General features: G+C 42.7%; 52 protein-coding genes and 2 riboswitches (1 of these 54 cut by a window edge). Of the genes, 43 read left to right on the plus strand and 9 right to left on the minus strand.

From position 1 onward, the window contains the following. Nucleotides 1-25: 25 nt before the first annotated feature. Both DESME_RS03870 and DESME_RS03875 read right to left on the minus strand, forming a co-directional pair. On the minus strand, nucleotides 26-817 hold the full coding sequence (locus DESME_RS03870; RefSeq protein ID WP_006715171.1) for an energy-coupling factor ABC transporter ATP-binding protein: 792 nt from the start codon (nucleotides 815-817) through the stop codon (nucleotides 26-28). Beyond that, complete coding sequence (locus DESME_RS03875; RefSeq protein WP_006715170.1) at nucleotides 798-1,025, minus strand: CooT family nickel-binding protein; 228 nt, start codon at nucleotides 1,023-1,025, stop codon at nucleotides 798-800. Before DESME_RS03875 ends, DESME_RS03870 begins: the two co-directional genes overlap by 20 nt. A gap of 286 nt (nucleotides 1,026-1,311) precedes the next feature. Between DESME_RS03875 and DESME_RS03880 the strand changes: the two genes are divergently transcribed. The 3 genes from DESME_RS03880 to mnmL all read left to right on the plus strand — a co-directional run bounded on the left by DESME_RS03880 (nucleotide 1,312) and on the right by mnmL (nucleotide 3,331). Further along, nucleotides 1,312-1,878, plus strand: coding sequence for a methylated-DNA--[protein]-cysteine S-methyltransferase (locus tag DESME_RS03880; protein WP_084553161.1), 567 nt, complete (start codon nucleotides 1,312-1,314; stop codon nucleotides 1,876-1,878). 16 nt (nucleotides 1,879-1,894) lie between these two features. Next, on the plus strand, nucleotides 1,895-2,308 hold the full coding sequence (locus DESME_RS03885) for a VOC family protein (RefSeq protein WP_006715167.1): 414 nt from the start codon (nucleotides 1,895-1,897) through the stop codon (nucleotides 2,306-2,308). Between the two features lie 63 nt (nucleotides 2,309-2,371). Continuing rightward, nucleotides 2,372-3,331, plus strand: coding sequence for a tRNA modification radical SAM protein MnmL/YtqA (gene mnmL / locus DESME_RS03890; protein ID WP_006715166.1), 960 nt, complete (start codon nucleotides 2,372-2,374; stop codon nucleotides 3,329-3,331). Between the two features lie 51 nt (nucleotides 3,332-3,382). On the opposite strand, the gene eam is transcribed toward mnmL, so the two are convergent. Further along, nucleotides 3,383-4,624 carry a glutamate 2,3-aminomutase gene (eam, locus tag DESME_RS03895; protein WP_006715165.1) on the minus strand — a complete coding sequence of 414 codons (1,242 nt, stop codon included), beginning with the start codon at nucleotides 4,622-4,624 and terminating at the stop codon, nucleotides 3,383-3,385. A 99-nt stretch (nucleotides 4,625-4,723) separates the two neighbouring features. Beyond that, nucleotides 4,724-4,849, minus strand: a riboswitch (cyclic di-AMP (ydaO/yuaA leader). A gap of 131 nt (nucleotides 4,850-4,980) precedes the next feature. On the opposite strand from eam, the gene DESME_RS03900 reads away from it, so the two are divergent. The 11 genes from DESME_RS03900 to DESME_RS03950 all read left to right on the plus strand — a co-directional run bounded on the left by DESME_RS03900 (nucleotide 4,981) and on the right by DESME_RS03950 (nucleotide 20,521). Next, entirely contained in the window at nucleotides 4,981-5,580 is a 600-nt protein-coding gene (locus tag DESME_RS03900; protein ID WP_006715164.1) for a GntR family transcriptional regulator, read from the plus strand. Between the two features lie 106 nt (nucleotides 5,581-5,686). Continuing rightward, a complete protein-coding gene (locus tag DESME_RS03905) occupies nucleotides 5,687-6,979 on the plus strand; it encodes a histidine kinase (protein ID WP_006715163.1) in 1,293 nt (430 codons plus the stop codon). Continuing rightward, nucleotides 6,963-7,319, plus strand: coding sequence for a holo-ACP synthase (locus tag DESME_RS03910; RefSeq protein ID WP_006715162.1), 357 nt, complete (start codon nucleotides 6,963-6,965; stop codon nucleotides 7,317-7,319). Before DESME_RS03905 ends, DESME_RS03910 begins: the two co-directional genes overlap by 17 nt. Before the next feature lie 24 nt (nucleotides 7,320-7,343). Next, nucleotides 7,344-8,915: a bifunctional ADP-dependent NAD(P)H-hydrate dehydratase/NAD(P)H-hydrate epimerase gene (locus tag DESME_RS03915; RefSeq protein ID WP_006715161.1), complete on the plus strand. Its 1,572-nt coding sequence runs from the start codon at nucleotides 7,344-7,346 to the stop codon at nucleotides 8,913-8,915. Nucleotides 8,916-8,932: 17 nt separating this feature from the next. Continuing rightward, entirely contained in the window at nucleotides 8,933-10,048 is a 1,116-nt protein-coding gene (gene alr / locus DESME_RS03920) for an alanine racemase (protein WP_006715160.1), read from the plus strand. A gap of 78 nt (nucleotides 10,049-10,126) precedes the next feature. After that, nucleotides 10,127-11,467: a TrkH family potassium uptake protein gene (locus DESME_RS03925; protein WP_025248645.1), complete on the plus strand. Its 1,341-nt coding sequence runs from the start codon at nucleotides 10,127-10,129 to the stop codon at nucleotides 11,465-11,467. Between the two features lie 20 nt (nucleotides 11,468-11,487). Continuing rightward, the gene (locus DESME_RS03930) at nucleotides 11,488-12,135 is read left to right on the plus strand and encodes a potassium channel family protein (protein ID WP_006715158.1); all 648 of its coding nucleotides are present in this window, start codon (nucleotides 11,488-11,490) and stop codon (nucleotides 12,133-12,135) included. A gap of 205 nt (nucleotides 12,136-12,340) precedes the next feature. Then, a complete protein-coding gene (gene gltB / locus DESME_RS03935) occupies nucleotides 12,341-16,906 on the plus strand; it encodes a glutamate synthase large subunit (RefSeq protein WP_006715157.1) in 4,566 nt (1,521 codons plus the stop codon). A gap of 48 nt (nucleotides 16,907-16,954) precedes the next feature. Continuing rightward, nucleotides 16,955-18,439: a glutamate synthase subunit beta gene (locus tag DESME_RS03940; RefSeq protein WP_006715156.1), complete on the plus strand. Its 1,485-nt coding sequence runs from the start codon at nucleotides 16,955-16,957 to the stop codon at nucleotides 18,437-18,439. Nucleotides 18,440-18,579: 140 nt separating this feature from the next. Then, complete coding sequence (glnA, locus tag DESME_RS03945; RefSeq protein ID WP_006715155.1) at nucleotides 18,580-19,914, plus strand: type I glutamate--ammonia ligase; 1,335 nt, start codon at nucleotides 18,580-18,582, stop codon at nucleotides 19,912-19,914. Between the two features lie 34 nt (nucleotides 19,915-19,948). Then, nucleotides 19,949-20,521: an ANTAR domain-containing response regulator gene (locus DESME_RS03950; RefSeq protein WP_006715154.1), complete on the plus strand. Its 573-nt coding sequence runs from the start codon at nucleotides 19,949-19,951 to the stop codon at nucleotides 20,519-20,521. A 61-nt stretch (nucleotides 20,522-20,582) separates the two neighbouring features. Here the strand turns inward: DESME_RS03950 and DESME_RS03955 are convergent, their stop codons facing one another. Both DESME_RS03955 and DESME_RS03960 read right to left on the minus strand, forming a co-directional pair. Further along, nucleotides 20,583-21,101 carry a gamma carbonic anhydrase family protein gene (locus tag DESME_RS03955; RefSeq protein WP_006715153.1) on the minus strand — a complete coding sequence of 173 codons (519 nt, stop codon included), beginning with the start codon at nucleotides 21,099-21,101 and terminating at the stop codon, nucleotides 20,583-20,585. 35 nt (nucleotides 21,102-21,136) lie between these two features. Then, nucleotides 21,137-22,519 carry a methyl-accepting chemotaxis protein gene (locus tag DESME_RS03960; RefSeq protein WP_006715152.1) on the minus strand — a complete coding sequence of 461 codons (1,383 nt, stop codon included), beginning with the start codon at nucleotides 22,517-22,519 and terminating at the stop codon, nucleotides 21,137-21,139. A gap of 260 nt (nucleotides 22,520-22,779) precedes the next feature. Here DESME_RS03960 and DESME_RS03965 point away from each other — a divergent pair, with 260 nt between their 5' ends. The 5 genes from DESME_RS03965 to DESME_RS03985 all read left to right on the plus strand — a co-directional run bounded on the left by DESME_RS03965 (nucleotide 22,780) and on the right by DESME_RS03985 (nucleotide 26,570). Then, nucleotides 22,780-24,174: a MurT ligase domain-containing protein gene (locus DESME_RS03965; RefSeq protein WP_006715151.1), complete on the plus strand. Its 1,395-nt coding sequence runs from the start codon at nucleotides 22,780-22,782 to the stop codon at nucleotides 24,172-24,174. Next, the gene (locus tag DESME_RS03970; protein ID WP_006715150.1) at nucleotides 24,164-24,928 is read left to right on the plus strand and encodes a type 1 glutamine amidotransferase; all 765 of its coding nucleotides are present in this window, start codon (nucleotides 24,164-24,166) and stop codon (nucleotides 24,926-24,928) included. The genes DESME_RS03965 and DESME_RS03970 overlap by 11 nt, the downstream gene beginning before the upstream one ends. A 206-nt stretch (nucleotides 24,929-25,134) precedes the next feature. Next, complete coding sequence (locus DESME_RS03975; protein WP_025248646.1) at nucleotides 25,135-25,410, plus strand: CopG family ribbon-helix-helix protein; 276 nt, start codon at nucleotides 25,135-25,137, stop codon at nucleotides 25,408-25,410. Then, nucleotides 25,410-25,760: a type II toxin-antitoxin system PemK/MazF family toxin gene (locus tag DESME_RS03980; RefSeq protein WP_005817423.1), complete on the plus strand. Its 351-nt coding sequence runs from the start codon at nucleotides 25,410-25,412 to the stop codon at nucleotides 25,758-25,760. The genes DESME_RS03975 and DESME_RS03980 overlap by 1 nt, the downstream gene beginning before the upstream one ends. A gap of 105 nt (nucleotides 25,761-25,865) precedes the next feature. Beyond that, nucleotides 25,866-26,570, plus strand: a complete 705-nt coding sequence (locus tag DESME_RS03985; protein ID WP_006715148.1) for a gamma-glutamyl-gamma-aminobutyrate hydrolase family protein — start codon at nucleotides 25,866-25,868, stop codon at nucleotides 26,568-26,570. Nucleotides 26,571-26,656: 86 nt separating this feature from the next. Here the strand turns inward: DESME_RS03985 and DESME_RS03990 are convergent, their stop codons facing one another. Both DESME_RS03990 and DESME_RS03995 read right to left on the minus strand, forming a co-directional pair. Beyond that, nucleotides 26,657-27,724 (minus strand): branched-chain amino acid aminotransferase, encoded by a 1,068-nt coding sequence (locus DESME_RS03990; RefSeq protein WP_006715147.1) that lies wholly within the window; start codon nucleotides 27,722-27,724, stop codon nucleotides 26,657-26,659. Between the two features lie 125 nt (nucleotides 27,725-27,849). Beyond that, a complete protein-coding gene (locus tag DESME_RS03995) occupies nucleotides 27,850-30,057 on the minus strand; it encodes a sigma-54-dependent Fis family transcriptional regulator (RefSeq protein WP_006715146.1) in 2,208 nt (735 codons plus the stop codon). Between the two features lie 296 nt (nucleotides 30,058-30,353). On the opposite strand from DESME_RS03995, the gene DESME_RS04000 reads away from it, so the two are divergent. Continuing rightward, nucleotides 30,354-31,760: an L-cystine transporter gene (locus DESME_RS04000; RefSeq protein WP_006715145.1), complete on the plus strand. Its 1,407-nt coding sequence runs from the start codon at nucleotides 30,354-30,356 to the stop codon at nucleotides 31,758-31,760. Nucleotides 31,761-31,886: 126 nt separating this feature from the next. Further along, nucleotides 31,887-32,702 carry an ATP-dependent sacrificial sulfur transferase LarE gene (gene larE, locus DESME_RS04005; RefSeq protein ID WP_006715144.1) on the plus strand — a complete coding sequence of 272 codons (816 nt, stop codon included), beginning with the start codon at nucleotides 31,887-31,889 and terminating at the stop codon, nucleotides 32,700-32,702. 70 nt (nucleotides 32,703-32,772) lie between these two features. Here larE and DESME_RS04010 read toward each other — a convergent pair whose 3' ends face one another. Then, the gene (locus DESME_RS04010; protein ID WP_006715143.1) at nucleotides 32,773-33,525 is read right to left on the minus strand and encodes a tRNA threonylcarbamoyladenosine dehydratase; all 753 of its coding nucleotides are present in this window, start codon (nucleotides 33,523-33,525) and stop codon (nucleotides 32,773-32,775) included. Nucleotides 33,526-33,766: 241 nt separating this feature from the next. On the opposite strand from DESME_RS04010, the gene DESME_RS04015 reads away from it, so the two are divergent. From DESME_RS04015 to DESME_RS04115, 20 genes are all read left to right on the plus strand, one after another. After that, on the plus strand, nucleotides 33,767-35,176 hold the full coding sequence (locus DESME_RS04015) for a LysM peptidoglycan-binding domain-containing M23 family metallopeptidase (RefSeq protein ID WP_006715142.1): 1,410 nt from the start codon (nucleotides 33,767-33,769) through the stop codon (nucleotides 35,174-35,176). Between the two features lie 145 nt (nucleotides 35,177-35,321). Then, on the plus strand, nucleotides 35,322-37,487 hold the full coding sequence (locus tag DESME_RS04020) for a Tex family protein (protein ID WP_006715141.1): 2,166 nt from the start codon (nucleotides 35,322-35,324) through the stop codon (nucleotides 37,485-37,487). 24 nt (nucleotides 37,488-37,511) lie between these two features. Continuing rightward, a complete protein-coding gene (locus DESME_RS04025; protein ID WP_006715140.1) occupies nucleotides 37,512-38,423 on the plus strand; it encodes a DMT family transporter in 912 nt (303 codons plus the stop codon). Continuing rightward, a complete protein-coding gene (locus tag DESME_RS04030) occupies nucleotides 38,401-39,579 on the plus strand; it encodes an amidohydrolase (RefSeq protein WP_006715139.1) in 1,179 nt (392 codons plus the stop codon). The genes DESME_RS04025 and DESME_RS04030 overlap by 23 nt, the downstream gene beginning before the upstream one ends. 4 nt (nucleotides 39,580-39,583) lie before the next feature. Beyond that, nucleotides 39,584-40,072 carry a tRNA (adenosine(37)-N6)-threonylcarbamoyltransferase complex ATPase subunit type 1 TsaE gene (gene tsaE, locus DESME_RS04035; protein ID WP_006715138.1) on the plus strand — a complete coding sequence of 163 codons (489 nt, stop codon included), beginning with the start codon at nucleotides 39,584-39,586 and terminating at the stop codon, nucleotides 40,070-40,072. A gap of 19 nt (nucleotides 40,073-40,091) precedes the next feature. Further along, nucleotides 40,092-40,814, plus strand: a complete 723-nt coding sequence (gene tsaB / locus DESME_RS04040) for a tRNA (adenosine(37)-N6)-threonylcarbamoyltransferase complex dimerization subunit type 1 TsaB (RefSeq protein ID WP_006715137.1) — start codon at nucleotides 40,092-40,094, stop codon at nucleotides 40,812-40,814. Then, nucleotides 40,807-41,304, plus strand: coding sequence for a ribosomal protein S18-alanine N-acetyltransferase (gene rimI / locus DESME_RS04045; protein WP_006715136.1), 498 nt, complete (start codon nucleotides 40,807-40,809; stop codon nucleotides 41,302-41,304). The genes tsaB and rimI overlap by 8 nt, the downstream gene beginning before the upstream one ends. 3 nt (nucleotides 41,305-41,307) lie before the next feature. Further along, on the plus strand, nucleotides 41,308-42,336 hold the full coding sequence (tsaD, locus tag DESME_RS04050; protein ID WP_006715135.1) for a tRNA (adenosine(37)-N6)-threonylcarbamoyltransferase complex transferase subunit TsaD: 1,029 nt from the start codon (nucleotides 41,308-41,310) through the stop codon (nucleotides 42,334-42,336). Between the two features lie 438 nt (nucleotides 42,337-42,774). After that, complete coding sequence (locus DESME_RS04055; protein ID WP_041484075.1) at nucleotides 42,775-43,365, plus strand: 5-formyltetrahydrofolate cyclo-ligase; 591 nt, start codon at nucleotides 42,775-42,777, stop codon at nucleotides 43,363-43,365. 35 nt (nucleotides 43,366-43,400) lie between these two features. Further along, complete coding sequence (nuoE, locus tag DESME_RS04060; RefSeq protein WP_006715133.1) at nucleotides 43,401-43,883, plus strand: NADH-quinone oxidoreductase subunit NuoE; 483 nt, start codon at nucleotides 43,401-43,403, stop codon at nucleotides 43,881-43,883. Between the two features lie 12 nt (nucleotides 43,884-43,895). Continuing rightward, entirely contained in the window at nucleotides 43,896-45,686 is a 1,791-nt protein-coding gene (nuoF, locus tag DESME_RS04065) for an NADH-quinone oxidoreductase subunit NuoF (RefSeq protein ID WP_025248649.1), read from the plus strand. Between the two features lie 17 nt (nucleotides 45,687-45,703). Beyond that, nucleotides 45,704-48,382, plus strand: a complete 2,679-nt coding sequence (gene fdhF, locus DESME_RS15570) for a formate dehydrogenase subunit alpha (RefSeq protein WP_084553163.1) — start codon at nucleotides 45,704-45,706, stop codon at nucleotides 48,380-48,382. Nucleotides 48,383-48,640: 258 nt separating this feature from the next. Beyond that, on the plus strand, nucleotides 48,641-49,774 hold the full coding sequence (locus DESME_RS04080; protein ID WP_006715128.1) for a glycosyltransferase family 2 protein: 1,134 nt from the start codon (nucleotides 48,641-48,643) through the stop codon (nucleotides 49,772-49,774). A 153-nt stretch (nucleotides 49,775-49,927) separates the two neighbouring features. Next, nucleotides 49,928-51,418 (plus strand): phytoene desaturase family protein, encoded by a 1,491-nt coding sequence (locus tag DESME_RS04085; protein WP_006715127.1) that lies wholly within the window; start codon nucleotides 49,928-49,930, stop codon nucleotides 51,416-51,418. Nucleotides 51,419-51,696: 278 nt separating this feature from the next. Next, a complete protein-coding gene (mobA, locus tag DESME_RS04090) occupies nucleotides 51,697-52,290 on the plus strand; it encodes a molybdenum cofactor guanylyltransferase (RefSeq protein ID WP_025248650.1) in 594 nt (197 codons plus the stop codon). Nucleotides 52,291-52,399: 109 nt separating this feature from the next. Further along, nucleotides 52,400-52,534, plus strand: a riboswitch (molybdenum cofactor riboswitch). Between the two features lie 83 nt (nucleotides 52,535-52,617). Next, nucleotides 52,618-53,589 carry a GTP 3',8-cyclase MoaA gene (gene moaA / locus DESME_RS04095; RefSeq protein WP_006715125.1) on the plus strand — a complete coding sequence of 324 codons (972 nt, stop codon included), beginning with the start codon at nucleotides 52,618-52,620 and terminating at the stop codon, nucleotides 53,587-53,589. A gap of 2 nt (nucleotides 53,590-53,591) precedes the next feature. Continuing rightward, entirely contained in the window at nucleotides 53,592-54,059 is a 468-nt protein-coding gene (gene moaC / locus DESME_RS04100; protein WP_006715124.1) for a cyclic pyranopterin monophosphate synthase MoaC, read from the plus strand. A 28-nt stretch (nucleotides 54,060-54,087) separates the two neighbouring features. Then, nucleotides 54,088-54,522, plus strand: coding sequence for an MOSC domain-containing protein (locus DESME_RS04105; RefSeq protein WP_006715123.1), 435 nt, complete (start codon nucleotides 54,088-54,090; stop codon nucleotides 54,520-54,522). Next, nucleotides 54,522-55,022: a MogA/MoaB family molybdenum cofactor biosynthesis protein gene (locus tag DESME_RS04110; RefSeq protein WP_006715122.1), complete on the plus strand. Its 501-nt coding sequence runs from the start codon at nucleotides 54,522-54,524 to the stop codon at nucleotides 55,020-55,022. The genes DESME_RS04105 and DESME_RS04110 overlap by 1 nt, the downstream gene beginning before the upstream one ends. A gap of 71 nt (nucleotides 55,023-55,093) precedes the next feature. Further along, a complete protein-coding gene (locus tag DESME_RS04115; RefSeq protein WP_025248651.1) occupies nucleotides 55,094-55,915 on the plus strand; it encodes an NYN domain-containing protein in 822 nt (273 codons plus the stop codon). Between the two features lie 113 nt (nucleotides 55,916-56,028). Here DESME_RS04115 and DESME_RS04120 read toward each other — a convergent pair whose 3' ends face one another. Further along, a complete protein-coding gene (locus DESME_RS04120) occupies nucleotides 56,029-56,280 on the minus strand; it encodes a hypothetical protein (protein ID WP_006715120.1) in 252 nt (83 codons plus the stop codon). Nucleotides 56,281-56,715: 435 nt separating this feature from the next. Here DESME_RS04120 and groES point away from each other — a divergent pair, with 435 nt between their 5' ends. Together groES and groL are read left to right on the plus strand one after the other, a co-directional pair. Beyond that, nucleotides 56,716-57,000 (plus strand): co-chaperone GroES, encoded by a 285-nt coding sequence (groES, locus tag DESME_RS04125; protein ID WP_006715119.1) that lies wholly within the window; start codon nucleotides 56,716-56,718, stop codon nucleotides 56,998-57,000. 43 nt (nucleotides 57,001-57,043) lie between these two features. Continuing rightward, nucleotides 57,044-57,671, plus strand: partial view of a chaperonin GroEL gene (groL, locus tag DESME_RS04130; RefSeq protein ID WP_006715118.1) — the 5' end (the start) only. It continues 1,016 nt past the right edge of the window; the window shows 628 of its 1,644 coding nt (coding positions 1-628); it begins with the start codon at nucleotides 57,044-57,046; the stop codon falls past the right edge of the window.

Here is a 57,671-nt window from a genome sequence, read left to right on the forward strand (position 1 = left end):
GAATCGTGCAATTCTGAGAAATACGTCATAATCCACTGTGTTGACGTGCAGCTCCAACATGAAAATGGGAACGAGTATGAATAAGGTTAACGTCTAAGAGCAACTGGCGATCAGAGAGAAGAGGAAGACAGGCACCATCAGCTGCAATAGTATGATCTTCGCGAAAGATAATCACACGTTCGGCAATATCCTCGACAATGGAGAGATCGTGTGTTGCTGTAATAACTGTTTTACCGCTCGAATGCAAGGCACTTAGAAACTCTACCAGCCAGTATTGAGTTCTAGGATCAAGTCCATTTGTGGGTTCATCAAGAAAAAGAATATCAGGATTGACAGATAGCACACTAGCTAATGCAACCTTTTTCTTCTCTCCTCCGCTTAAATGGTAGGGTGGGCGGTCAAGTAAGTGAGTAATGCCTATGAGTTCCGCGATATCCTGGATGCGTTCAGAAGTGACTTCGGGAGAGAGTCCCGCTTGGAGCGGAGCAAAGGCTAGTTCATCGCGGACCGTCGCTGAAAACAGCTGAGCATCTGAATTTTGAAAGATAAAGCCTATTCTTTGACGAAACTCTGAGAGAAAAGTTCGTTCCTGCAAGGACTTCTCTGTAACTTCTCTGCTAAAAGCGATAAGGGTTCCTGAGGCTGGATGAAGCAAGCCACTGAGTATCTTGAGTAGGGTGGATTTTCCGCATCCGTTAGCCCCAAGAATAACAACGCTTTCTCCTGGAAAGAAACTTAACGAAATATCTGAAAGAACATTTTCGTGTTGAATATAAGCATAGGAAAGATGACTGAGCTCAAGAATGGGAGCTTGCATGGGCAGCCTCCGCAGGAATAGGAACGTGTTCTAAAAGAATACGATGATTAAGAAGCGTCATGTCCATAATCCGTGCTCGAAGAAATTTTTGCTTTCCGAAAATATCGACAAGCTTAAGCCCATCTTCAAAAGGCTCAATGATATCTACCGCTTCCATGAATAAAATCTCGTCTTCTCCCTCTTTTAGATAGGCATTGGCTTCACACATAACACAATTCCTCCATTTAAAAAGACCATAGAGGTCCCATATTTTACTACGGATGAGACCTCCATGGTCTTTTTTTTATTCTCTTGACTATCTTTATTCTCCATCCCTTTACTTTTTCCTGCTACGTCTGATATTATAGATGAAATCTTAAGACTTTTCTGAAATAATGTTTTTGAACTTCGATACCTGATTTTTTCCCAGCCTTTTTAGCCATTTTTATGTTATCTATACTAGGTAAATGATATGATAAGGTGGAAGAAAAGGGCAATAAAGATAAAGAAGATCAGTGATAAAGGAGAGGACGGGTTTGCACCAATCGCCAGAGATTTATTATTGGTTTGAAAGCATAGAAACAAAGGGATTTACCTGGAATTTGACCGTGGCTTCGACGTCGCAAGGAGTGTGTTGGGTAGGCTTGGGCGAGCCAGAGGATGAAGAGCAAACTCTTAAAGCTCATTTCAAACGTTGGATTCCTGAAGCTGTATTATTAAACCGAAGAGAGTTTAATGTTCAGGTACTCGAGCAACTCAATGAATACTTTGTAGGTCAACGACAGGATTTTACGCTTTCGCTTTATCCGTTAGGAACTCCATTTCAACTCAGCGTTTGGGAGGAGCTAAAGAAGATCCCTTATGGTGAGACGTGTAGTTATGGTGATATCGCTCGACGATTGGGGAACCCAAAGGGTCAAAGAGCGGTGGGAATGGCTAATCATAATAATCCCATTGGAGTCATCGTTCCCTGTCACCGGGTCATCGGTAAAAACGGAGACTTGACAGGGTATGCTGGAGGAATTCATCTGAAGGAGCGTTTACTTGCGCTGGAGAAGCTCGATCAGAGAATACACGAATAGAGGGAGGAAGATGAATGTGGAAGGGAAAAATATTTTTAATGGGGTCGAACATATTGGTATAAAAACCCTCAATATAGAGGAAGGAATTCGATTTTATACAGAGGTACTTGACTTTGAGCTTTTATATAGGAAGAAACCGGGAGACTCTGAACTTGCCTTTCTTCGACTGGGAGGAACGGTCATAGAACTCGTTGAAATCAAAGAGGGACAGCGTTTTGAGGACGGATGGGTTAATCATCTTGCCTTCACTGTATCGGATATCAATAAGGCTGTAGCATGGTTAAAACAAAATCAGGTTACACTCCTTCAGGAAGAGCCTAAATCAATTGGCGACGGAAGATATAATTTCTTTTTCCGTGGGCCATCTGGAGAAAAGTTGGAGTTGTTTCAAGAATTGAAGATTGCCTTTGAACATTTTCCAGATGTCTGATAATCTTAGGTAGGATTTCCTTCCTATTAAAATCGTTTTATTAAAGGGTGTGATCATGAAGAGATGGGATTTGCACGGTTTTCTGCCTGGCAAAATGGGGAGAAGCGGTATAATACGTTGAATAAACATCTGCGAGAGACTTTTGGTGAAAAAGTTTTTAAGGTTTCTTTAGACGGTGGCTTTACTTGTCCGAACCGAGATGGAACTAGAGGTTGGGGTGGGTGTATCTATTGTAGTTCTCGTGGTTCTGGAGATTTTGCTGGAGAAGTCTCACATTCAATAGAACAACAATTTGTCGAAGTTAAAGAAAGAATGTGTAAAAAATGGCCCAAGGCTAAGTACTTAGCCTATTTTCAGGCCTATACCAATACCTATGCACCGGTTTCTAAACTTCGCGAGGTCTATGAAGAAGCCCTATGTCAAGAGGACGTTGTCGGGATATCTATTGCAACTCGTCCGGATTGTTTGCCTGAAGAAGTGTTAGATTACCTGGAAGAGCTTAATCAAAGAACCTATCTTTGGGTTGAGCTTGGGCTACAGAGTATTCACGATCGAACAATGAATTGGGTTAGAAGAGGGCATACCTATGATGAGTTTTTAGCGGGAGTTGCAGCTCTTCATGATCGGGGAATACGTGTTTGCGTCCACGTTATTCTAGGCTTTCCAGGAGAAACGTATGAGGATATGATGGCGACAGCTCAGGCGGTGGCAGCGCTACCTGTTCAGGGAATTAAGATCCATTTACTCCATATTATCAAAGGAACTCCCTTAGCAAAGTTATATGAAAGGGAGTCGTTTCCTCTACCTACGTTTGAAGAGTATGTTAGCCTTGTTAGCGATATTCTTGAAGTATTACCCCCGCAAATGATCATTCACCGTTTGACAGGTGATGGAGCGCCTGATGATCTAATTGCTCCTTTATGGAGTCGTAAAAAATGGGAAGTCTTAAATGCAATAGATCGGGAATTACTAAAGAGGGATACCTGGCAAGGTAAATCCTTTAGCAAAGATCTAGAAACATAAAAAATAAAAAAGTAAGGGCCTAAGATGGCCCTTAACTCATGTGCATTTTAATTAGTAGTTAGGGTAGTGAATAATATTTCCCTCCCAGGTTCGCAGGGTAGCCTCTTCATCATCTAAGGAAAGTAGATACTGGGGTAGAATTGGCGTTTTTCCTTTTCCACCAGGAGCATTAATTATATAGGTAGGAATGGCTAAACCGGAAGTAAATCCTCTGAGCTTTTCCATAATATCTAGACCATTTTCAATTTTAGGAATAAAATGATGTGTGCCCTTGACATGTTTCGCATGAAAGATATAGTATGGACGAACTCGAATTTTCAAAAGCTCTTGGTTTAACCGTATCATTATATCGGGTGTATCATTAATATTTTTCAGAAGCACAGCTTGATTCCCTAAAACTACTCCGGCAGAAATAAGCTTATCCGCAGCCTTTTTGGCTTCTGCTGTAACTTCCTTAGGATGATTAAATTGGGTGTTGATATAAATCGGCGGATACTGCGCTAAAATGGAGCACAGTTCATCGGTGATCCGCATGGGAAGGGTGACGGGGACCCGGGTACCAATCCGCTTGATTTCTACATGAGGAATGGAGTGTAATTCTTCGAGAAGCCAATGGAGCGTAAGGTCGCTTAACATCAAGGCATCTCCACCTGTAATTAAGACATCACGAATTTCTGGATTGGCTCGGATATAGTCTAAAGCGGCTTGGAGTTGAGCACGGGTCTCGTGGCTATCGGTTTCACCGATATTTCTGCGTCTTTGGCAATGACGACAATACATAGCACAGAGATTGGTGACATTGATAATTAACCGATCGGGATATCGTCGTGTAATGCAAGGAGCAGGATTGGTAAAAGCTTCACCCATAGGGTCTTCTTCTCCGGTTAAATCCAGTAGTTCCTCGATCCGTGGAAGACCTTGTAAACGGATAGGATCCCATGGGTTAGAAGAGTCCATTAAGCTTAAATAATAGGGGGAAATAGCCCATCGATAGGTTCTTCCGACTTCAAGGATATCTTGTGCTGCTTGCTCAGTTAGAGGCAAGAGTTCTTGCAAGATCTGCAAATCCGTAATCCTGTTTTTCATCTGCCAGTGCCAATTTTCCCAATCCTCAAGAGTAGCCTTAAAGGTTGTAAGGATTCGATCTCGACTTTGAAGGTATTCATCCTTTAAAAGAAAACCTGTAGGAATTTTCTCTTTACGATTCATGTAAGGTATGGCCTTTAGCTTTAGCTCATTTGCACGATGTAAGGATTGCAATCTTTCATTTAATTCTTTTGATTCTACTGCCAATGAATTTCCCCCTTTTTATGTTGTACTTATCTTTTGGGAAATTAAAAGGAGCCTATAGTGGCCCCTAAGAGATCGAATGTGCTGATTAATAAAATCAGTACTTCTTGTGCGAGCTAGCTTACGAGGTTAGCTGACGGATTCGAGCGCACGCTCTACGCATAAGATGCGATTCACCCCAAAAAGTGGTTCCCCCGTTTCCCCTTAGGAATTAGGCCTTATTTAATTTTTATTATTTGTAATTGATTACCAACAACTTTATAATAACATAAAGGTTGTTACCAGTCAATGGGATTGAAGAGTTAATAATTGGTAATGATATTTTATGAGTTAAATGTTTCAAGGAGTGAATTGTAGAAATGGAACAGTCACGTTATCAAGAGATCGCCCTCGAAATTGCCCATTCTATCGTTATGAGTGAATATCAAGAAGGGGAAAGAATACATGGACGGTCGACGTTGGCGGGTCGATTCAATGTTTCTCCAGAAACCATTCGCCGCGCTATTGCAATCTTGCAAAATGCAGGCGTTGTTATGGTGAATCAAGGGATCGGAATTACGGTAACCTCAAAGGCTCAAGCCGAAAAGTTTTTGAGAGCGTTTGATCAGAAAACGGAAGTTCATGTGTTTCTTTCGGAATTAAATGAGTATATGGAGAAACGCAGGCAACTTGATTTAAAAATTGAGGGACATTTGAATAAAATTTTACTATATACAGATCGTATGATGTCTCGCTGGATGGATGTAGCAGAAGTCGAAGTGGGCAAAGATTCAGTAGCGGCAGGGCAAACCCTGACCCAACTCAAAATTCGAGAACGGACAGGCCTTACCGTTGTCGCAGTTGTCCGAAAAGGGATTGAACAATTCTCTCCGAATTCTGGATTTGTAATTGAGAGCGGAGATGTACTTCTAGTTGTGGGGGCAGAGCAGGGAAGAGAAAAACTCCAAGAAATACTTTAATGAATACAGGAAGTCGCACCTCACTGTCGAACTCTTAACTTTATTAAAGTGTAACTAGAGCTATCGCTATCGCTAAGTTTTCTTTAGAAATTGAGGGATGCGACAGATGACTTGGATTTTCTTGTTGGTTTTAGGAGCAGAGGTTGTGATGAGTATAGCCTCGCAAAATCTTCGGCTTCTTCTCGTTTTTCTGATCGGGAATATGCTTTACTTGCTTCTTTACACTGAGTATCAACGACGGCGGATTCGGAGTTTGACCACTGAACGCAATGTGGAAGTCAGCTTCAAGATTGCCCACGAAACGCTTCCTTATCTTCGAAGAGGTCTTAATGCGCAGAATGCTGAATTTATGGCTAAAATTATTCAAGAGATCGGTCAAGTCGCTGCAGTTTCAATTACAGACTGTACGAAGCAATTGGCTTATTTAGGTGTAGGCTGTGACCAACATCATCCTGGGGATAAGATCTTGACGGCAGCAACCCAGGAAGTGATTCGGACAGGAAATTATAAAATCGTCCGAACACAAAAGGAATTAAATTGTCCGCGTCAAAATGTTTGTGATTGTCCTATTGCAGCTGCAGTAGTGGTGCCTCTGCATTCTCAAGGAAAAGTTGTTGGCACGGTGAAACTCTATGAAACTAAAGATGGGCACCTGTCTCCTGATTTGATCCGGCTTGCTTTAGGAATGGCCCAACTTCTTAGTCTTCAGATCGAACTGGCTGAATTAGATCATCAGGCTAAGCTGGCGACAGAAGCTCAACTTGATGCTCTGCAGGCTCAGATCAATCCCCATTTTTTCTTTAATGTGCTGAACACGATTATTGCAACGAGTCGAACTAACCCGAACCGTGCACGTCGTTTACTTATATATCTTTCGGAATTCTTCCGCTGGGCAATGAAATCAAAAGGAACCCTGATTCCCCTGGAGGAGGAGCTGAAATTTGTACATACTTATTTGATTCTGGAAAAAGCTCGCTTTGGTCGAAAGCTACAGGTCAAGAGCCAGATCCCGAAAGAGCTCATGAAAGCGGTTATTCCGCGTTTAAGTTTGCAACCCCTGGTGGAGAATGCTGTAAAGCATGGGATTACGCCTAAGATTGGAAAGGGTACAGTATGGATCCAAGCGGAAGTAAAAGAGAGTGAACTGTACTTTTATGTACGGGATGATGGCATGGGGATTCCTCAGGAACGACTTTCAGAGGTATTGAAACCAGGGGTAGGTTCAGGTAATGGTGTTGGTATGGCGAATGTTCATGAGCGACTTCGGGGGTTGTATGGTGAGGAATACGGGTTGCAGATAGAGAGTGTACTGGGTCAGGAAACGACGGTAATCATGCATTTGCCGTTAATGTTTATGCCCATTGATGGAGGTTTTAAAGCCGATGTATCCGGGAGTTGATATTATTAAAATAGAACGCTTTGCCAAAGCGTGTGAACGTCAGCCTAAGATACGCGAAAGATTGTTTACAGAGCGCGAGCGAGCTGATCTAAGTGACCGACCGACTTCCAGTTGGGCTGCTCGTTTTGCAGGGAAAGAAGCAATATTGAAGAGTATGGGAACTGGACTCGCAGGGCTTTCTTGGCATGATGTGGAGATATTAACAGAGATAAGCGGCGAACCTCATGTGTATTTAAGTTCTAAGGCTGAAGGCGTTGTACAGAAACGTGGGGGCTCAATGGTTCGTTTAAGCTTATCGCATGAACAGGAATATGCCATCGCTATGGCTGTTTTGTGCTAATTGTCTAAGAGGGAGGCGGAAGAAGTGAGAGTCGTCAGTGCTCAGCAAATGCGAGAAATCGAGAAACAAGCGATTGGAGTTTATGGAATTCCCAGTTTGCTGTTGATGGAAAATGCAGCTCTAGCCGTCGTCCAGGAAATTCGACAAACCGCTACTCAAATGATTTTTAAGGAAAGTTGTAAGACGATCATTCTCGTGGGAAAAGGAAATAATGGAGGAGATGGTTTAGCGATTGCTCGACATCTCTTGATTTCAGGAATGGATGTTACCGTTTTCTCTTTTGCCAAAACGGAAGAATTCCATGGCGATGCAGCTCTGAATTGTCACTTATATCAAAATGCAGGCGGCCGATTTTTCCTGATCGAGGGTGAAAAACAACTCCGATTCACGCGTTTAGCGTTACATCAAGCGGATATTATTGTGGATGCTATTTATGGAACAGGATTACGTGGGGCTCTTCCAAGCCTAGTGGAAGAGTTCGTGGAAGAGGTTAATCAAACTCAGGCCTATGTTATAGCGGTCGATATTCCAAGCGGGGTTGAAGCAGATACCGGAAAGATCTACAGGAGTGCTATCCGCGCGCAGACAACAGTGACCTTTGGACTTCCAAAGCTGGGGCATTTTATGGCTAAAGGACCGGAGTATGCAGGCCGTGTGATCGTTGACCCGATCTCCATTCCAGATCAATTTCTCACCCAGGAGGAAGTTTCCACCTTTGTTTTGACGGATGATGAGGTGAAAACGTTTTTGCCGGTAAGGACACTTCAAGGACATAAAGGCACGCATGGCAAAGGCGTATTGGTTGCCGGATCCACAGGTATGACAGGAGCGGCAATTTTAGCCGGTAGATCTGCTTTGCGAAGTGGAATAGGGCTGTTACAGATCGTTACCCCACGAAGCATCGCTTCTCAGATGGACTTAGGAATCACTGAAGCAACGATCTGGTCAGTAGAGGGAGAAAATACGCTAGGTAATCAAGCGTGGCCGGTGATTTCAGAAAAATGCCGAACTGCTCAGGCCTTGGCGATTGGACCCGGGCTTGGCCAGAACACGGATTTCATTCCGGTTCTCGAGGAAGTCTTGCGCACGATTGAATTCCCCGTTTTATTGGACGCGGATGCTTTGAATTTGGTCGCTCAAGGACCCGAGATTTTGGGGTGGCGACAAGGTAGAGGATCGTTAATAATGACGCCTCATCCAGGGGAAATGGCAAGACTATGTGACTGCTCAGTTCAGGAAATTGAAAATAATCGCTTAGAAATTGCAGTTACCAAAGCGGTTGAATGGGGAGTTGTTCTTGTCTTAAAAGGGGCAGTCACTGTGATTGCAAGTCCTGATGGACGAGCCTTCCTTAATCCAACAGGAAATCCAGGGTTAGGAACGGGAGGAACAGGGGATGTTTTAACCGGCAGTATTCTGGCCTGGTTAGCCCAAGGGGTACCTCCTTTAGAAGCAGCCTGTTTAGGTGTGTATCTGCATGGAAAGGCAGCTGACGAATTAGCCCGAGATTTTGGTTGGTCAGGGTTTACAGCGACAGAGGTTGCTGACCAGTTGGTTAAAGCACGGCGGTCTCTAGAGTTGATTGAAAAAGGATAGCCTGAGGAGGAAACACGATGGAGAATGCACGCCCAGTATGGACTGAAGTGGATTTAAGTGCTCTAAAACGAAACTATGAACGGATTAAAACCTATACGAAAAGTGAAATCATGCCGATTGTTAAAGCGGATGCTTATGGGCATGGTGCGATTCCTGTAGTAAAAGTTCTTTTTGAGGCAGGGGCTCGCCGGTTTGGCGTAGCTCTGCTGGAGGAAGCTCTGGAAATAAAACGATCATTTCCTTCCGCTAAAGTGATGACAATTGGATATATGTCTACTGATTTTGCACGGACGATTGTTGAAGAGGATATTATAAGTGGTGTTTATCAATATGCTCAGGCGGAATCTTTGTCAAGGGCAGCTACTGACCTAGGGAAAAATGCGACAATTCATTTTAAAATCGATACGGGTATGGGTCGAATCGGCTTTCGAAAGGAGACCTATGAGGAGATCCTTCAGATAGCCAAACTTCCGAATCTTTATATCGAAGGGATTTATACTCATTTTGCGAATTCTGATCAGCTTGATTTGAGTTTTGCTCGGGAACAACTAAAAACATTTTTGAATGTTTGTGAGCGCTTGCAAGCCCAGGGAATCGACATTCCGATTCGACATGCAGCCAATAGTGCAGCTATACTTCAGTTTCCTGAAGCTCATCTCGATTTGGTTCGTCCGGGTATTATTCTTTATGGTTTGCCACCCTCTAGTCAAGTCGGGGGTAATGAAGGATTTGAGCCAGTCATGACCTGGAAAGCTAAGATTGCTCATATTAAGGAAATTCAGGCAGGAGAGACAGTAAGTTACGGGCGCACATTTAGGGCCGCTTATCCTACCCGCGTGGCCACGCTACCTGTGGGTTATGCAGATGGGTTAAATCGCGCGCTCTCTAATCGCGGGGAGATGTTGGTCAAGGGCAGACGGGCTGCGATAATTGGCCGGATCTGTATGGACCAAACGATGTTAGATATTACCAGGATACATGGGGTTGATGTGGGAACTCCAGTAACCCTATTAGGCTCTGATGGGTATGAACGGATTGATGCCACAGAGATGGCTAAATGGTTAGAAACGATTAACTACGAAGTGCTTTGTGATATTTCAAAGCGTGTTCCTCGTGTATATATTGAGAAATAAAGGATTTTTAATGTGCGGGGTTAAATTGCTGTGGAAAACAAAAAGCATATTGGGTCGATAGACGGCCTTGTTCAAGCCATGGACCGTTTCTTTAAGAACCTTACTCCTCCTCGCGTTCTTGTTATAGGATTTGCTATCGTTATTCTTCTGGGAGCATTAATTTTGACCTTGCCTGTTGCAACAGTAGATGGGCAGGGTTTAAAGTTTTTAAATGCTCTCTTCACTGCTACCTCGGCTGTTTGTGTGACGGGGCTTATCGTTGTCGATACGGGGACAACCTTTACCTTATTTGGACAACTCGTGATTCTTTCCCTTATTCAAATTGGTGGCTTGGGCTTCATGACGTTTGCAACCTTCTTTGCTATAATCTTGGGACGTAAAGTGACTCTCAAGGAACGACTCCTTCTTCAGGAAGCCCTTAATCAGGTTTCGTTAGAAGGCGTTGTTCGGTTAGCAAAGTATGTACTTCAAGTGACGTTCGCCATTGAAGCTGCAGGAGCACTTATTTTAGCTGTTCGCTGGTCTTTCGACATGAGTTGGACGAAAGCGATTTATTATGGAATCTTCCATGCTGTATCCTCATTTAATAATGCTGGATTTGACTTGTTTGGTGAGTATTCCAGCATTACTCGCTATGTTGGGGATCCTATTGTGAATATAACGATAATGTTGCTCATTATCTTTGGAGGTTTAGGTTTTACCGTATTATCGGACTTATACATGCATAAAGGGAAAAAGATGATGCTTCATACGAAAATGGTGTTGAGTATGACCGGAATTCTAATTTTTGCGGGTGCAATTCTTATTTTTCTTATCGAATTTAGCAATCCCAAAACGCTAGGTTCGCTCGATCCAATGGCAAAAATTTTATCTTCCTTGTTCCAGTCAGTAACGGCACGAACTGCAGGGTATAATACTTTGGACATGACCGGGTTGAGAAGCACGACCCTTCTGATCATGATTATCCTCATGTTTATTGGAGCTTCTCCTGGATCAACGGGTGGTGGTATTAAGACAACCACCTTTGCCTCTGTGAGTTTGTATGTGTTCAGTTTGTTTCGGGGAGAATCTTTTGTAACGTTTAAAGAACGAAGTATTGCAACAGATGTTATTCAAAAAGCAGTGGCCGTTGTTATTATGGCTTTGGTATTAGTTTTGGTCGTGACTGGAGTTTTAACGCTTACGGAAAAAGCAGATTTTCTAACTTTACTTTTTGAGACGACTTCAGCCTTTGCTACTGTGGGGCTAACGGTGGGGCTTACGCCTACGTTAACGAATATGGGTAAGTTAATGATTATCTTTACAATGTTTGCTGGGCGGGTTGGACCTTTAACCCTTGTTTTTGCTCTATCCCATAAGCGCAATGGACCACAACAAAAGCATATCAAATATCCAGAAGAAAAAATTATGATTGGGTAGAAACAGGAGGGAGACCTGAGATGCATAAACAATTTGTCGTTATTGGTTTAGGACGCTTTGGAACGAGCGTGGCACGAACATTGAGTTCTCTAGGTCATGACGTTTTAGCAATTGATATGAAGGAAAATGCTGTTCAGGCCATTATGAACGAAGTAACCCACGCCGTTCAAGCCGATGCTCGCGAGGAAGAGAATTTAAGAGCTTTGGGTGTTCGTAATTTTGATGTGGCTGTTGTCGCGATCGGAGATGATCTCCAGGCTAATATTTTAATTACGTTAATGTTGAAAGAAATGGGAATAGAGTATGTGGTTGCCAAAGCTCAAACCAATTTGCATGGCAGGGTTCTAGAGAAAGTCGGAGCGGATAAAATCATTTATCCGGAAAAGGATATGGGAGTCCGGGTCGCCCATAATCTTGTTACAGCGAACATTATGGATTTTATTGAACTTTCCCCCGACTACAGTATTGTGGAAATCCTTACCCCTTATAAGTTCATTGGTAAATCACTGGGAGAATTAAATTTACGTGCGAAGTATGGAATTAGCGTAATGGCGATTAAAAACGGGAAAAAGGTTGAGGTTGCCCCAGGTGCGGATGCAAGGATTCAAGAAAGGGATATTCTTGTGGTTGTGAGTAGCAATAAAGCCATTGAAAAGCTTCCGGAATAGGGAAAGTCTAATAATCGGCTCATCTCTTGTTTATATATTGTATACATTGCATAAAACAGTTGAATTTTAGTGTGCTCTTATGTTAAGTTAAATTTAATTCAATATTGTAGAGCAAAGGCGCTCAAAGGAGTTTTGTACCCCCTGATTTAGGTACATTCTCTTTGGGTGCTTTTTTGTTTATAAATACCAATGAAGGGTGAGGAATATGCAAAGTTATGGTTTGCCAATGCAACAAGGACTTTATGATCCAGCATTAGAACATGATGCCTGTGGTATGGGATTTGTCGTTAATATCAAGGGTAAGAAGTCTCATGAAATTATAGATGAAGCTTTAACGGTACTGGAAAATCTAAATCATAGAGGGGCAAGCGGAGCTGATGAAAATACAGGTGACGGCGCAGGAATTCTGATTCAGATCCCGCATGATTTCTTTATTAGAGAATGTGATGTTCTGGGGTTCGATTTGCCAGAAAAAGGCGACTATGGCGTAGGAATGATTTTTGCTCATAAGTATGATGATTTCAGAAAAACACAGATGGAAACCTTTGAAAAAATTGTGCAAGAGGAAGGACAAAAGATCCTCGGCTGGAGAGAAGTTCCTATCGATAAGACCACAATTGGGGAAAGTGCAAAAGCGGTTATGCCTCGATTCTTGCAGGTTTTTATCGAAAAAAGTGAAGCGATCAAGGACGAAATGGAGTTTGAAAGAAAGCTTTATATCATCAGAAAACGGGCGGAAAAGGCTATTGTCCCGATGTGTGAAGATAAGGGTGGAACCTTCTATGTAGCGAGTCTTTCTTCAAAAACCATCGCCTATAAAGGCATGCTGACAGCAGAGCAACTCCGGAATTTCTATCTTGATCTTTCCGACCTTGATTTTGTATCAGCATTAGCTATGGTTCATTCAAGGTTCAGTACAAATACCTTCCCCAGCTGGGAGAGGGCACACCCTAACCGCTATATTGTTCACAACGGGGAAATCAACACGATTCGCGGGAACGTGAATTGGATGAAGGCAAGACAGAAATCAATGGATTCCCCTCTTTTTGAGGATATTACAAAAGTCTATCCTATCATTGACGAGTCAGGGAGTGACTCGGCGATGTTCGACAACGCCCTTGAATTCCTTCACCTTACCGGAAGGTCACTTCCTCACGCAGTGATGATGATGATCCCAGAGCCCTGGGAAAAAAATAATCTGATGTCTAAAGAAAAAAAGGAATTCTATGAATTCCATGACTATTTAATGGAGCCCTGGGATGGTCCTGCGGCTATGGCTTTTACTGATGGAACGGTTATTGGCGGCGTACTGGACCGCAACGGCCTCAGACCTTCTCGCTATTATGTGACCAAAGATGATAAGGTAGTACTGGCTTCAGAAGTAGGAGTCATTGATATCAAGCCTGAAAATGTTCAATATAAAGGCCGGTTAGAACCAGGAAAAATGCTCCTTATTGATATTGAGGCTCAGCGAATCATTTCTGATGAAGAAATCAAGCAAAGCGTATCCTTGATGCAGCCCTATGAAGAATGGAATAATAGACATATTGTGAAGCTCAACGATCTACCGGCTGTAGAAATAAAAAGCGAAAAAGTTTCGGAAGACCTTATCAAACAGCAAAAAGCATTTGGATATACGTTTGAGGATATCACAAAAACCCTTCAACCCATGGCGGTCGAAGGCAAAGACCCTGTAGGTGCAATGGGCATAGATTCACCGCTCGCTGTACTATCTGAGAAACCCCAAATGTTGTACCTTTATTTTAAACAGCTATTTGCTCAGGTCACAAATCCTCCAATTGATGGGATCAGGGAAGAGATTGTGACCTCAAGCAGTGTGTTGCTAGGTGACACTGGAAATTTACTAGACCCTGATCAGTTTAATTCTGCAAGTCTTTTTCTAGAACATCCGATTTTGACGAATGAGCAACTTAAGACGATTAAACATTTGAATAATGATCAATTTAAGACTGTGACAATTTCCATCCTCTATAAAGCTTCGGAAGGGGCAAGAAAGATGGGAAAAGCACTAGAGCGGATCTTCAGAGAAGCGGATAAAGCGATTAGCGAAGGCGCTAATATCATTATTCTCTCAGATCGAGGGGTAAATAAAGAGTTAGCAGCCATCCCTGCCCTTTTGGCGTCTTCAGGACTTCATCACTACCTGATCAGCAAAGAGATTAGAACTAACATTGGAATTGTGTTGGAATCAGGAGAACCGAGGGAAGTTCATCATTTCTGTACCCTTATAGGCTATGGCGTTACCGCAATCAATCCGTATCTCGCTTATGAAACGATCAAGGATCTTTCGGAAAAGGACTTACTTGATGGACTTAGTTATGAAGAAGGTCAAAAGCACTTCATTAAAGCTTCTGTCAAAGGCATTCTCAAAGTCATTTCGAAAATGGGTATTTCGACAGTTCGGAGCTATCATGGAGCTCAAATCTTTGAGGCGGTCGGGCTGAAAAAAGATCTCATCGATAAATATTTCACAGCGACACCTTCACGAATGGAAGGCATAGGACTTGAAGAAATCGCAGCAGAAAATCAGATGAGACATGATAGTGCCTTTGATGAAAATTTACTCTATACGGATTCCCTTGAAGTGGGAGGATACTTCCAATGTAAAGAGGATGGAGAGACTCACCTTTACACTCCAGAAACGATCTATATGCTTCAGAGGGCATGCCGAGAAGAGAACTACTCGCTGTTCAAGGACTTTTCAAAAAAGATCAACGATGAACAAATATATACTTTAAGAAATCTCCTCGCTTTCAAGTACAATGCCGGAGATACCATTCCTATCGAAGAAGTAGAATCGGTGGATTCCATTGTTAAACGATTTAAGACTGGAGCAATGTCATATGGTTCAATCAGCAAGGAAGCTCATGAATGCCTAGCTATTGCGATGAATCGACTTGGCGGAAAGAGCAACACGGGTGAAGGCGGAGAGGACAGCGAACGTTTCAAGGTTCTGCCTAATGGCGATTCTAAGAAGAGTGCAATTAAGCAGGTTGCATCTGGACGTTTCGGTGTCACCAGCAATTACTTGGTGAATGCCCAGGAAATACAAATCAAAATGGCTCAGGGAGCAAAACCGGGTGAAGGTGGGCAACTTCCGGGACCTAAGGTTTATCCGGAAATTGCTAGGGTAAGGCATTCTACCCCAGGCGTCGATCTTATTTCACCACCACCGCACCATGATATTTATTCCATTGAAGACCTAGCTGAGCTCATCCATGATTTAAAAAATGCGAATCGTGATGCACGAATCAATGTTAAACTCGTTTCTGAAGTCGGTGTTGGAACGATTGCTGCAGGGGTAGCCAAAGGAAAAGCGGATGTCATTCTGATCAGCGGTTACGATGGTGGAACTGGGGCTTCTCCAAGAACGAGTATTAGAAATGCAGGACTTCCCTGGGAACTTGGACTTGCTGAGGCGCATCAGACTTTGGTACTGAACAAGCTGAGAGACCGAGTGGTTCTTGAAACAGACGGAAAGTTGCTTACAGGTAGGGATGTTGTCATTGCGGCAATGCTTGGAGCTGAGGAATACGGATTTGCAACAACACCGCTGATTGCCCTGGGATGTGTCATGATGAGGGTTTGTAACCTTAACACTTGTCCTGTAGGCATAGCGACTCAAGACAAAGATTTAAGGAAGAACTTCACAGGAAAACCAGAGTATGTTGAAAATTTCATGCGGTTTATCGCTCAGGAAATGCGTGAAATCATGGCTAAACTAGGGTTTAAAACAATTCGCGAAATGGTTGGACGTGCCGATAAACTTAAAACTAAAGAGAATGTGAAGCATTGGAAGGCTTCGCGTCTGGATCTATCCCAAATTCTTTATCAACCTTATGCGGGAGCTGAAGTTGGTCGATTCAATACCCAATCTCAGAACCATATGCTGGAAAAATCATTGGATGTTAAAAAACTACTGAGAATCTGTAAACCTGCTCTGGAGAATAAAAAACCCATTAAAGCTAAATTAAAGATTAACAATGTTGATCGCGTTGTCGGAACAGTCATAGGAAGTGAAATTTCGAAGCGATATGGAGAAGAGGGACTTCCTGAAGATACGATTAAGCTCACCTTTGTAGGCTCGGCAGGACAGAGTTTTGGGGCCTTTATCCCGAAAGGAATGTCTCTTGAACTTGAAGGAGACGCTAACGACTATTTAGGAAAAGGCCTTTCAGGGGGTAAAATTGTTGTTTATCCACCGAAGACTGCTGATTTTGAGCCTGAGAAAAATATCCTGATCGGAAATGTTGCTTTCTATGGAGCAACTTCAGGTGAAGCCTATATCAATGGGATAGCAGGCGAAAGGTTCTGTGTAAGAAATAGCGGAATTCAGGCGGTCGTTGAAGGTGTGGGTGAACATGGTTGCGAGTATATGACCGGTGGTAAAGTGGTTATCCTGGGTAAAACAGGAAGGAACTTTGCGGCTGGAATGTCGGGTGGGGTAGCCTATATTCTGGATTTTGACGAGATATACTGCAACAAATCCATGGTACTTTTAGAAAAACCTGAATCTGAAGAAGAACTCAATGAAATTAAGGAACTGATTCAAAAGCATGTTGAGCATACGGGTAGTCGCCAGGGCAAGAAGATTCTTAAAGATTGGGAAAACTATTCTCTGAGATTCACAAAGGTAATACCGAAAGATTACAAACGTATGCTTGAAAACATTGATAAAGCTCACAAGGCAGGTTTAAGTGGCGAAGAAGCCTTGATGGCCGCCTTTGAAGAGAACTTTAAAAAGGCTTGAGAGTTTAAGAAGACTGGAGATTCTTAAGGAAATTAAGGTGGGACTAAAATGGGAAAAGCAACTGGATTTTTAGAGTATAAAAGAATGAATCCGCGGAAACGGCCGCCAGAAGAACGGATCAAAGACTGGAAAGAACTAAAGTTGCCGATGGATCCTGAGGATGTAAAAAATCAGGGTGCTCGCTGTATGAACTGCGGAGTTCCTTTCTGTCATGGCGGGGTAATGTTAAAAGGAATGGTTTCAGGTTGTCCTCTGCATAATCTTATTCCAGAATGGAATGAACTGATTTATAAAGGACAATGGAAGGAAGCTTATCAAAGGCTGTCAAGAACCAGCCCTTTTCCAGAATTTACGTCAAGAGTGTGTCCAGCGCCTTGTGAAGGGGCATGTACTGAAGGCCATATTATGGAGTCTGTTACGATTAACAATATTGAATATGAGATTATCGAGAAAGCCTTTGCTGAAGGTTGGGTCGCCCCTAAAAAGGCGAAAGCCACCGGTAAGAAAATCGCAATTGTCGGTTCTGGTCCTTCGGGGTTGTCAGCTGCCTATTTTTTAAATGCAGTGGGACATGACGTAACGGTTTATGAAAGAAATGACAGAGCGGGCGGATTGATGATGTACGGGATCCCTAATATGAAACTTGATAAAGGTATCGTGGAACGTCGCCTCAAGCTTCTGAAGGAATCGGGAATCCAATTCGTACTGAACACAGAGATCGGTAAAGATATCTCTGCGCAGGAATTGGTGGACACGAACGATGCTGTGGTGCTATGTACAGGAGCGACTAAGGCGCGGGGACTTGATGTTGAAGGTAAAGACCTCAAGGGAGTTTACTTTGCAGTAGATTTTCTCAAAGCTAACACCAAAAGCCTTCTTGATTCTCAGCTACTGGACGGAAACTATATCAGCGCTAAAGATAAGAATGTGATCATCATTGGCGGAGGGGATACGGGAACAGACTGTGTAGCTACCTCGATAAGGCATGGTTGTCAGAGTGTTTACCAGTTTGAAATTATGCCCGAGCCTCCTGCAAAGAGAATTGAGGAATCAAATCCCTGGCCCGAATGGCCAAAGAAGCTAAAAGTTGACTATGGTCAAGAAGAGGCCATAGCCTTGTATGAACAGGATCCGAGAAATTACCTCATCTCCACAAAAAAAATTGTAGGCAATGAGTTGGGCGAGGTCAAAGAGGTTCACACGGTAAAGATCACTTGGGTCAAAAATGACTCGGGTCGTTTAGTTCCTCAAGAAATTCCTGGCAGCGAAAAAGTGTGGCGTGCTGATTTGGTGCTTCTCGCTATGGGATTTCTAGGTCCAGAAGATATAATTCCCCACGAGCTTAAACTTGAGAGGGATTTGAGGAGCAATTTGAAAGCGGAATTCGAAGTGTTTGAGACAAATGTTGAGAAGGTATTCGCTGCCGGCGATACAAGAAGGGGTCAGAGCCTCGTTGTTTGGGCACTTCAAGAAGGTAAGCTTGCCGCAAGGGAAGTCGATAAATACCTCATGGGTAAAAGTGTTATTAAGTAAGGCAATTAAGTAAGTAGGAAGCTCGTAGCATTATAGATAAAGGTGCTGCGGGCTTCCCTGTTAATATCTATAATGGAAGGGTAAGACAAAGTATGATAGACTTATAAAAAACCTAAAGAAGGCTGAAAGGAGTAACCCTAATGCATTTTTCAAAAGAGGATTGCCTAAAATTTGTGGAAGAGAATGACGTTCGATTTATACGTCTGCAGTTTACAGATATTTTTGGTAGAATGAAAAACATAGCAATTACCGATAAACAACTTTCAAATGCCTTTGAAAATGGTATTATGTTTGACGGATCCTCAGTTGCTGGTTTTGCTGGCGTTGAAGCCTCTGATATGTTGCTTTTCCCGAATCCGGAGACATTTACGGTCATGCCTTGGAGACCTCAGCAGGGAAAGGTTGCTCGAATCATTTGTGATATCAAAAAACATGATGGAACGCAATTTGAAGGGGATCCCCGCTATATTCTTAAACGGACTTTGCAAAAGGCGGAGCAGCTCGGTTATGTCTTTCAAGTCGGACCTGAATGTGAATTCTTTTTATTCCATACTGACGATGAAGGTAGGCCAACGACGATTACGCATGATACAGCGAGTTATTGTGATTTAGCACCTATTGATCTAGGAGAAAATGCACGCCGTGAGATGTGTTTAACACTCGAGGAGATGGGTTTTGAAATCGAAGCCTCACATCATGAATCGGCTACGGGTCAGCATGAAATCGATTTCCGATATACGGATGCTTTGACTGCAGCAGATAATATTATGACGTTTAAATTGGTTGTTAAAATCATGGCTCAACATAATGGCCTTCATGCCACATTTATGCCTAAGCCGCTTCCTGGTGTGAGCGGTTCAGGAATGCATATTAATATGTCTTTAACACAAGATGGGATAAACTTATTTGATAAGGATAAGGAAGAAGATCAAAGTGATATCTCTGATACGGCAAAACAATTCGCGGCTGGACTATTGAAACATATTAAAGGGATTACGGCCATTGCTAATCCTCTCGTGAATTCATATAAACGTTTAACGCCAGGATTTGAAGCCCCTGTGCATATTGCGTGGGCGCCGATGAACAGAAGCCCTCTCTTGCGCGTTCCTACTCCCCGTGGAGAGGGAACTCGGCTTGAACTCAGAAGTCCTGATCCGACGTGCAATCCTTATTTGACATTGGCCTTACTTTTGGAAGCTGGGCTTGAAGGATTGAACAAGGGTCTAAAGTTACCTAAGCCTGTGAATGTCAATATTTACAATCTTTCTCCACAGCAAGAGAAACGTTTAAAAATCGATCGATTACCTTCGAACCTTTTCGTAGCTCTTGAGGAAATGAAGAAAGATCAGCTTATTCGCTCGACCGTAGGTGACCATATTTTTAATAAGTATTACTCAGCAAAAATGTCGGAATGGGAAGACTATGATAACGCGATTCACCCCTGGGAGATTAATAAGTATTTGAAATCCTTTTAGGAGTAACGTGCCCTGCACAAAGGGGGGATTTTAGATGAGCGCAGGGAGTGTTCTTATCGTTTGTGGAAAAGCTGAAGTTGCACGTAGTATGGAAGCGATGCTAATAAAAGAAGGGTTTTATCCTGTAAGCTGCGCTCATTCGGCAAATGAGGCACGCCGACAGTTTTTTTATATTCAACCCGATTTAATGATTATCAGTACCCCGCTTCCGGATGAGCCGGGGATAGATCTAATCTTTGATGCTCATGAAAAGACTTCAGCAGGAATCGTTGTTATTGCACGTCCTGACCAGCTGGTAAATATGCAGGAAAACTTAGAAAAAACAGGAGCCTTGATCCTCCCTAAACCGATCAATAGTCTTACCTTGCGTCAGAGTGCTCGTTTTGCTTTGTCTGTAAGAAATTCGATGAGTCAACTCAAAAATGAGCGTGATGATTTAAAAAAACGCATGAATGAACGAAAAATTATTGAACAAGCTAAGTGGTTGCTTGTGGAAAAGGAGATGATGAGCGAACCTGAAGCATTACGCCACATTCAGAAAAAAGCGATGGATTTAAGACTTCCGCAGGTTCAGGTAGCAGAAGAGGTTATAAAAAAAAATAAATAAAAGGCTAAACCCTCGTCAGTTGGATGTTGGATGAGGATTTAGCCTTTTTTAAATTCAGATTTTAGCGTACTTCTTTATTCCTTTGGTGTTCTTTTGCATTTTGGGCATAGCCCTGGGCTGTTTCATGAAGGGAAGCGATTTCTGCTGGGGTTAACTCTCGAATGACCTTAGCCGGCGACCCCATAAGCAAAACACGGGGCGGAAAAGTTTTGTTTTCTGTGATGAGCGAGCCCGCAGCGACCATAGTTTCTTCTTCAATCACGGATCCATTCATAACGATAGATCCCATTCCAATTAATGATGCATGCTTAATCGTACAACCATGAAGGATGACGGAGTGGCCGACGGTAACCTCATCCTCAAGCGTTAAGGGTTGGCCCTCGTTAACATGAAGCACACTTGAGTCTTGAATATTGCACTTTTTACCGATGGTAATCGGGGCCATGTCGCCACGGATGACCGTATTGTACCAAACGCTCGATTCATCTCCGATCTTGACATCACCGATCACCTGAGTTCCTTTAGCCATAAACACGGAATTTCCCAGATTAGGCGTTTTTTCTTTAAATTTGAAAACCATAAACTTCTCCTTCTAAATTAAAAATTCGTTTTAACTCAGTCCATACATTGAGCTTGCAGCACATCTAGAGATTGTACAACTTTTTCAGAAGCTTGCTCCATTTTCTCTAGTATTTGTTCCGCCCTAGAGATATTGCCTTGTTCATAAGCGAGAGCTGCATCACGAGCTAAGTCATGGACCTGCTTATGAGGAATTTCGATTTGTTTGAATGCGGGAAGAGATCGAAGGTTATCGGCATCCTGGCTGTCTACCCAATGGCCTAAACGACATTCATGATGATTTCCGACATCAGAGGATTTGAGATGTTCAAATCCGAGGACCATGTTATATACTCGCCATGTCCAAAGCAAGTGGTCTGTCTTAAAGAGTTCTAGGGATTGTCGGGTTTTAATTTCAGATAGCTGTCCTATCTGCATGGTTCGAACTTTTTGTAAGTCCTTACTAATATCATAAACTCCTTGCCCTGTGGCTTTTACGATTTTCTCGATTTCTTCTGCTTCTGTCGCGATAGTAGCGATATGGCTCACCGATTCTTCTATTGCGGCACTTTGTTCTTCACTGCCTGCAGCAATATTGTGAATATCTTCTGTAATAGACCCAAAGTTATTGATGATACCTTGCAAGGATTCTGCAGCCTGCTGCATGATGCTTTTTCCATTTTGCATGGCTTCGGCAAGCGTAGAAATATTCCGCGCTGTTTCACGTGAGTTTTGACTTAGTCCTGAGATTTTTTCTCGAATATCGGTTACCGAAGTTTTGGTATGCTCTGCTAGCTTACGGACTTCATCAGCGACGACTGCAAAGCCACGCCCTTGCTCGCCCGCACGTGCTGCTTCGATGGCAGCATTCAGAGCAAGTAGATTTGTCTGGTCAGCAACCCCTGCGATCACTCCTACGATTTGTTCGATTTCCTGCATGGAGAGAAGCACATCTTGTACTTGCTGACTAACTTTTGCGAAATCATCAAAGGACTGTTCTACAAATTGAATGGCTTGCTGGATTTTCTCTCCGCCTAAAAGCGCCGTTGATGCTGCTTGTTCCACAAAAGTTGCCGAGTTACTGGCAGAAGTAGCGACCTGATTTGCGGCAGCTCCCATTTCTTCGGCTTGAGCAGACATATTATCTAAATGATTTGTCTGTTCAGTAACATTGATAATCATTTGTCGAATAGAGGTCATGTTCGTTAGATTTTGCACGGTTGCATCGAGATTTGCTAAACTAGAGGAAGCGGCATCCTGGCGCTCGCTAATGACGCGATTTAAGATTTCTACTACAGGGTATAGGGGACTCGATGCAGAAATATCCGTTTTGATGAGCTCTGTAAAATTACAATGGCTTAAACATTCATAGAGTTTATGATAATCAGAGCTTTCCTCAGGGATTGATGCAGGGTTAACCGATCGATTAAAAAGAGACATATAATCACGTCCTTCAATAAATATAAATAGGATAAATTCTATAGTGATTCTTGATTATTTCTACAAAGTAATTTATTTCCCTGCCGATGTATAAAACCTAAAAAAATATTTATAAGTTAGAGTTAGGTTTAGATTTTAACTCTAACTCTAACTCTAACTCAAAGTGATACTTCTTGAAGATGTATTCCGTTTTTGGTTGATAAGCCTGCCCGAAGAGTGCTAAAATTGGTAAAGCAATGAAACGTGAAGGAGAAACGTTTGTGAAGCGGACATGGCGATTTTGGGGAGCCTTATGGGCGGGCAAGAAGATAGCTTTGCTCCTTAAACTCCTCGGGAAAAAAGGAACCACTTTACCGGGTAGGGTGGCACTCAAAATTAATCCTCAAATCATACGAGATCTCGCTGCCGAGTATCAAGAAGGCATTGTCATTGTTACGGGAACGAATGGTAAGACGACGACAGCGAATCTTTTAGCTCAAATTTTGCGAACCTCAGGTAAGAATTTTGCATTTAATCAAGCTGGGGCAAACTTAGTGACGGGAATTACCGGGGCACTTTTATTTAATACAAGCTGGTTGGGAAAGACAAAGGTTCATCTCGCCTTGCTTGAAGTTGATGAAGCCACGGTTCCTAAGCTCTGTGAACAAGTTCAGCCTGAAGTGGCTATTATCACTAATTTTTTTCGTGATCAACTGGATCGGTATGGAGAGCTCGATACGACGATTAAGCTCGTGAAAAACTCGCTTCCTGCAGAAACCTATCTTATTTTAAATGCAGATGACCCTCTCGTCGCTCAATTTGGGATAGCCCGTCAACATGCGCTTTATTTTGGGGTAGATAAGACCCCCGAAAGCAAAACTCAGAGCACAGAGACAAGAGAAGCAAGATTTTGTCCTCAGTGTGGTGCTCCTCTGGATTACTCCCTATTTCATTATGGTCAACTCGGAATATACCGCTGTCCAGAATGTGATTTTGCGCGACCTAAAGTGCAGGTTTTAGCACAAGATGTCCACCCTGAGGAGGCTGACCTTAAATTTAGAGTCGGGGTAACCGAATATGCGCTAGCGCTTCAAGGGTACTACAATCTTTATAATGCATTAGCTGCTATTACAGCCGCAAAGCGTTTGGGTATTCGGGAACAAGAGATTGAACGGGGAATCCGTCAGTTTATTCCCCAGGCTGGACGTATGGAACGATTTGAGTTGCCAGGAGGAAAGATTACTCTAACCCTGGTGAAGAACCCGACAGGGTTTAATCAAGTGCTTCAAACGGTCTTTAGCACGGATGCAAAGCAGGTTAGGCTGTTGATCATCATTAACGATTTAGCTGCAGATGGACGCGATATTTCATGGCTTTGGGATGTCCAATTTGAAATTCTAGGTGAGCATGTCGATCAAATTCAGGAGATTACTTGCTCAGGGTTAAGAGCGGAAGATATGGCTTTACGTTTGAAATATGCGGGGGTTCCGGTGGAGAAACTGAAGATTGAACATACCATAGAGAATGCCGTAGAACAGTTACAGAGCGTGGGTACGAGAGAAGAATCGGTTTTTATTTTTCCGACATATACTGCGCTTTTCCCGGTACGTGAGATTCTCAAGAAAAGGGCTGTGAACGCAGAAACACAGGTGAGGAGGGAAAAGAGTGAAGCTTAAGATTGGCCATCTCTATCCTGATTTACTGGACCTTTATGGGGATAGAGGAAATATCTTGACCTTAACGCAACGTGCACAGTGGCGAGGAATTGAGGCTAAGGTCCAAAGGGTTTCTCTTGGGGATCCCCTTGATTTTTCGAAGATCGATATTTTATTTATTGGCGGAGGATCGGATCGCGAACAGGATATTCTTGTTGAAGATTTAATGAAGAGAAAACAGGAATTTAAAGCTGCAATCGAAGATGGCTTGGTTGTGTTGGCCATTTGCGGAGGGTATCAACTATTAGGGCAATACTATCAAATGGCTGGAGGAAAGAAAATTCCCGGATTAGGGTTTCTTGATCTCTGGACTGAAGCGGGATCTAAACGGTTAATTGGTAATGTCGTGGTCAAATTAGAAAACGGATTAAATGAGCAAAGCGCACAATTATCGATAAAGCCACTAGAGACCTTGGTTGGGTTTGAAAATCATTCAGGCAAAACTTTTTTAGGAAACGGTCTAGCATCATTGGGACAGGTCCTATATGGGAATGGAAATAACGGTGAAGATGGTGCTGAAGGCATGCATTATAAAAATGTCTTCGGTACATATCTCCATGGGCCACTTTTGCCGAAAAATCCGCATTTTACAGATCTACTGATTGCCCTAGCTTTCGAACGGTCTGGAAGCTCGGGTAAGCTCGCGGCTTTGGATGACCAGCTTGAATTATTGACTCATCAAACTATGGTTCAACGAATATTAAACAGGAGCTAAGTATATCAATTAAGCTATACTCACATACTATAGGTGTTGATGGATGAATCTTTATAATAAATCCCCTTTTCCATTAATTACATTTGGATAAATCGAGCTATATAGCCCTTTTTGCCTTGTCTACAGGGCTAGCTTCATTGACACCTTTTGCAGTTATTGTCTATAATGAAGTATAGCTATGGCTATAAGACTTGGGGGTGCTGATGTTGGCGGAAAGTAAGCGGATTATGATAAGTCTGCCAGAAAGTTTGCTTGCGGAAGTGGATGGGATAGTTACCTTAGAGAAGAGAAATCGCAGCGAATTTATTCGAGAGGCTATTAATAGTATTCTTCACGAACGACGGAAGAAGGGAATCCGCGAGCAAATGATCAAAGGCTACAAAGAGATGGCTCAACTCAATTTGGCTATTGCTAAAGAATTGTCTTCTACAGAAGAGGAAGCTAGTCAGTATTTTATTGAGAAACATATGGAGTGTCAGTGATGATTATAAAGCGCGGGGAAATTTACTACGCAGAACTTAACCCCGTCGTCGGCTCCGAGCAAGGCGGAACACGTCCCGTCTTGGTGATTCAAAATGATATCGGAAATCAGTTTAGTCCGACGACTATCATTGCGGCGATCACTTCTCAGATTGCGAAAGCTAAACTCCCCACTCATGTTGAAGTTCGTGCAAAACGGAGTGGACTCGAACGAGATTCAGTTATTTTAACCGAGCAAATTCGGACCATTGATAAAAGTCGTTTAAAAGAGAAAGTAGCAGTGCTGGACGAAGAAGTTATGCTGAGAGTAGATCAAGCGATTGAAATTAGTTTGGGATTAACGGATATCTGATTTAAAATGTATATCAATAAAAAATACCTAACAGCGTGGGGATGTCTTAAACCGACGCTGTTTTAATTTCTAGTGTTGAAAAAGAGAAGTAAGGGGGAGTTAGAAATGGCTCGGAAACCGATTGTTGGAATCACGGTCGCTCATTGTACAGAAGAATTGAAAACGTTTCCGCGTGAATTTTATGTTGAGAGGATCAGAAAGTCAGGGGGTCAACCTCTCTTACTCCCACCCGTACAAGGAGAAGAGGAGGCCCAAGAAGTCCTTCATTTCCTGGATGGCATAATCTTTACGGGTGGGGGTGACATCGCTCCCGTCTTTCTCGGTGAGCAGCCGAAACGAGGAATTGAAAGTTGTATTCCTGAACGAGACCAGGGAGAGCTTCTTTTAGCTTGGTACGCCATGCAGTCCGATTTCCCGGTTCTCGGAATTTGTCGAGGAATTCAGGCCCTGGCAGTGGCTGCAGGCGGGAAGATTTTCCAAGATATACGTTCAGAATGCCCTCTCTCATTTGAACATAATCAAACTGTTCCTCGTGAATATATGTGGCATGAGGTGGAGGTCCTTGATTCACAGCTCAAACAAATAGTGGGTAGTGAAAAAATTCAAGTCAATAGTTTACATCATCAGGCGGTATCTATTGTACCCGATGGTTTTATCCAAAATGCTGTTGCATCGGATGGGATTATAGAGGGGATTGAAAAGATCGGGGCCAAATTTTGCATGGGTGTTCAGTGGCACCCAGAAGTGCTACGGACAGAAGAGCATAGTCGCAAGCTTTTCGAGGGCTTTGTTCAGGCTTGTAACGCTTAAACTTCGCTCAAATGAGAAAAAATCGGGTAGCTCAGCAATTTGAACTGAGCTACCCGATTTTTGTTTACTGGTACTGAATATAACTCTTATTTTACTTCTTCCATCCAGTTAAACTGATCTGCGATTTTATTGGATTGAACGCCAGTAATATAGTCAAACAATTTTTGAGCAAATTCGCCTGTTTGATTGTTATTGATTACGATTTTTTGACCTTTCCAAGAAAGTTCACCCACTGGCGAGATAACAGCAGCTGTTCCTGAGCCAAAAACTTCTTCTAATTGACCCTTAGCATGGGCTTCAAAGACTTCTTCGATTGAGATCTGACGCTCGGTGACTTTTAGGCCCCAGCTCCGGCATAGTTCGAGGACCGTTTTACGGGTAATTCCCCCTAAAATACTTCCGTTTAGTGCAGGAGTGATGATTTCCCCATTGATTTTAAAGAGAATGTTCATCGTTCCTACTTCTTCGATATATTTACGCTCAACTGCATCTAACCATAGAACTTGTCCAAAACCTTCGGCATAAGCTTCTTGTTGAGCGGCTAAACTCATTGCGTAATTGGCTGGGGTTTTAGCTTCCCCTAATCCTCCTTTGGTCGCTCTTACATACTTATCTTCTACTTTAATACTGACAGGATTAAAGCCTGTTGCATAGTAAGCTGCGACTGGAGAGAGGATAATGAATAATCTATAGCTGTCTGCGACTTTAACTCCAAGATGGGGTTCATCAGCAACGACAAAGGGCCGGATATAAAGGGAGGTACCAGGTTGATTAGGAACCCAGTCTTTTTCTAAAGTTAATAATTGAATTAAGGCATCATGGATTTGTTCAACATCCATTTCCGGGATGCAAAGATGCTTTGCAGAGCGATTGAATCGATTTAAATATTCGTAGGGCCTAAAGATATTGACTCGATTATCTGCCGTTTTAAACGCTTTCATGCCTTCAAAGATAGCTTGCCCATAATGGAACACAATCATCGCGGGTTGAGCTTCTAAACCGCCATAAGGAATAATTCGTGGAGAATGCCAGCCCTTTCCAGATGTATAGTCCATTACGAACATATGGTCCGTAAAAATCTTACCAAAACCAAGTGCCTTATCAGTAGGTAAAACTCCAACTTTTCCTACTTTATTGACTTGAATTTCTGTCATAATACAGCCTCCTAACCTCTCGCTTATTATATATTATATAAAGTTTAATCCTTTGCAATAAAAACTGCAATAGTTTTCGCTTTTTAATTGTATTTTCTTGTATTTTCACGTCCAAACTTCGTGGACTATTGCAAGCCTAAACGTTTCAATTTTTTCCAAAGCCCTGTACGTGTAATTCCTAGGAAGTGAGCTAGAGCCGTCTTATTCCCTCCAAATTCAGTGAGAAGATGTTCTAATTTATCTTTCTCAGTTTCAGATGAGCTTTCAGGTGTAGAACGAAAATCGGGGGGGAGGTCCTTCGCCTGAATTATTTCAGACTCTATAAAAACAAAAAGGCGATTGATAATATTCTGAAGTTGACGTACATTTCCTGGCCAGCTATATTGCAGTAAGAGTTCGCGAGCACCTTGAGAGAAGGTTTTGGGATGAACGCCATGTCGTTCAGCAAGGTCTTTAAGCATATGATCAGCAAGTTCAATGATGTCATTTGCACGTTCACGTAAAGCGGGGAGCTGGATTTCAATTGAATTAAGGCGATAGAGTAAATCTTCGCGGAATTTATCATCCTGAACCATTTGTTTGAGATCTCGGTGAGTGGCAGAGATAATTCGGACATGAACAGGGATAGGTTTAGTTGATCCGAGAGGTTCTACTTCTTGTTCTTGGATTACGCGTAAAAGCTTCGCTTGAAGTTCGGGGGAAAGTTCGCCAATTTCATCAAGAAATAAGGTACCGCCATCAGCAAGGAGAATTTTGCCGCGCTTTCCCCCTTTTAAACCACCGGTAAAGGCTCCCTCCTGATAACCAAAAAGTTCAGACTCAAGCAGGTTTTCTGGAATTGCTGCTGAGTTCACAACGATAAAGGGACCGACGGCAACTTTACTGCTTTGATGAATGGCTTTGGCAAAAAGCTCCTTACCGGTTCCAGTTTCCCCTGTGATAAGGATCGGAAATTCGTATTGAGCGGCTGTAGCCGCTCGGTGAATTGTCTCCTGCATCACTTGAGAAGTTCCAATAATATTTTGAAATCCGAGATGGATAGCTTGACAGGGTTTACGGTGCTTAGCAGGCGATGGTTTCAGCATGGGCTGAAGGGGAACTTTTTCAAAAATGAGATTTAATTGCTCGGTGAAGAATTTAAATAAACCGGCAGTAAAGGAAGTGAGTGCTCTTTCATCTAAACAAACCGCGCCTAATGCAGCAACTATTTCTCCATTATTGATTATGGGGGAGTAAACGATTGAGGTAAAACCTTTGCCAATGAGGTGAGCCGCATCTGAATAGTGAGGGTCTGTTAAATTAAAGGAAACGATGGATTGATTCTGAAGCATTTCCCTCATTCCCGTATCGGGAATCAGGATCCAATCGCTACTATCGAGAGATTCCCTCCCCGCTTCTGCTAGGCATAGCCGTTGCTTCTTTTTATCATCAAGGAGGAAAATAGCGACATGATCCATTTCGGCAGTGATTCTCAACTTTTCACAGTACTCCCCGAGAAAATCTTTAATATTTGTTTCGTTCACAAGAGCGACGACAGCTTGAGAGAAAGCTGTAGAGGATAGTTTTTTATATTCGTGTTGTAATGCAAGACCGGAGTGAAAGAAGACTTGAGCAATGAGCTTGGCTAGCTGGACAAGACAAAAGGCATCTTCTAGTTGAAAACGTCCAACTTCTGAGCTTGCCAGCAGCATGGCTCCAACAACCCCATGATCAAAAAGAATAGGAACCCGCAGAATAGATTTGAACCCGGCTTGAGAGAGAAGGGGGTCCTCAAAGAAGCCGCTGCTGGTTTGCCCCAGATCGTATACGAGATGGGGAGCTTCGTTTTTAAAAATCCAGCCGAGCCCAGAGTCCTTAATTTCAGAGTAGGCGGTATGGACCGTTCCCTCAATATTAACACCGATGGAGTATTCATATGTGTATTTGCGAAGTTGAGGATCAATTCGTAATAAGTCAAAACGTTCGAAGGTTATAGCATCGGATATAAGAGCAACAATGCGATCAACCACGTCATGAGGATCTGCTGGAAAATCTTCAATACTTTGTTCAAACATAGAGGGCGAATTGCTTGTAAAATCAGGTTCATCTCCTAGAAGAAGTAATGAGTTGGGTGAGCCTTCAACTTCAAAATATTGAATATACAGGGCTTTATTATTGGAACCTATCCGCGAAGTTAATTGCTCCTCCTTCAATGTTTTCAGAAGGGTGGGGAGCTCCTGTGAATCTAAAAACTGAAGAAATTCACTGGCTTTTTTATTCTTCCGTAGAATCTGATTATCGGCGTTTAAAACAATGATGCCAAAAGGAATAGCTTCGAAAAGTCTATCTTGCATATTTCCACTCCACTTGATGTATATTTTGAAATTGAGATTATATCAATATCGAACAAGAATACTAAAATAAGCTTAGTTACATTATAACACTAATACGACATTGCATTGCTTTTTCCCTTCATTACGACCGTTAACTCTGTAAACTTTATTATTTGATAGTTAACACTATTGTATAAGTTAGAAGTTTTAAAAGCGATGAAATTAAATTTCTATTGCGATTTATAAACAAAGAAAGTATAATACATATATAACATATATGTTTAGTAGGAATAATAATATGAAGTGAGGTATTTAGCGTGGATTTATTGCATGTTTTATTGAATGTCATTATCATGCTCAGTCTTATTTATGGAATTGTATGGATGAAAAAGAAAAAACGATATTCATTTACAGTGAGAGTTTTTACAGCCTTAATTCTGGGTATTTTGTATGGAGTGATTCTTCAATATGCTTATGGAGCAACGTCAACTATTGTTAAAGAGGCGAATACCTGGTTTGTTCTTGTAGGGAATGGCTATGTCAGGTTATTAAAGATGACAGTTATTCCGCTTATTTTTGTGGCGATAACTTCAGCTATTATTAATCAAGATTCCAAGAACTTAGGTAAAAAAGCGGGAACTATTATTGCCATACTTCTGATTACGGCAGGAATTGCGGCAGCAGTAGGTGCAGGAACGGCCGGTACCTTTGGCTTAGATGCAAGTTCCATTCAAGTTGGAATGCAGGAAACACAGGCTGGAGAGAAAATGGTTAGCACATTGGCTGACTTCCAACAGAAGACAATTCAGGATCAATTCCTAGAGATCATTCCGACAAACCCGTTCTATGCACTTACAGGGCAAGGTAGCAATGCCACTTTATCCGTTGTATTTTTTGCAGCCTTAGTCGGAATAGCCACAGTCGGCCTTCGTAAGACGAAACCGGAATCAGCGGAGCTATTTACAAAGTTTTTGAATGCCTTTCATGATGTCGTCATGCGGATCGTAACGCTGGTTCTTCGGCTTACCCCTTATGGTGTTCTAGCGCTCATGACGAAGTTCGTTTCGACAAGTAATGTCAGTGAAATTCTTCGTTTATTGCAGTTCGTTTTAGCTTCGTACACAGCAATTCTTATTATGTTTGGTATTCATCTGATTATCCTTGCCGTTTTTGGACTCAATCCTAATACCTATTTAAAAAAGACGGTACACGTGCTTACTTTTGCCTTTACCTCTAGAACGAGTGCAGGAACTCTTCCTTTAACGGTTGAAGCCTTAACAGATAGGCTTGGAGTTTCCAATGGAGTTGCGAATTTATCGGCTTCTTTTGGAACGAGTATTGGGCAAAATGGGTGTGCAGGGATTTACCCAGCGATGTTAGCTGTAATGATAGCGCCTGCCGTAGGAATTGATCCGATGACACCCGCTTTCCTTTTCAAACTCGTCATAGTAGTTGCCTTAGGTTCCTTCGGTATTGCGGGTGTAGGGGGTGGAGCAACTTTCGCAGCCCTTACCGTTCTTTCAATTATGGGGTTACCTGTAGGACTTGTTGGCTTACTGATTGCCATTGAGCCACTCATTGATATGGCAAGGACTGCGCTCAATGTGAGTGACTCAATGGTTACAGGGCTAGTATCTTCTAAGGTTTTACACGAACTAGACAAAGATAAATATAATGATAGGAATGCAGGATCATCAACAGGGGATACAGCTCTTGAATTTTAAGTCGATTGATGTAAAATGAAAGTGGTATTTAAAACAGGGGTGTTATGTTTTCCCCTGTTTTTTCTTTACCCAGGGAAAGCATTGGAGACATAGGAAGAAGGAAATATGGAGGAGTTTTCAGTGAGTATGACTTTGGATTTAAAATTAACGAAGCTAAAAAATATATTGAAAGATATGGGTTCTGTTCTAATTGCTTATTCAGGCGGTGTGGATAGCTCTTTTTTGGCTAAGGTTGCATTTGATATGCTAGGGGAGAAAAGTCTGGCCGTAACAGCAACTTCGGAAACATACCCAGAATGTGAACTAGACGAAGCGATTACAACTGCAAAAACGATTGGAATCAATCATCTTGTGATCCATTCGAACGAACTCACGGACCCTAATTTTAGAAAGAATCCTCAAGATCGTTGTTACTATTGCAAATCTACACTTTTCTTGAAATTAAAAGCGATTCAAGTAGAGCAAGGGATTAGCATTGTAGTAGATGGAGCGAATCTTGATGATCTCCAGGACTATCGACCGGGTCATCGAGCAAAAGAGGAGCAAGGTGTTCGTAGTCCACTTCAGGAAGTGGGAATGACTAAAGAGGATATTCGACTTTTATCAAAAGAACTTGGCCTTTCTACTTGGAATAAGCCGTCCTTAGCCTGTTTATCTTCACGGATACCTTATGGGGAGGAAATTACAGTAAAGAAGTTAAAAATGATTGACCAAGCAGAGACTGTTCTACGTCAACTTGGTTTCAAAGAACGACGAGTTAGGTATCATCAGGAGATTGCCCGAGTTGAGTTGCCACGTCAGGATTTCGCCAAGCTCACGGATGCTGTAATTGAGGAGATAGTAACGCGTCTGAAGGGGTTAGGATTCACTTATGTTACATTAGATTTGCAAGGTTTACGCAGTGGAAGTATGAATGAAGTATTAAAAGAAGAGGGTATGTAATTTCATTAATAGGAATACAATAAAGCTCAGACCTAACGGTCTGAGCTTTAGCTATTTATATTCGAATAAATTACTTCTTAAGCAGATCGCGTACCACTTCCCCAGCGATGAGTAAACCGACGACCGGCGGCACAAAGGAAATACTCCCGGGGATTTGTCGTTTCAATGCACAATGAGCATCTCCACCCGGACAAATACAATTATTCCGGCAATCTGATTCAATAGACAAGGGTTCTTGAGGTAGGTCAGGAGAATAGACGACCTTTACGCCCTTAGTAATCCCCTCTTTTCTGAGCAACTTCCGAACGGCTTTAGCGAGCGGGTCTCCACTCGTTTTAGATATATCCGTGATTTTGTAATTGTTGGCGGACAAGCGATTTCCTGCTCCCATGCTGGAAATGAAAGGAATATCTCGCTTAAGGCATTCTTTGACTAAACTCACTTTGCCTGAGACAGTATCGATTGCATCTACAACATAATCGGGTTTGCTCCCTAAGAATTCGTCTGCTTTCTCTTCGTTGTAAAATTCTTTGCGGGCATCCACTTTGGCTTGAGGGTTAATTTGAGCAATTCTTTCCTTCATGACGTCCACTTTGGCTTGACCGATTGTCGAATAGAGGGCATGGAGTTGGCGATTGATGTTAGTTAAGCAAATCTCATCATAGTCCACTAGGGTTAAACGGCCAACTCCGGCACGGGTAAGCGCTTCAACAGCATAAGAGCCAACGCCACCGACACCAAAAACCATGACATGGCTCTGATTTAACCGTTCTAGCCCTTGAGCGCCTATGAGTATTTCTGTGCGGGAAAATTTGTGTTGCATATGTTTCCTCCAAGTTTGTTTAAGAAAAGTTCACTTTTTTATTATAACTTAAAAAGGAGAATATTTTACTCTTAGGATTTTTTTTGTCGATAATATAATTTTTTACAAAAAATTCACCAAAAGTTCACAAACATCTTGTATAATATAAAAAGGTTGTCATCCGACAATGTGAAAATAATTATTTGCCCTTAAGCAATAGCGAAGCCTAAAAGCTAAATCAAGGATAATTTGGAGGTCCCAGATGAAGAAGTTTAGTCTCAGCTTGTTTCTTAAGAATAAACCTTGGCTACATAGTAAAGAATGGTGGAAATCACCTAAAGTTATCGTTGGAACGTTGACCGTGTTTCTCTTTTTAGGGAGTGGAGGTTATTATCTCGCAAGTTCATCGTCGGCAGCATATCTTGTGATAAATGGTGAACAAGTGGGAATTGTTGTGAATGAGAAAAGTGGACAGGATCTGATTCAATCCGTTTTAGAAGAAAAGGGTGCGTCGCTTGGAGTTATTGCGAAAACCCATGATAAAATTGTGTTTGAACCGGCTCGAATTAACAAAGATGAATTTCAACCTGTTACTGAGGAAGAGATACAAGCGAAGTTATCCACTTATATTGAGGCGGGTGCAATAACGATTGCAGATCAGCCAACTTTTGTTCTTCCAACTTTGGAAGAGGCTCAAAAACTCTTGCAATCGTATCAAGACAGCTTTAATAAACCAAGTGATTCCAATCAAATCACTGAGGTATCCTTTGAAGAAAATGTTGGCACTCAAATCGTGGAAGTTTCTCCTGACAAAGTTTTAACCCCGGAACAGGTTTTAGAAAAGCTTAAGCAAGGGAATATCCAAAAGATAGAGTATACCGTTCAATCCAATGACTCATGGTGGCTTATCGCTCGTAAGAACAATATGTTAACCATGGAGGTTCTTGCGGCAAATCCGGGAACCACTTTAGATACGAAGATAAAACTAGGACAGAAAATTAATCTAGAGAAGGTTACTCCCTATTTAACGGTGGTCAGCACGGGAACGCGTACGGATCAAGAGACTCTTCCTTTTGACGTGGTCTCTAAAACGGACAGTAGTCTAAGCAGTGGACAGACTAAGATTGCACAAGCTGGAAGTGATGGACAGAAAGATGTCACATATACATACGTTCAGAAGAATGATAAGATCGTAAGTAAAAGTATTGTCGATGAAAAAGTGACTAAAGAACCTGTAGACCAAGTCGTTGCCAAAGGACCTCAAAAGACCGTTTACGTTGCTTCAGCTTCACGCGGTAGCGGGAGAGTTTCTGGGCTAGGTTGGCCTTTGAATTCACACATTAACTCCTATTACGGTTATCGCTCGGGAAGCATGCATACGGGGATTGACCTCGCAGGTCATCTAGGAGATCCGTTTGTTGCTGCTGCTTCTGGGAAAGTGGTAAGTGCGGGCTGGGGTGGCAGTTATGGCAATATGATCGTGATTGATCATGGAAATGGGGTAAGCACACGTTATGCCCATTCATCAAAGTTACTCGTTTCGGTAGGTGAAAGCGTAACGAAAGGCCAAACGATCGGATTGGTGGGTTCAACAGGGAATTCGACAGGCCCTCACCTTCATTTTGAAGTTATGATCAATGGGGATACAGTGAATCCTTTAAATAATCTTTAAATTCTTTGTCTTAAGAATGAATTGGTTAAGCTCTTCCTAAATAGGAGGAGCTTTTCTGGTTCTCAAATGGGACTTTATTTAACCTCTACAGGTAAAAGTGTTATAATTAAAAACTGAGAACTTTTAGTAAGGAGGGCTACACCCCTTGGAATTTGCCTCATTAATTGCTCAAGAGCTGAATTTAAGACCCAATCAAGTGAAGGAAGCGATACAGTTACTCGATTCAGGAAATACAATTCCATTTATTGCCCGCTATCGTAAAGAGGCGACGGGTGAACTTGATGAGAATGCGCTGCGTAGTATTGTTGAGCGTTTGGAATATCTCAGAAATTTAGAACACCGGAAGACAGAAGTGCTTAGAATAATCGAGGAACAGGGAAAGTTGACGGCAGAGCTTACAGCACAAATTCATAAGGCACAGATTCTTCACGAAGTGGAAGATCTTTACCGGCCTTATAAACAAAAACGTCGTACCCGCGCAACGATTGCGAAGGAAAAGGGGCTGGAACCTCTTGCAACTTGGATTCTAGCACAAGCTCCTGATGGACGTCTTGAGGAAGAAGCTTTAAACTATATTAACCCGGAACTTGGAGTAGAGACAGTTGAAGATGCTTTAGCAGGGGCTTCGGATATACTCGCCGAGATTATTTCCGATGATGCGAATTTGCGCAAAAGAATTCGCGCAACGACCTTTCGCTTAGGAGATATTGCTACCTCCAGTAAAAAAGCGGATGAACGATCTCCCTATGAAATGTATTATGATTATCGGGAACCTGTGCGCAAAATTCCACCGCACCGGATTTTAGCCTTAAACCGGGGAGAGAAGGAAGAATTTTTAACGGTTAAGATTGAAGTCCCCATGGGAGAGGTACTACGGCTGATTCAGGCAGTCTATGTAAAGAATGGTCCTTGTGCATCTGTTGTTGATCATGTAGCTGAGGATGCGTATAAACGCTTAATTGCACCTTCAATTGAGCGAGAAGTACGTGGAGAGCTTTCAGAAAAAGCGGAAGAGCAAGCGATTAATGTCTTCGCTGCAAATTTGCGTCAGCTCCTTCTACAACCACCTGTTCGAGGTAGAGTTGTGCTTGGACTAGATCCCGGTTTTCGAACAGGATGTAAATTCGCAGTAGTTGATGATATAGGAAAATTGTTACAGGTAGGGGTTATTTATCCTCATCCGCCCCAGAATAAGAGAGAGGATGCTAAACGCATTATTCGCGAAGCCATAGAGAAATATCAGGTTGATATTATAACGATTGGAAATGGGACGGCCTCCAGAGAAACAGAAGAGGTCGTAGCTGAGCTCCTTAAAGAAAGCGGAATTCATTCTGAATATATCATTGTTAGTGAAGCCGGTGCTTCCGTCTATTCGGCCTCCAAGCTTGCAGGAGAGGAATTTCCTGATTTCGATCTTTCCTTGCGTAGCGCAGTTTCAATTGCGCGCCGCTTACAGGATCCTCTGGCTGAACTGGTTAAAATCGAACCGAAGGCGGTTGGTGTCGGGCAGTATCAACATGATGTTCAGCCTAAACGTTTAGATGAATCCCTGCAGGGCGTTGTCGAATCGGCTGTTAACACAGTTGGGGTTGATTTGAACACAGCCTCAGCTTCATTGTTACAATATGTTGCTGGCTTGAAGCCAACTATTGCCAAAAATATTGTGGCTTATCGAGAGGAGAACGGAAAATTCGCGAAGCGCGCTCAGCTTAAAAAGATCCCCCGTCTTGGGGAGCAAACCTTTATTCAATGTGCAGGATTTATTCGGATACCCGGTGGTGAGAACCCCTTAGAAAATACTCCGGTTCATCCTGAGTCCTATGCATTGGCAGAGAATATCTTGCACAAAGCGGGCTTCACCTTGGGTGATTTAGAAACACGTCCGGCTGAAGTCAGAAAGGTTATTGCTACGCTTAAGGCGGAAGAGTTAGCTGAAGAATTTAAGGCAGGGGTACCTACTGTTAAGGATATTCTAGATGCGTTACAACGCCCGGGCCGTGACCCGAGAGAGGATCTTCCTCGACCAAAACTCCGCCGAGATGTAACCCATCTTGAGGATCTAAACGAAGGAATGATTCTCGAGGGAACCATCCGGAATATCGTGGATTTTGGAGCGTTCGTTGATATTGGCGTCAAACATGATGGGTTAGTTCATATCTCTCAAATCAGTCAAAAGTTTATTAAACATCCGATGGAAGTACTGTCCGTTGGGGATATTGTTAAAGTTCGAGTACTGAGCATTGATAAAGCTCGGGAGCGGGTAGGACTCTCGATGAGAGATATCCCAGAAAACGCACAGGTTTCGATTTAATCGGCCCGAGAGGAGAAACGAAGGGTGTTAGACGAGAAAAATAAGCAGAGAATTATCGGAGAAGGAGCAGTTTTACTCTCAGCGGTATGTTTTGCCATGACGTCCATGTTGATTAAAACTGCCTTTAGCTTAGATTTAAGCCCCTTACAGATCTTGGCACTCCAGTCCTGGATAGCGTCTCTCTTGCTCTTGCTATATGGCTTGATATTTAATCGTAAGATATTTGTTGTTTCAAAACGCAACGCGGTTATATTAGTGTTTCAGGGTTTAATAGGAAGTTTAGGAACGAGCCTATTTTATGCCTATGCTTTGCTTTATTTACCGGTATCTGTGGCAACCCTTTTACTCTACCTCTATCCTGTGCTGGTCTTAGGAGCAGGAGTTGTGTTTTTACATAAAAAAGTCGGATTGATGGAAAAAACCGCCTTGGCCTGCACATTTGTAGGAACGACTCTGGCCAGTGGCAGCTTTTCCGGCTTCGAAGGGATTCCTTTACTCGGTGTACTTCTGGGCATCATTGCTGCAATCACTTACGCGTTCTTTAATGTCGTAGGTGAAGTTGCTTTGCAAGAGGTTTCACCCTTAACGGCGATGGCCTATTCTCAATGGTTTTCTTCATTAGGGTTGATTTTCTATTTAAAAGGGAATATTCTTCAGTTACCTTGGTCTAACCTGGATATCTGGGGGATTGGTCTAGCCTTAGCGACTATCGCTTCTATCGTTCCCTTTTATTTAATCATGTTTGGAATTCAAAAAGTAGGGTCAGATCGAGCATCTATTTTAAGTACCTTTGAGTTACCGGTCACGTTTGTTATGGCTGCACTTATTTTGAAGGAAATTCCAAGATTAGCTCAATGGGCTGGTGGCGGATTTGTTTTAGTTGGAATTATTTTACTTAATTGGAGGAGTTCTCATGAACGCGAACAAACAGGCTAGTTTATTAGTTCAAAATGGCCGGATTAAGACTATGGCTGGGCAGGAATTTATCGGGAGTATTTGGATCGAAGAAGGTCAAATTAAGGCCCTTGGGAAAAAGCTTGAGGTGCCCGCAGAAGTTCAAAGAATTGAAGCGAAGGGAAAATGGGTGCTCCCGGGATTTATCGATGCCCATACCCATGTTGGAATTGGTGAAGAAATTTACCAAACAGAAGGGGACGATTTAAACGAAATGACGGATCCCCTCACTCCGGAACTTCGGGCAATTGATGGAATCAACCCAGAAGATGAAGGGTTTAGAGATGCTCGTTTAGGAGGAGTAACGACTGTTTTTGCAACACCGGGCAGCGGCAATGTCATTGGCGGCACGGGTGTAGTGCTCAAAACGGTCGGTAATATTGTAGATCGGATGATTATCCGTGAACCTGCAGGATTGAAAGTTGCCTTTGGGGAGAATCCAAAATCCGTGTATGGTGAGCAAAAGAAAATGCCCATGACCCGGATGGGAACGGCAGGACTTCTTCGTCAAGCTCTAGTTGATGCTCAAACCTATCTGGAAAAGTGTGAAGAAGGCAAAACAGATTTGGAAAAGAAGCCGGAGCGGGATTTGGGTTATGAAAATATCGTCCGTGTTCTAGAACGAGAGATTCCTTTGCGGGCGCATGCTCATCGTTCAGATGATATTATGACTGCGATCCGAATTGCACAGGAGTTTGATGTTGATTTAGTCATAGAGCATTGTACGGAAGGCCATAAGATTGCTGAGGAATTGGCTGAATATGGATATCCTGCTACAGTAGGACCGGCAATGGTTAATCGGGCCAAAGTTGAGTTAAAAGAGAAATCCTTTAAGACTCCGGGAATATTAGCACGCGCAGGGGTTAAGGTAGCCATCATAACCGACCACTCGGTAACTCCGATTGAGCGATTACCGTTATGTGCTGCTCTAGCGGTTAAAGATGGGATGGATCCAGAAGACGCATTGAAGGCGATTACGATTAACCCTGCCGAAATACTTGGAGTTGCTGATCGCGTGGGTTCCTTAGAAGTGGGTAAAGATGCAGATGTAGTGATCTGGAGTGACCATCCTTTTACGATGCAAGCGCAACCTGAGATTGTTATCATTAATGGTCAAATCGTTAAACCGGAAGGGTGAACCGATGGATTACACGTTTAAAAGTCAGAACAAAGAGGCAACGCTAAAGTTGGGACAATCTCTCGGTCATATTTTGCAAGGGGGAGACATTCTCTGTCTTGAAGGAGATTTGGGTGCGGGTAAAACGGCTTTAGCGCAAGGAATTGCAGTAGGGTTAGGACTTACGGCGGCGGTAACCAGCCCGACCTTTACTTTCATTCAGGAATATGCGACTTCGTTACAAGATAACCTTCGGCTTGTTCATATGGACCTTTATCGTTTGCAACATCCGGAAGAAGTCGAAGTGATAGGCGTTGAAGATGCGTTTCAAACGGATACCATCTGCCTTATTGAGTGGCCCAAGATTGCAGAAGATTACCTCCCCGAGGATCGCTTGGATATCCATATTCAAGGAAGTGGAGAGGATACGCGTATTTTTACCTTCCGTTTTCAAGAAGAAAGCTGGCAGGAACGTCTTGATCGGCTTTTTTCCATTCTAAAGGATGATCATTAGGGAGAGGTTAGGATAAACGATGAAGTATCTCACGATTGACACAACGACAAAAGTCACTGCACTGGGGTTAGGAGAAGAGGGGCGACTTGTTGCTGAAGGCTTTTTGCATACCACGAAGACGCATTCTGAACGGTTGATACCCATGCTGGACCAATTACTAGGAGCAGCGGCTTGGAAACTTCGAGATATAGATTTTATCGGAGTTGTGCGCGGACCAGGTTCATTTACAGGGATTCGTATTGGAATTGCCTCAGCCCAAGGTTTAAGTGAAGTTCTTAACGTTCCATTAATCGGGGTACTCTCTTTGGATGCTCTGGCTTGGGCTGGCTATGGACGAAGTGAAGCGATCGTTCCGATTCTTGATGCACGTAAAAATGAATGGTACACGGCCGGGTATTATTGGGATGGATCGTCTCAAAGACCGGGCTGTCGGGTCCAACCCCATGCAATTGAACCCCAGCGCTGGCTAGAAGAATGTGCCCGCTTGGATTGCCCGGTCCTATTTGTCGGCGATGCGGTTTCTCGCTACAAGGAACTGATTTCAGAAAAATTAGGAGAGCGTGCTGTACTCCTTCCCGATTATTTAGCTTTGCCTAGAGGTGCTTTTGCTGTTCAGGAGGTTTGGAAACGCTGGAGAGAGGAAGTTCAAGGAGAAAGCGTAGAGCCTTATTATCTTCGGCTTTCCGAAGCTGAAGTAACCTGGGCCAAAAAAGAGGAGGCGCGTCTTAAAAACAATGGATAGCATCGGGATAAGTGGAGAACCGTTTGCGCAGGCCATTGTTCGTCTGATGAAGGAAGATGACCTTGAGCGCATCATGAAGATTGAGCATGCGTCTTTTCCAACGCCGTGGTCGCCTCAAGCTTTTATAACGGAATTGACGGAAAATGAATACGCCCGCTATTTTTGCCTCGAAATAGGCGAGAAAGTTATCGGCTATATGGGTTTATGGTTTATTTTAGAAGAGGGGCATATTACAAATGTCGCGATTGCTCCTGAATTTCGGGGGCAACGTTTCGGAGAACTCTTGATGCGTTCGGTTATGCAGCGAATGCAAGTTGAGGGAATGGAACGGATGACATTAGAGGTTAGAGCGAGTAATTATACAGCACAGAGACTCTATGAGCGCTTAGGTTTTGTGCTGGCTGGAAGAAGAAAAGGATACTACTCCGATAATCGGGAGGATGCCCTAATTATGTGGGTTGAGCTCGATTCAATGGGAGCTAAGGGCTAGGAGGTGAGTCTAATCGCGAATTCAGATGTTCTAATTTTAGGTGTAGAATCAAGCTGTGATGAGACTTCGGCCGCAGTTCTTCGGAATGGGCAGGAGTTATTAAGCCACATCATTTCCTCTCAGATTAGTACCCACCAAAAATATGGCGGTGTTGTCCCGGAAATTGCTTCTAGGGAGCATCTTTTGCATTTCCGAGGGGTTGTACGGCAAACCTTAACTGAGGCCGGAGTCAATTTTTCCGATCTTTCAGGGATCGCTGTGACCTATGGTCCGGGATTGGTCGGGTCTTTATTGGTTGGAGTTGCAGGGGCAAAGGCGATGGCCTATGCTGCAGGGTTGCCCTTGATAGGGATTAACCATCTGGAGGGGCATATTTATGCTAATTTCCTTAATACCCCGGATTTGACCTTTCCGTTACTGGCCTTGCTCGTTTCTGGCGGACATACCCATCTCGTTTATTTTGAAGGCCATGGACATTTTCAAGTGCTGGGGCATACCCGAGATGATGCAGCAGGGGAGGCTCTCGATAAAATTGCACGTGCGTTGGGGTTAGGGTATCCTGGCGGACCTCAAATTCAAAAGGCTTCTTTATCAGGGAATCCGCATGCTTTCGAATTCCCCCGGGCAATGTTGGAACCCGGAAGCTTGGATTTTAGCTTCAGCGGGATGAAATCAGCAGTTCTCAACACGTTGAATTCAGCGCGAATGAAAGGTGTTGAACTGAGTGTGCCCGATCTTGCAGCCTCCTTTCAGCAAGCTGTAGTCGATGTGCTCGTTCGGAAAGCCTTACTGGCTTTAGAGCGGACCGGTGCTAAGACGCTTGTGCTTGCTGGTGGAGTTGCCGCCAATGCGTTATTAAGAGAACGTCTGACTGCAGAGCTTCTGACAAAAGAGATTCGCTTTGTGTATCCGCCTCCAATTTTATGTACGGATAATGGGGCAATGATTGCAACAGCAGGCTATTATCATTATCTCGTTCGTGATTTTGCGCCTTGGAATCTTAATGCTATCCCCGGATTGAATTTAGTTTAAGAATAGGTAATTGGAGATTACGTAAGAATCGGCATACCCAATGACATTGAATTGGGTATGCCGATTCTTTTGTTTTGCAGAGTTTTGGGTAAGGGGCTAGGACTTTCGGGAAAGGGTAAACGTGTTCTGTGGATAGAAAAAGCTGTGGATAATGTGGATAAGTCTGTGAATAACTGAAAAAAGCGAGTTTGAGGCGTTTACTCACAAGTGGGGATAAGCGGATAACTTTATGCACAGGGGCTGTGGATAATGTGGATAAGTAGGCGGAATACTGTTTTCTTAGCAATATGCCTTGGGGATAACTTCAACCGAACACGTGTTATCCCAGCGGCTAAGAAGTTAGGTTAAAAAGTTATTTGGACAAGAGAAGGAATTTTCGAGGTCATGCCGAAAATTTATATTTGTAAGAGATTGAATTTTGAAAAAAGTGGTGATTTTATGCACACTAAACGTGCGGCTCGCGAAATCGCTTTAGGTCTGCGGTCTGTGCTTACGAGGGAAGAACATGAAGAAAAAAGTCGAAAAATTCACTCAATTATTACTGCACTGGAAGAATTTCAGAAAGCAAGGACGGTTATGTCCTTTCTGAATTTTAGGGATGAAGTGGATACAACCTTACTTGCTGAGAAGATTATAGAATCCGGAAAACATTTAATTTTGCCTCGTTGCGCACCTGAAGGCGTTTTAATACCTGCAGAAATCAACGATCTTAGGATAGATATCGAACCTGGAAAATGGGGAATTAGAGAGCCGAAAAAAGAGAACTTAGTGACGGCTAATCCAGAGGATATCGACCTTATCCTTATTCCGGGAGCAGCTTTTGATCGGCAGGGCAATCGATTGGGTTATGGAGGCGGATATTACGATCGTTTCTTAAATCGACTGCGTCCTGAAACGCCCAAAATTGCACTTGCTTTTGCATGCCAAATTTTACCGGAAGTTCCGGTTGATCCGTATGATTTAAGGATAGATGCGCTTGTTACGGAGGAAGGAATTCTCTGGTTTAAATCATCATCTTATCAAACATAAATTTACAATACGTAACTGCAAAGGGAGGGAAATGAATGGGTGTGGAGTGTAAAGATCTCGTGGATCCAAAAGAGGAGAAACTCGACCAAGTGATCGCACAGTACAAATCAGAGAAGGGTGCTTTGATTCCGGTGCTTCAACAGGCCCAGGCTATTTACGGTTATCTGCCTGAACATGTCTTAAAACGCGTTAGTCGTGTGTTGAAAATCCCAATTGCTAGAATTTACGGCGTGGTTACTTTTTATGCCCAATTTCGATTAGCTCCGATGGGACGTAATGTGGTCAGTATCTGCTTAGGTACAGCCTGCCACGTTCGTGGGGGGGCCAAAGTGTTGGACAGGATCGAAGATGAACTTAAGGTCAAAGACGGGGAAACAACGGAAGATGGACGGTATACTCTGGAAATCGTGAATTGCATGGGAGCATGCGGTTTAGCACCTGTCATCGCGGTGAATGGAGAAGTTCATGGGCGTTTAATCCCAGAGCAAATTCCTAAAATCCTCGCGAAGTATGAGTAGGGAGGAGAAGGAATGATGACTAAGAAAAAAGTATTGGTTTGTGCAGGGACAGGGTGTGCCTCGTCGGGAGCACGTCAAATTGTTGATTTACTCAATCAGGAGATTTCTCAGCAGGGATTAGCGGATCAAGTCGAGATTGTTCCAACGGGGTGTCACGGTTTCTGCGAACAAGGGCCTACTTTAATTATTGAGCCCGAACAGACGTTGTACACTTTGGTCAAGCCGGATGATGTTCCTGAAATTGTAAAAAAAGAGTTCGCTCAGGATGAACGAGTAGAGAGATTGCTTTATGTTGATCCTCTGACTGGGCAACACGCAACAACCTTTGCTACAACGCAATTTTTTGCCAAGCAAAATCGGATTGTTCTTAAAAATTGCGGTTTTATTGATCCAACGAAAATTGAGGACTATCTATCCAATGAGGGTTATGAGGGCTTCAAAAAAGCGCTTCAGCAAATGACTCCAGAACAAGTCATTGAAGAAGTTAAAGCAGCAGGTTTGAGAGGACGCGGGGGCGCAGGCTTCCCGACGGGTTTGAAATGGAGTTTCTGTAAAGATGCTGCAGGTGATAAAAAGTATGTTATCTGTAATGCCGACGAAGGTGACCCTGGGGCTTTTATGGATCGGGGGGTCTTAGAAGGAGACCCCCACTCTGTTATTGAGGGGATGCTCATTGGAGCGTATGCTATCGGTGCGGATGAAGGATACGTCTATTGTCGTGCAGAATATCCGCTCGCGATTAAAAATCTGGGGATCGCGATTAAACAAGCCGAAGAATCAGGATATCTTGGCGATAATATATTAGGAACTAAGTTTAATTTTCACTTAAAGATTCGCGAAGGAGCAGGAGCATTTGTTTGTGGCGAAGAGACTGCACTCATGGCTTCAATTGAAGGTAAGCGCGGAATGCCAAGGGTTAGACCTCCTTTCCCAGCACAAAGCGGCTTGTGGGGTAAACCAACCAATATCAATAATGTGGAAACCTGGTCGAATGTTCCTCACATTTTAAGGCATGGCGCCAAATGGTATGCTCAAAACGGAACGGAAAAAAGTAAAGGAACCAAAATTTTTGCCTTAACAGGTAAAGTCAATAATACAGGCTTGGTCGAAGTTCCAATGGGTATGACCTTACGGGAAATCATTTTCGACATCGGCGGCGGAATTCAGAATGGCAAGAAATTTAAGGCAGTTCAGATCGGTGGACCTTCAGGTGGTTGTTTACCCGAAGAAATGTTAGATTTACCGGTCGATTATGATACTTTAACCAAGGCCGGAGCCATGGTGGGCTCAGGTGGATTAGTTATTATGGACGAAACCACGTGCATGGTCGATATTGCTCGCTTCTTCTTAAACTTCTCCCAAAGTGAATCATGCGGAAAATGTACCCCTTGTCGCGAAGGCAATAAACGCATGTGGGAAATTCTCGACCGGATTACGCGTGGAGAAGGAAAAGAAGAAGATTTGGATACTTTGGAACAATTGGCTTTGACCGTAAAGGAAACGTCGCTCTGTGGTTTAGGGCAAAATGCCCCAAATCCGGTCTTAGCGACTCTGAAATATTTCCGAGCTGAGTTTGAAGCACATATCCGTGATAAGAAGTGTCCTGCACATGCTTGCAAGGCTCTCTTAGATTATTCAATCGATCCCGAAAAATGTAAGAAGTGTGGACTTTGTTCTAAGAATTGCCCTGCCAAATGTATCACTGGAGATAAAGATACCCCTTATGTTATCGACAATAAGGCCTGTATTCGTTGCGGAACCTGTTTGGAAAAATGTAAATTTGGGGCAGTGATGCAAGCATAGAGAGAGGAGTGAAATCCGTGGAATGGCTAACTGTATCAATTAATGGGAATGATTATAACGTACCCAAAGGGAGCACAGTCTTAGAAGCATGTCGCATGAACGACATTCCGGTTCCGACGCTTTGTCAAGATCCAGAGCTCACTAATGCAGGAGCTTGTCGCTTGTGCGTGGTTGAGATTGATGGAATGCGGAATCTTCCGCCTTCCTGTGTGACCCAAGTAACTCAAGGTATGACTGTAAGGACGCATACCGATAAAGTCAGAAAGGCACGTAAGACCATTCTTGAACTTTTAGTGGCTAATCATCCGTTAGACTGTATGACCTGTCAAAAGATGGGGAATTGCTCGCTCGCTGAGTACGCTTATGAGTATGGAGCAACAGGTGAGAAATATGCAGGAGAGCGGAGAGAGCTCCCTATTGATGATAGCAACCCCTTTATTTTAAGAGATCCGAATAAATGTATTCTGTGTGGAAAATGTGTTCGTGCTTGTGAGGAAATGCAGGGACAGTCTAACCTGGATTTCTTCAAGCGCGGTTTTAATGCCCAAGTTGGACCCGCTTTTGGCTTGCCTTATAGTGAGTCGGAATGTGTATTTTGTGGAGACTGTGTTGCAGTATGCCCTGTCGGAGCTCTCACAGAGAAGCAGATGGTTGGGAAAGGCCGTCCTTGGGAAGTGGAGAAGGTCCAAACGACCTGCCCTTTCTGTGGAACAGGGTGTAATTTTGACCTCAATGTTAAGGATGGGAAAGTTATCGGGGTCACTTCGAACCCAGAGGCTCCCGTGAATGGAAAAGCACTCTGTGTGAAGGGCCGTTTTGGCTATGATATGATTCATAGTCAGAACCGCTTAACTACCCCACTTATCAAAAAGGAGGGGGAATTCGTCGAAGCGAGTTGGGAGGAAGCCCTCGATTTAGTCGCTTCCCGTCTGGGTGAGATAAAAACGCAATATGGAGCTGACAGCATAGGAGCGTTGAGTTCAGCTCGATGTACAAATGAAGAAAACTTCCTGATGCAAAAATTCATGCGCGCGGTGGTCGGAACGAATAACGTTGACCACTGCGCCCGGACCTGACACGCTCCTACTGTAGCCGGTCTGGCTACTTCATTTGGATCTGGAGCGATGACGAATTCTATTAATGAAATACCGAATGTCCAAGTTATGTTTGTGATTGGTTCAAATACGACGGAAGCTCATCCCGTGATCGGGACGAAGATGAAACAAGCTTTAGCCCGGGGAGCTAAGCTTATTGTAGCCGACCCACGCCGTATCGAGCTTGCCGATCGTGCAGACGTTTGGATGCGTTTACGCCCAGGAACAGATATTCCGCTCATCAATGGGATTATGAATATCATTCTGGAAAAAGGCTGGGCTGACCAAAAGTTCATTGAAGAGCGGACGGAAGGCTTTGATACTTTTGTCGAAAATCTCAAGAAATTTTCGCCTGAAGCCGTGAGTAAAATTACGGGTGTACCTGTTGAACAAATGGTTGAAGCGGCTCAGATGTATGCCACAGCTGAACGAGCCCAAATTTTCTATACTCTTGGAATTACTGAGCATACCTGTGGCACAGATAACGTCATGAGTCTTGCAAATCTATCGTTATTAACGGGGAATATTGGGAAAGAAAGTTCTGGGGTTAATCCATTGCGCGGGCAAAATAACGTGCAAGGAGCCTGTGATATGGGGGCATTGCCCACAGATTATCCGGGTTATCAAAAAGTTTCGAGTGCGACGGCACGCGTAAAATTTCAAGAAGCCTGGGGTGTTCCTTTAAATCCAAACCCTGGTTTTAAGATTCCTGATATGTTCGAGTCCGCGCTTGAGAAGAACTTAAGAGCGATGTATGTCTTCGGAGAAGATCCGATTCTTACCGATGCAGATGCGAATCACGTTCGTAAGGGTTTACAAGCGCTTGATTTTCTCGTTGTCCAAGATATCTTCATGTCTGAGACGGCTCAATTAGCAGACGTGATTTTACCGGGTACGAGCTTTGCAGAAAAGACAGGAACCTTCACCAATACGGAACGTCGCGTTCAAATGGTGAATCAAGCCATTGAACCCATTGGAAATACTAAGGTTGATTGGAAGATCATCTGTGAAATTGCAACGCGGATGGGTTATCCCTTCACCTACGAATCCACGGCTGAGGTGATGCAAGAAATTGCCTCCTTAACTCCTTCTTATGCCGGAATTTCCCATGCTCGACTTGGACAGAAAGGACTGCAATGGCCAGTACCGAATGCTGAACACCCAGGAACAAAATTCCTACATGAAGGTCAATTTTCACGAGGTAAAGGTCTCTTCAGGTCGATTGCATATCAGCTGCCTGATGAACTCCCTGATGAAGAATATCCCTTCTTGTTGAGTACCGGTCGCAAGCTTTCACACTATAATATTATGACACGTAACTCGGAGGCACTTGAAGCCTATTCGCCGGAAGAGTATGCTGAGCTTAATCCGAAGGATGCAGACCGTCTAAAAGTTGAGGATGGGGGAAAAGTTAAAGTAGCATCACGACGGGGAGAGTTAGAAACTAAAGTAAGGGTTACAGATCGTGTCCCTGCGGGTATGATTTTTATGACCCTCCACTACAAAGAGTCCCCAACCAATGTCTTAACCAATGGTGCATATGATAAAGTAACCAAGACTTACGAATATAAAGTTTGTGGAGTCAAGGTTGAGCGAGCGTAGTTAAGAAAAAAGCTCCTATGTTTTTGCATAACGGGTTCCGTTTGGAGATTCAGAATTACAAATCGCGTTTAAAATTACGCTTGAAATCACAGTCAAAAACGCAGAAATTCATAAACACATTAAATGACCACTAATATTTGTTTTAGTGGTCATCTTTTTATGCCCTAAATAATAAATTAAACATTGAATTGAAAATAATTCACTCTGTTTTGAAATATATTCCAAAATGTGATATAAATAACAAGGAGGTACGAATTGATGAATACATTTTTTTCGGTATTATCCATAATCAGTATGCTTATGATTATAAACTTAACTTTCCTTTTATTGAGGTATGTCAAAGAGATACCAGCGTTTGGACAAAACAAATTATTACCTCATCGGGACAATTATCCATCACTATCTATTGTGATTCCTGCTTGTAACGAAGAACTTTTTATTGAACAGACTGCTAGACGACTATTAAATCAAGAGTACCCGAATTTAGAGGTCGTCGTTGTTAATGACCGTTCAACTGATAATACAGGAGCAGTTCTCGAAAAGCTGAATGCTGAATATCCTCAACTAAAAGTTATAACGATTAAGAATTTACCTGAAAACTGGCTAGGTAAAACTAATGCAATTTATCAAGGAGTGAAGAATTCATCAGGAGAATGGCTACTTTTCACCGATGCTGATGTCTTATTTGCTCCAGGGAGTTTAAAAGAAACTGTTGGTTATGCGGTTGAACATAATCTTGACCATCTAGGGATTGCTCCCGATATTTACTATGGAAGTGCATTCTATCGTGCCTTTATTGGATACGTAGCTATTACTGTTACAATGCTACTCATGTTTTCGAAAAAAGGTGGAATGGGTGCATTCAATCTCGTAAAAAGATCGGTATATGACGCGGTTGGAGGGTATCAATCGGTAGCCATGAAGGTTGTTGACGATTTATCTTTTGGAGAAGTCATTGTAGACAAAGGTTATAAACAAAAACTCGGACGCTCTAATAAAGGGTTTATCACTGTAAAATGGTATAATAATCTTAGAGAATTATTTAGAGGATTTGAAAAGAATCAGTTTGCTTCGGCAAAATATAGCGTGGCTATGGCTGTAAGTATGATTCTTTTTGTTCTTCTGATTAATGTTTATCCCTTTATTGGGCTATTCTTAGGGCCAATCTGGGCAAGAATTTTATGTGGTATTTCTATTTTAAATTGGATCATTGTCTATAACGACTTAGCGAAAAAAAATAATGTTTCTCCAAGTTTTGTTATATTCCATCCATTATGTGCTTTATTTGAAATTGGTGCGGTTTTAAATTCAATGTTTAAAACATTAAGCAAAGGTGGCGTTGAATGGAGAGGTCAATTTTACTCAATTAAAGAATTAAAGAAGAATATTTAGGTAGAAATTACGTTAGTAGAATTGTAATAAAATTAGTTATCTTTATATAAATGGTAGATGAATTGTTTGCTAAATTCATTTACCTATTTGTTTGTATCTACTCTAACGGAAATAAACCTTCAACATAGTTCTTCAAATAAGGGGGGCGGGAAGTTGGCTAAGAAAATTCTTATTATCGGAGCGGGAATCGGAGGCTTGTCGGCGGGATGTTACGGACAAATGAACGGTTACGACACAGAGATTTACGAAATGCATGATATCCCCGGCGGGCTATGTACTTCGTGGTCAAGAAAGGGCTATACCATCGACGGTTCAATCTATTATCTGTTGGGGTCTAACGCGAGTAACCCCATTTATGATTACTGGACGGAAGTCGGGGCTTTTCAAGATAAGGAATTGATTCAGCACGATGAATTTTACCGAGTTGAGGGAGAAGATGGTCGCACCTGTATTCTGTATAGCGATTTACACCGTTTGGAAGAACATTTGTTATCACTATCCCCTTTGGACAAAGATCTGATTCAAGAAATGATCCGAGTCGCTCTTTTGTTTACGACCATCCCAAATCCGACCGAAAAACCCTATGATCTCTATTCTTGGCTAGACTGGCTAAAAATGTTCTACAAACTCCACCCCTATTTTAAGGATTTTCAAAAATATGCCCAAATTACTTTAGGTGATTTTGCCGATCAATTTAGGGATCCCCTCATCCGTGAAACCTTGAAGTGTTTTCCTCCAACTTATCAGGGAATGTCTCTGTTCTTTTGCACTTTAGCGTCTTATCATAATCAGGATGCCGGTTACCCTCTGGGAGGATCTCGGGAGTTTAGCAAGTCCATCGCCAAACACTATACGGATTTAGGCGGAAAGCTCCATTATAAGGCTAAAGTGGATCGAGTTTTGGTCAAGAACAATCAAGCGGTAGGAATCCGGCTCAGTGATGGAACGGAAGTGTGTGGAGATTATATTTTGCCCGCGATAAACAGCTATTCAACCATGTTTGACCTGCTCGGGGGGCGCTATGTTAATCAAAAACTCAAAGGTTATTATGAGACCCTTCCCACGTTGACTAATGTGCAAGTTGCACTCGGTGTCGATTATGACTTAAGTCAAGAACCTCACTTTCTCGGTGTAAAATTGCCCGAACCTGTCACTCTGGGCGGGATGACCATTCAATATGTTTTTTTGAAACATTATGGTTATGACACGTCCCTAAGCCCTTCAGGAAAGTCTTTGGTGCTTTCGTTCTTTGAAGCTTCTTATGATTATTGGAAAAACCTTGCCGATAATCCCGAAGCATATGCTGCGGAGAAAAAGAAGTTTTCTGATTTAGTGATTCAAGCCTTGAATCAGAAATATCCCGTTTGTAAGGGTAACATAGAGATGGTAGATGTTGCTACTCCCTTGACGTATGTCCGTTATACCGATACGTGGAAAGGGGCCTACATGTCCTGGATTGAGATGACAAAAACCGGTTTCCTGCGTGTTTCACGGACATTACCCGGACTTGAAAATCTTTATATGCTTAGTCAGTGGACGAACCCGCCAGGAGGTTTACCTAGTGCTTTAGTATCTGGCCGCTGGGCAATCCAGATTTTGTGTAAGAAAGATAAGAAGGCGTTTACAACTACAAAGACCAAGTAAAGTTTTATATATGGAAATGTGTATCTATTGGTAGTCTTATACTTAATTACAAATAGTCACGATTTGGTAGTCAAGTCGTGGCTGTTTTTCGTTGCTAATGTCTATGTTAAAAATACGTTAATGTTTTTGCATAGGAGTTTTTCCTTGCTAGTACGCCCAGCGTCGTTTAATATAACTCTGTTTCGCTTTTAAATGTTGCTTTCAAGAAAAATAGAGTATATCATTTTTTTAGCAGTGTATCATTTTTGACATGGGGAGGGGGCTTTAAAATTTTAGAGATGACAGGCATTGTGCTTGCAGGTGGGAAGAGCTCACGCATGGGTAAAAATAAAGCCTTTTTAGAATTTGATGGGAAGCCCTTAATCGAAAAAAATTTAGCTATTCTCGAAACGCTTTTTAGTGAGGTTTTGATAAGTAGTAATACGCCTGAACTTTATAAGAGTTATCAAGAAAAAGTCGTTCAAGATCGATATTCTGGCAGTGGACCCTTTGGGGGGCTTCATGCTTGCTTGGAAGAATCGCGTACCGAGTATGCGTTCTTTGTCGCCTGCGATATCCCAATCTTGGATCCTGCGCTTATTCAATATATGGCCTCCTTGACTGAAGGGTATGAGTGTGTTGTTCCAAGGACAGAGGATGGAATGCATCCCTTGTTTTCTTTCTATAATAAATCATGTCTCCCTAAAATAGAGGATTTTCTGAAAGTAGGGCACTTTAAAGTGATTGACCTATTTCCTTTTTTATCTGTTCGATATGTGGAAGAAAAAGAACTCGCTCGTTTTGGTGACCCTCGGTTGCTGATGTGTAATGTGAATACACCTGAAGAGTGGTCTGGATTTCAAAATAGATTTATGGAAAATGTAAAAAAATAAAGAGGAATTTGTAGGTTAAACGCGAATTAAGTATTATTAAAATAATATTTTATAAAGATCAAAAACTATGTATAATAGAAATAGACATCTAAACAAATGATTAAGTTAAGTGAATATCTTGCTCCGAAACTAGATAACCTAAGGCCTTTTTTAAGGTGACGGTGACTAGGCTAGTGTTTATACACTCGGGTATTGTCGGAAACGATAATATCTCCTATTGGAAAGGAGTCTGTTAAGGCAAAGCGGGAATACTCCGCGGTTAAAACAGACCGCGGAGTATTTTTATTTTATCGATTTTTAAACGCCTTGATGGAAAGAGGGATTAAAATGCAAGACCAATTTCAACGGCGAATTGAATATCTACGTATCTCCATCACAGATCGCTGTAATCTACGGTGTCAGTACTGCATGCCTGCTACGGGTGTTCAATGGATACCTCATGAAGATATTCTAAGTTTTGAGGAAATTTATCGCTTGGTTAAATTGAGTACGCATCTCGGTTTTAAACGTTTTCGCCTTACAGGTGGGGAACCCCTTGTGCGAAAAGGACTAGTTGATTTCATCAGTCAAGTTTCTCAAGTTCCTGGGGTCGAGGATTTAATGCTAACGACGAATGGAATACTCTTGCCGGAAATGGCCTTTGATTTGAAAGCGGCAGGCTTGAATCGTGTCAATATTAGTTTAGATACCTTTGATCCAGACCGTTTTAGGGAAATAACGCGTGGCGGAGATGTGAACAAAGTATTTCAGGGGATTGCTCGTTCCTTAGAGGTTGATTTAAAACCAGTAAAATTAAATGTTGTGGTTGTTCGCGATTTTAACCTGCATGAATTACCGAAGTTTCTTGAACTCGCTCAGAAATATCCCATCCATGTTCGCTTTATCGAGCTTATGCCGATTGGGGTCAGTTCTGATCAACGCAACGAATTCGTCCCGATTGCTGAAATGAAGGAAATTCTGGGGTTACAAGGATTGGAACCTGAGAAGAAAGAGTTTGGTGGTGGACCGGCTGAGTATGTATCACCAGAGGGCTTTCAGGGAAACGTTGGATTTATTAGTGCGTTAAGCCGGCATTTTTGTAGCACCTGTAACCGTATGCGCTTGACGGCTGACGGAAAATTACGGCCCTGCTTGCATAGTCCGAAAGAAGTTGATTTACGTCAAGCCTTGCGAAATGGAAGTACTGATGAAGAACTTTTACAGATATTAGAACAAGCCATCTGGAATAAACCAGCGGAACACCATATGAATGAGGAAGCATGGCAAGGGAATCGCGTGATGTCACAGATCGGAGGATAAAGATGGAACTCACACATTTTGATGAAAATGGCCGGGCGAGGATGGTCGATGTCAGTGACAAAGGAGAAACGAGACGCGTAGCTGTTGCACGCGGAAAAGTTGAAATGCAACCGGAAACCCTCGAGCGGATTCGTCAGGGGCAAATTGCTAAGGGAGATGTTTTAGCTGTTGCCCAAGTGGCGGGTATCATGGGGGCTAAACAGACGTCAAACTTGATACCGATGTGTCATCCTTTGGGAATTACGGGTGCAGAACTAAATTTTGAAATTGTCCCTCCGGGAACAATAGAAATCGAGGCCACGGTTAAAGTCACGGGGAAAACGGGAGTTGAAATGGAGGCCTTAACGGCCGTCAGTGTTGCTGCATTAACCATTTACGATATGTGTAAGGCAATCGACAAAAGGATGAAGATTGGCGAAATCCGCCTTATGGAAAAAGAAGGCGGAAAGAGCGGACATTTTGTACGTTAATAAGAGTTATAATAAAGGGGATAGAATAATGGCTAAAATTATTGCAGTATGTACCAGCGAACGTAAAGGTATGCGTAAGAAAAACGTAGGTGAAGGAACTTTAAAAGTGAAATTCGGAATCGAAGGGGATGCCCATGGTGGGGATTGGCATCGCCAAGTGAGTTTGCTCGCGATGGAAAGCATTAAAAAGATGCAGGACAAAGGACTGGATGTAGGTCCTGGCGATTTTGCAGAGAATTTAACCACAGAAGGAATTGATCTAGTGAGCTTACCCATTGGCACAAAACTTAAAATCGGCGATGCGGGTGTAGGTGAAGTGACTCAGATCGGTAAGGAATGTCATGCCAAATGTGCGATCTATTATCAAGCTGGAGATTGCGTAATGCCTAAAGAAGGAATTTTTATCAAGGTCTTAGAGGGAGGCCAAGTACGGGTGGGAGATAGTATTGAGGTGATGAATTGATGTTCAGAGTCGGTGTAATCACGGCTAGCGATAAGGGCTCTCGAGGAGAAAGAGAAGACCTCTCAGGTGCGCTCTTAAAGGAATTAGTCAAGGAGATTGAGGGAGAAGTCGTGGCATATGTCGTTCTCCCAGATGAGCAACAACAATTAGCTCAAAAGATGCGGGAATGGGCTGATGAGCTGAGTTTAGATCTGATCTTAACCACCGGTGGAACGGGTTTTTCTTTGCGAGATGTAACACCAGAGGCGACCAAGGATGTCGCAGACCGCATGGTTCCTGGAATTGCGGAAGTAATGCGCTATGAAAGTTATAAGATTACGCCTAAAGCCATGCTCAGTCGAGCGGTTGCGGCTTTGCGAAAACGCACCCTCATTGTGAATATGCCAGGTTCTCCGAAAGCGGTTAAAGAATGTTGGCAGGCTATCGCGCCCGCTTTACCCCATGGAATTCAAATTCTCAAAGGGGAAGCCAGTGAGTGTGCTACGCCCATAAACTCCTAAAAGTGCTTGTCACCCCTGTCCGGTTTACGCATACAGTATAGTAGGCGAACCGGGAACGGGGTGATTTTATTTTGAAGGCAATCGCTTTTGTAGATTATGAAAATATCTGGACGGGCTTGTTAGATAGGGGATACGAGTTAACCCCGGAAATTTTGATGCAAGCGATCCAAACCTATGCGGAGAGAAATGATCTCAGTATTACTGGAATTTACCTTTATGCTAACTTTGATCGCGAAGAATTTTGGAGAACCCAGACGTCCTTCGAAAAAACCAACGTTTTTACACGCCATGTGTTTGGTAAAAATAATTATGCAAACACCGAGTTGAGAAAAAATGCTGCCGATGTCGAACTTATTCTTGAGGCTCAAGAAATTTTGATCACCCGGACCTCGACGTTTGATACGTTTCTCCTGTTTACTGGTGATGGTGATTTTTTACCCCTAGCGCGAAAAATCCGAGCATGGGGTAAAGACGTTCGAGTGATGGGCGTCAATGGAAGCACACATCATGTTTTGCAAGCGTTTGGCGGATCAAATTTCTTTGAGGAATTTTTGAACCATGAGCTCGGGTATAAACCAGACCAGGATCTGGAACGAGGAATTCAGATTCTCGCCCAGCTTCAGTTAAGTATGGCTTATGTCGCCTCAACAAAGGCTCGATTAGCGTTGACTGAAGGGCTGCATCGGTCAATATCTCAAGTGAAAGAACTCATTCGATTTGCATTAAGGGAAAAAGTTTTCCTTGAGCGAGAATTTTCAGATGCAAGTCTAAAAATCGGGAAAACCAAAATATATTTGCTCAATCTCGAAAATGAACGCGTTCAGAATGTCCTAGGGGATACCCTGAGCGAAATCCGAGCACGGTATGTCAAGATAGGTGTAATCTCAAGCTAACTTTTAGATATTTTAGTGGGGCTGTTGCATGAACAATGTAGCGGCCCCTTGTGCTTCTACGAAAGCTAAATATGTAAAAAGCCGGTTAGGAGATACTCCTAACCGGGAAGAGGTTATTGGCTAACAAAGGTGATTTGACGAAGAGGAATTCGCACAACCGGACGAAGACCATCGATTGGATTTCCAACATTGGAGAAAAGCTGCGCATTGGTTAAGGTCGCTACTCCATCTTGTAGTCCACCAAAGTTTCCAATCCAGAACGAAGAGTCCATGCCAATTCTCAGTTGAGCACCAATGGGATACGTGTCAAATAAACCAAGAATAAAGGGTCTGCAGTTGAATCCTCCAAGTCCTCCAAAGCTCATAATAACATTCTCCTTTTCTTTGGATTGGCCGTCGGAACGACCTCCTAGAAGATTAGAGCGGAGAGGATTAAAAGCTTTGTTAGAAGGAATCTCCCTTTGCTAACCAAGACTTTCTATTTCTAATTTAGTGTATGATCAAATGTCAAAAAAGTTCAAGTAGAGGGAACAGATCACGAATAAAACTTGACCGGCTTGGTTAATATAGGAGTTAGAGCAGGTGGGGAGACCTTGAAATTCATGTTATATAAATAACGCAGTAAGATGGAGATATTCGAAGGTATAAATGGATAAATTCGAATATTCAACGATATTGACGTTTTGCAACGCTTGATTTCATCTTCGCCCTTGCATATTATAATACTTAGATGTTAGCACTCGTTACGAGTGAGTGCTAACAAAAAATAATAAAATAATCTTAAGGAGGGAATTTCTTCAATGAACATCAAACCTTTGGGCGATCGCGTCGTTATTAAAGCACTTCCATTAGAGGAAAAAACAAAAAGCGGAATCATCATGCCGGATACGGCTAAAGAAAAGCCAATGGAAGGTGAAATTGTAGCAGTTGGACCTGGAAAAATGGAAAAAGGTGAGCGTGTTGCTCTCGATGTTAAAGTCGGAGACCGCGTGATTTATTCCAAATATGCGGGTACCGAAGTTAAATATGATGGCGAAGAATATCTAATCCTGAAAGAGAGCGATATTTTAGCAATTGTAGGCTAATTATTTAAGATGTAAATCATAATTTTTAAGGAGGATATTTAAAGTGGCTAAACAAATCGTTTTTAATGAAGAAGCCCGCCATGCTCTTGAACGTGGTGTTAATGCTCTGGCTGAAGCGGTCCGCGTAACGTTAGGACCTAAAGGTCGTAACGTTGTCTTAGATAAAAAATTTGGTTCTCCCCTGATCACCAATGATGGTGTAACAATTGCTCGAGACATTGAGCTGGAAGATCCTTTTGAAAACATGGGAGCTCAACTCGTTAAAGAAGTAGCAACTAAAACGAATGATGTTGCAGGTGACGGAACGACAACAGCAACCGTTCTTGCGCAAGCCATTATTCGCGAAGGTCTGAAAAATGTCGCAGCGGGTGCTAACCCGATGGGTATTAAACGGGGGATTGAACAAGCTGTTGGTGTCATCGTTGAAGATATCAAAGCTAATGCTAAGGTAATTGAAAACAAAGAAGCAATTGCCCAAGTTGCGTCCATTTCTGCTGGAGATCAAACAATTGGTAATTTAATTGCCGAAGCAATGGAAAAAGTCGGTAAGGACGGCGTCATCACCGTTGAAGAAGCTAAAGGAATGACGACTGAACTTCAAGTGGTTGAAGGTATGCAATTTGACCGTGGCTATATCTCTGCTTACATGATTACAGATACCGATAAAATGG

The organism is Desulfitobacterium metallireducens DSM 15288 (assembly GCF_000231405.2).
GTDB lineage: Bacteria > Bacillota > Desulfitobacteriia > Desulfitobacteriales > Desulfitobacteriaceae > Desulfitobacterium_A > Desulfitobacterium_A metallireducens.

Coding starts and splice junctions, on each gene's coding strand:
- alr (WP_006715160.1), top strand. CDS start 8,933: ATGGAGAATGCACGCCCAGTATGGACTGAAGTGGATTTAAGTGCTCTA.
- DESME_RS03900 (WP_006715164.1), top strand. CDS start 4,981: ATGGAACAGTCACGTTATCAAGAGATCGCCCTCGAAATTGCCCATTCT.
- rimI (WP_006715136.1), top strand. CDS start 40,807: ATGGATAGCATCGGGATAAGTGGAGAACCGTTTGCGCAGGCCATTGTT.
- DESME_RS04105 (WP_006715123.1), top strand. CDS start 54,088: ATGGCTAAAATTATTGCAGTATGTACCAGCGAACGTAAAGGTATGCGT.
- DESME_RS04120 (WP_006715120.1), bottom strand. CDS start 56,280: ATGAGCTTTGGAGGACTTGGAGGATTCAACTGCAGACCCTTTATTCTT.
- DESME_RS03925 (WP_025248645.1), top strand. CDS start 10,127: ATGGACCGTTTCTTTAAGAACCTTACTCCTCCTCGCGTTCTTGTTATA.
- DESME_RS03905 (WP_006715163.1), top strand. CDS start 5,687: ATGACTTGGATTTTCTTGTTGGTTTTAGGAGCAGAGGTTGTGATGAGT.
- nuoE (WP_006715133.1), top strand. CDS start 43,401: ATGGGTGTGGAGTGTAAAGATCTCGTGGATCCAAAAGAGGAGAAACTC.
- DESME_RS03870 (WP_006715171.1), bottom strand. CDS start 817: ATGCAAGCTCCCATTCTTGAGCTCAGTCATCTTTCCTATGCTTATATT.
- DESME_RS03960 (WP_006715152.1), bottom strand. CDS start 22,519: ATGTCTCTTTTTAATCGATCGGTTAACCCTGCATCAATCCCTGAGGAA.
- DESME_RS04055 (WP_041484075.1), top strand. CDS start 42,775: ATGCACACTAAACGTGCGGCTCGCGAAATCGCTTTAGGTCTGCGGTCT.
- moaA (WP_006715125.1), top strand. CDS start 52,618: ATGCAAGACCAATTTCAACGGCGAATTGAATATCTACGTATCTCCATC.
- tsaE (WP_006715138.1), top strand. CDS start 39,584: ATGGATTACACGTTTAAAAGTCAGAACAAAGAGGCAACGCTAAAGTTG.
- DESME_RS03995 (WP_006715146.1), bottom strand. CDS start 30,057: ATGCAAGATAGACTTTTCGAAGCTATTCCTTTTGGCATCATTGTTTTA.
- DESME_RS03875 (WP_006715170.1), bottom strand. CDS start 1,025: ATGTGTGAAGCCAATGCCTATCTAAAAGAGGGAGAAGACGAGATTTTA.
- nuoF (WP_025248649.1), top strand. CDS start 43,896: ATGATGACTAAGAAAAAAGTATTGGTTTGTGCAGGGACAGGGTGTGCC.
- DESME_RS03940 (WP_006715156.1), top strand. CDS start 16,955: ATGGGAAAAGCAACTGGATTTTTAGAGTATAAAAGAATGAATCCGCGG.
- DESME_RS03980 (WP_005817423.1), top strand. CDS start 25,410: ATGATTATAAAGCGCGGGGAAATTTACTACGCAGAACTTAACCCCGTC.
- DESME_RS03910 (WP_006715162.1), top strand. CDS start 6,963: ATGTATCCGGGAGTTGATATTATTAAAATAGAACGCTTTGCCAAAGCG.
- moaC (WP_006715124.1), top strand. CDS start 53,592: ATGGAACTCACACATTTTGATGAAAATGGCCGGGCGAGGATGGTCGAT.
- gltB (WP_006715157.1), top strand. CDS start 12,341: ATGCAAAGTTATGGTTTGCCAATGCAACAAGGACTTTATGATCCAGCA.
- larE (WP_006715144.1), top strand. CDS start 31,887: ATGACTTTGGATTTAAAATTAACGAAGCTAAAAAATATATTGAAAGAT.
- glnA (WP_006715155.1), top strand. CDS start 18,580: ATGCATTTTTCAAAAGAGGATTGCCTAAAATTTGTGGAAGAGAATGAC.
- DESME_RS04110 (WP_006715122.1), top strand. CDS start 54,522: ATGTTCAGAGTCGGTGTAATCACGGCTAGCGATAAGGGCTCTCGAGGA.
- DESME_RS03990 (WP_006715147.1), bottom strand. CDS start 27,724: ATGACAGAAATTCAAGTCAATAAAGTAGGAAAAGTTGGAGTTTTACCT.
- tsaB (WP_006715137.1), top strand. CDS start 40,092: ATGAAGTATCTCACGATTGACACAACGACAAAAGTCACTGCACTGGGG.
- DESME_RS03985 (WP_006715148.1), top strand. CDS start 25,866: ATGGCTCGGAAACCGATTGTTGGAATCACGGTCGCTCATTGTACAGAA.
- mobA (WP_025248650.1), top strand. CDS start 51,697: ATGACAGGCATTGTGCTTGCAGGTGGGAAGAGCTCACGCATGGGTAAA.
- mnmL (WP_006715166.1), top strand. CDS start 2,372: ATGGGATTTGCACGGTTTTCTGCCTGGCAAAATGGGGAGAAGCGGTAT.
- DESME_RS04080 (WP_006715128.1), top strand. CDS start 48,641: ATGAATACATTTTTTTCGGTATTATCCATAATCAGTATGCTTATGATT.
- DESME_RS04030 (WP_006715139.1), top strand. CDS start 38,401: ATGAACGCGAACAAACAGGCTAGTTTATTAGTTCAAAATGGCCGGATT.
- DESME_RS04015 (WP_006715142.1), top strand. CDS start 33,767: ATGAAGAAGTTTAGTCTCAGCTTGTTTCTTAAGAATAAACCTTGGCTA.
- groES (WP_006715119.1), top strand. CDS start 56,716: ATGAACATCAAACCTTTGGGCGATCGCGTCGTTATTAAAGCACTTCCA.
- DESME_RS04010 (WP_006715143.1), bottom strand. CDS start 33,525: ATGCAACACAAATTTTCCCGCACAGAAATACTCATAGGCGCTCAAGGG.
- DESME_RS03950 (WP_006715154.1), top strand. CDS start 19,949: ATGAGCGCAGGGAGTGTTCTTATCGTTTGTGGAAAAGCTGAAGTTGCA.
- DESME_RS03955 (WP_006715153.1), bottom strand. CDS start 21,101: ATGGTTTTCAAATTTAAAGAAAAAACGCCTAATCTGGGAAATTCCGTG.
- DESME_RS03930 (WP_006715158.1), top strand. CDS start 11,488: ATGCATAAACAATTTGTCGTTATTGGTTTAGGACGCTTTGGAACGAGC.